The following is a 55,867-nucleotide window of genomic DNA, read 5'->3' on the forward strand; positions in this document are numbered from 1 at the left end:
GCGACCTCTCGCCGCTGCTGAGGCGGCTCGCGGCGAGGGACGCGTACCTGTCCGCCGCAGCGTTGACGTTGGCCCGGCGGCATCGGCCGGTCTGGTGCTGGCGGCGGTGGACACGGGTCTGCCGGTGCGGTGCCGATCTGCCCTGCCATTCGCGGCATCGGATTCCGATCAATCGTGGTCAGTGGCCGCAGGGGGGCGACGAGTGATCGGCGGGCCGGAAGAGACGATCCTCGCGGTACACGTCCGAGGACTTGACGGCATGTGTGCCGGGTGCCGGGCCTGGTGGTCACGGCTGACTCCGTACCCCTGCTGGCAGGTGGAATGGGCGACCAGCAGGCAGGCGCGGGCGGTCACCGCGCGGTTCCTGGAAGGTGCGCGGTGACCACCCACGGCCCGGTCATGCCGGTCTGGAGCTGCGGCGGCTGTGACCTGCCCTGGCCGTGCCCCACGCGGAGACGGGAACTGCGCGCGGAGTACGCCGGTGCGCCCGTGTCGCTGACCCTGTACCTCGGCGCCTACCTCGTGCAGGCCTCCGAGGACATGCCGTGGGCGCCTGCCGGCGCGCTGCACCGCCGCTTCGTCGGGTGGACCCGCGAGGCCGGTCCGCGGGGGCGGTGACTGCTCAGCCGCGCCGCTCCCGCAGCCGCCGCCGGAACCGCATCCATTCCGCCGGTACGACGAGGCGGCCCGCCACGGCCGGCGGCACGGTCGCCAGGAAGTCCGGCCACCGCCAGATCGGCGCGTCGGCTTCCCGCAGGTGGGTGGGGTGCCGGGGGTCGTAGCGGACCGCTATCACGTCGCCTGCTGCCGGCCGGTGAACAGCGACGTGACGAGCAGCCAGAGGCCGGCTGTCAGCGCGGTCGCCCCGTCGCCCCGCAGCAGGCCGAGGACGGCCTCCTCGTAGCGCTAGGGGCGGCCGACGTGCCCGGCGTCCGCTCCGTCGACAGCCATCCCGCCATTCCTTCGCCGACTGTCCCGGGACCCCACAGTAGCCAGCCGGTCCAGCCCGGTGAGGACGTGGTGATGAGAAGTGAATATGCCTGAGAGGCATATTCATGACTCTCAGGCATATCGCTCGGAGTATCACTCTTCCCGAGACGCATGACCCTCCGTGACCGAACGACCTGGCGTCACCGGAGGGGCGAACGCCGCCACCCGCCGGTCCGGGGCCGGGGCGGTGAGCGGCAGCGTGGGCCAGGCCGCTAGGTCGTGGAGCATCTGCCGGTCGTGGGTGGCGACGACCAACGCCGCCGGAGTCGTCAGCAGGGCGGCGGTGAGGTCGTCGACCAGCGGCGCGGAGAGGTGGTTCGTGGGTTCGTCGAGGATCAGCAGGTCGGGACGCTCGGCCAGGCGGAGCGCCAGGTTCAGCCGCCGTTGCTGTCCGTGCGACATCCGGCCGACCGGGGTACGCCGGGCCTCGGCGTCGAGCAGGTTCGTCGCGCCCAGCGGCAGAGGCGTGCCGGAGCCGAGGCGTCCGGTGGAGCGCAACCGGCCCACGTGCTGTTCGTACAGGTCGTGGGCGAGCATCAGGGGAGGCCAGTCGGGCACCTCCTGACCGAGGTACGCCACCCGCGCGCCGGACGGGTGGCGAACCTCGCCGTTCGACGGCACGAGGTCGCCGGCCAGCACGGAGAGCAGCGTCGACTTGCCCGCGCCGTTGGGCCCGGTCACCAGCAGGCGGTCCCCGCCGTCGAGCGTGAGCGTGACCCGGGTACGCAGACGCCCTGCGACCGTCACGTCGTGGCACCGCAGGATCGGCAGTCCGGCCCGGGCGTCCAGCGGCGGCCAGCGCAGCGGCTGCGGTGGCTCCGGGACGGTGATCCGGTGCTCGTCGAGCGCCTCCTGCCGGCGTCGCAGCGCCTGGACCAGGCCGGGGGCGCGGGACTGGCGCTGGTGCTTGCCGTGGCCCTTCTCCGGACGCCAGCCGGTGCTGAGCCGGCCCTGCGCCTCCCGGACCGCGTCGGCCAGCCGCTGGTGCTCGGCCTGCTGCGCCTCGTGGTCCCGTACCCAGTTCGCGAAGTCGCGACTGCGCCCGTCCTGCCAGGCGTCGTAGTCCCCGGCGTAGCGGCGTGGGCGCCCGTCCGGGCTGGGGTCGAGGTCCAGGAACTCCGTGGCCACGTCCCGCAGCAGGGCGCGGTCGTGGGTCACCAGCACCACGCCGCCCGGGTGCTCGCGCAGCCGCGCGGTGAGGAAGGCCAGGCTGGCCGCGTCGAGGTGGTTGGTTGGCTCGTCCAGCATCAGCAGGTCGACCCGCGCCCCGAGCAGGCATGCCAGCCGGACCCGGTAGCGCTGGCCGACCGACAGCGTCGCCAGCGGGCGGTCCCGGTCCGGGCAGGCGTCGAGACCGGCCAGCGCCACGTCGACGCGACGTTGCGCGTCCCAGGCGTCCAGCCGGGTTGCCGCGTCGAGCGCGGCGGCGTACGCGTCGTCCGCGCCCGCCCGGCTCTCGGCCAGCGCGCCGGCGGCGTCGTCCAGTGCCCGCAGCGCGCATTCGGACTCCCGGATCGCCTCCCGGACGAGCGTGCCCACCGTCTCGCCGTGGCGCGCCTCCAGGTTCTGCCGGGCGACGCCGATCGTGCCCAGCCGTTCCACCGTGCCCTGGTCGGGCACGAGGATGCCGGCCAGCACGTGCAGCAGTGTGGTCTTGCCGCGGCCGTTCTCGCCGACGACCGCCAGGCGGGAGCCGGCGGAGACGGTCACGCCGACGTCGGACAGCACGACCCGGCCGCCGCGGATGACGCGGACGCCGTCGGCCCGGACGTGCGCCCGGTGCCCGGCGGGCAGCGAACCGCCTGAGATGGATGGGGACGAAGGAATGTGGTCGAGGTTGTTCACAGTCCGCTCTTCGGCTCGTCGTGGAGCCGGGCAGCGCGAGGACACCGCCCGGCGGGAACGCCAGGACGGCGGAGCAGAGCTGGTACGTCAGAAGAAGCCGGTCACCCTGCCGCCGTCAGCGGAGGGACCAGGGCTTCATGACGGCGGCGTGGAACCTCATGCGGTCAAGGCTACCCGGAGCGGGACCGGAGATCGCCGGAGTTACCGGCGCAGGCGGGCGGAGGCCTCGGCGTCGAGCAGGTCGTTCACCGTCAGCGCCGAGTTGATCAGCGCGAGGTGGCTGAACGCCTGCGGATAGTTGCCGATCTGCTCACCGGTGGAGGCGATCTCCTCGGCGTACAGGCCGAGGTGGTTGCTGAAGGTGAACATCTTCTCGAGGGTGAGCCGGGCGTCGTCCAGCCGGCCGGAGCGGGCCAGCGCCTCGACGTACCAGAAGGTGCACATGTTGAACGTGCCCTCGTGGCCGGGCAGCCCGTCGGGGGAGTGCACCGGGTCGTACCGGTGGACCAGGCTGTCCGAGACCAGATCCCGCTCGATCGACTCCAGCGTGGACAGCCACAGCGGATCGCTGGGCGTGACGAAGCCGACCGCCGGCATGTAGAGCAGGGCGGCGTCGAGCACGTTCTCGTCGTACGCCTGCACGAAGCTGCCGCGTTCCCGGTGGAACCCGCGGGCCATGACCTGGTTGTAGATCCGGTTGCGCTGCTCGGTCCAGCAGCTCATGTCCCCGGGCCGGCCGGTGCGGGTGGCCAGCCGGATGGCCCGGTCCAGCGCCACCCAGGACATCACCCGGCCGAACGTGTAGTTGCGGGGGTGGTGCCGGCTCTCCCAGATCCCGGCGTCGCGCTTGTCCCAGTTGTGGCAGAGCCAGTCGACCAGGCGCACGGTGCTCTTCCACACCTGGTGCGACACCCGGATGCCCTGCTCGTCGGCGAGGTGCATGGCGTACAGCGCCTCGCCGTGGATGTCGAGCTGAAGCTGGTCGGCGGCGCCGTTGCCGATCCGCACCGGCCGGGAGCCCCGGTATCCCTCCAGGTGGTCGAGCACCTCTTCGTGCAGGTCCGAGGAGCCGTCCACCCGGTACATGATCTTCAGCGGGTCCTGGTGGTCGCCGGCTTCGCGGATGCGCTCGTCCAGCCAGTCCATGTACCGGCTGACCTCCTCGGTGAACCCGAGACCGAGCAGCGCGTGCACCGAGAACGAGGTGTCACGTACCCAGGTGTAGCGGTAGTCCCAGTTGCGGGAGCCGCCGACCAGCTCGGGCAGCGCGGCGGTCGGCGCGGCGATCATCGCGCCGGTCGGCGCGTACGTCATGAGCTTGAGCGTGATGGCCGAGCGCTCGACCATCTCCCGCCAGCGCCCGGTGTAGCGGGAGCGTTCGACCCAGCGCCGCCAGTAGTCCCGGGTCCACTCGAACATGCCCTGGACCTCTTCCGGCGGGATGATCCGGGGTTCGTCGCTGCCCGTCTCCAGGATCACCCCGCCGGTGTCGCCCTCCTTCAGCGTGCCGTAGGCGATCAGGTCGCCGTCCTCCATGCGGATCTCGCCGGTCTGGGCCCAGAGCTGCCGTACCGGGTCGATCGGGTTGAAGGTGAGCGTCGCCGACGGGCTGCGGAACAGGTAGCCGTTGCGGTGCCGCTCCACCTCGTGGCGCTCGCGGGCGTAGTCGAACCGGGGCCGGCACTCCACCCGGAAGCGCATGCTGCCGCGCACCATGTTGACCATGCGGACCAGGCGGTGCGAGTCGGTGACCCGCTCGCCGGTCACAGGCATGAAGTCCATCACCTCGGCGACGCCGTCCGCGCTGATGAACCGGGTGATCAGGATCGGTGTGCCGGGCAGGTAGAGCTGCTTGGTGACGTACCGGACCTCGTGCGGGGCGATCTGGAAGAAGCCGCCCTTGTCCTTGTCGAGCAGTGCGGCGAAGATGCTCGGCGAGTCGAAGCGCGGCGCGCAGAACCAGTCGATCGTTCCGTCACAGGTCACCAGCGCGGCGGTCTGCAGGTCGCCGATGAGCCCGTGATCCTCGATCGCCGGATAGCCCTTCACATCGCCCCCCAGGTTCCGACTGCCCTCTCCGACTCAACCTAGGGGAAGAATTGTCAGGTTAGGGGTGATTCGTGGTCACCCACCCGCCCGCGCGCCACGGTGCGCCTCGACCGCCCGCTGGGTCTCCGCCTGCACCAGGTCCGCGTTGATCATCGCCGCGGTCCAGGCGCCCGCCGCCGCGGCGGCGCCGACCTGCGCCGACAGGTTCGTCACGTTGCCCGCGACCCACACCCCGGGCACATCGGTACGCCCCGACTCGTCGGCCGGCAGGTACTCGCCCATCCCGCTGGGGTGCGGTTGCGGGCGCAGGCCAAGCCCGGCCAGGAACCCGGCGCGCGCCACCATCCGGGGCGCGACGGTGAGCACCTCGCGGTCGACGGTGCGGCCGTCGCGCAGGCGTACCCCGGTCAGCCGGTCCCCGTCCGTCTCGACGGCCGCGATCTCGCCCTCGACCACCGGCACGCCGCGCGCGGCGAGCTGCTCGGCCTGCTCGTCGGTGAGCGGCGGCGCGGTGTGCCGCAGGTAGACCACGTCGTCGCTCCACTGCCGGAACAGCAGCGTCTGGTGCACCGACATCGGGCCGCTGCCGATCACCCCGATCGGCCGCTCGCGCACCTCCCAGCCGTGGCAGTACGGGCAGTGCACCACGTCCCGTCCCCAGCGCTCGCGCAGGCCGGGCACGTCGGGCAACTCGTCGACCAGGCCGGTGGCGACCAGCACGTGCCCGGCGCGTACCCGGCGGCCGTCGGCGAGCGCCACCGCGAACCCGTCGCCGTCGCGGTCCACCGTCTCGACCCGGCCCTCGGTCAGGTGCCCGCCGTAGCGGCGCACCTCGTCCCGGCCGCGCGCCAGCAGCTCGGCCGGCGGCACGCCGTCGTGCCCCAGCAGCGCGTGCACGCCGTCGGCGGGGGCGTTGCGGGGCTCGCCCCCGTCCACCACCAGCACCGACCGGCGTGCCCGGGCCAGCATGAGCGCGCCGTTGAGCCCGGCCGCGCCGCCGCCGATCACCAGTACCTCGTAGCTCTCGGTCATCGTGACCACCTCCGCGACCAGATTGCGGCGAGGCTCGGCAGAACTGCAAACTCTCTTGCTGATGTGGCAAACTCGTGGGCATGGACGACGACCTCGATCAGGCCCTCGACGCGGTCGGCCCCCGGCTGCGTGCGCTGCGCCGCGAGCGCGAGACCACCCTCACCGACCTCTCCGCCGCCACCGGCATCTCGGTGAGCACGCTGTCCCGGCTGGAGTCCGGCGGCCGCAAGCCGACGCTGGAACTGCTGCTCCCGCTGGCTCGCGCGCACGGCGTCACGCTCGACGAACTGGTCGGCGCCCCACCGACCGGCGACCCCCGCGTCCACCTGCGGCCGGTCGCCGCGTTCGGGATGACCATGCTGCCGCTCACCCGCCGCGCGGGCGGCATCCAGGCGTACAAGCTGATCATCCCGGCCGGTGGGCGGTCCGAGCCCGAGCCGAAGACCCACGAGGGGTACGAGTGGGTCTACGTGCTCAACGGGCGGCTGCGGCTCGTGCTCGGCGAGCACGACCTGGTGCTCGAACCCGGTGAGGCGGCCGAGTTCGACACCCGCGTCCCGCACTGGTTCGGCCGCGCCGACAGCGAGGGGGTGGAGTTCCTCAGCCTCTTCGGCAGTCAGGGCGAACGCGCCCACCTGCGCGCCCGCCCCCGCGCGTCCCGCTGAGCGGCGTCCGCGAACGCGCCCGCCACGGCGCCGGGGGCGCGACGATCGGCGGGTGAGCTATGCGGACGTCGGCGGGCTGCGGATCTGGTACGAGGAGCACGGCACCGGCAGGCCGCTGGTCCTGCTGCACGGCGGGTACGGGTCGACCGAGACGTTCGCGCCGGTCCGGCAGGCGCTCGCCGCGCGCCGCCGGTTGATCGCCGTCGATCTGCGGGGCCACGGCCGCACCGGCGGTCTGGACCGGCCGCTGCGGTACGAGTCGATGGCCGACGACGTCGCCGGGCTGCTGCGTCACGTCGGCCTGCCGCGCGCCGACGTGCTCGGCTACTCGCTCGGCGGCGGGGTGGCCCTGCGTACCGCGATCCAGCACCCCGCCCTGGTCCGCCGCCTGGTGCTCGTCTCCACGCCGTTCCGGCGGCGCGGCTGGTACCCGGAGACGCTCGCCGCGATGTCCGCCCACGACGAGCGCGCCGCGAGACGCATGCGCGGCACCCCGCCGTACGAGCGGTACGCGCGGGTCGCGCCCCGCCCGCAGGACTGGCCGCTGCTCTGGGCCCGCAGCGGGGACCTGCTGCGGCGCGACTACGACTGGTCCGCCGAGGTGGCCGCGTTGCCGATGCCGGTGCTGCTGGTCTTCGCCGACGCGGACGAGATCCCGGTGAGCCACGCGGCGGAGTTCTTCGGCCTGCTCGGCGGTGGCCGGCGGGACGCGGGCGGCGACGGTGCCGCCCGGCCCGCGTCCCGGCTCGCGGTGCTGCCGGGGCTCACCCACTACGACGTGGTGGCCTCGCCCGCGCTGCCGGCCGCGGTGCTGCCGTTCCTCACCCATCCGGCGCGCGCTCCCGGCTGACTCACCCGACCAGCGCCGGGGCGTCGGTGCGCGCCGCCGTGCGCGGGCGCAGCAGCGCGTACGCGAGCACGACGGCGACCACCACGAGTCCCGCGCCGACCGCGAATGCCGCGTGGAAGCCGCTGGTCAGGGCCGTGGCCCGGTCGTCGCCGAGCGCGACCCGGTCCGAGGTACGCGCGGCGGCCAGCGTGGACAGCACCGCGACGCCGAACGCCATGCCGAGTTGCTGGGTGGTGTTGAACAGCCCGGAGGCGAGACCGGCGTCCTCGGCGCGGGCGGCGGACATGCCGAGCGCGGTGAGCGCCGGCAGCACCAGCCCGAACCCGCCGGCGAGCAGCATCACCGGGAGCACGTCGCGCAGGTAGCGGCCGTCCACCGGCACCCGGGCCAGCAGCGCGAACATGGCGGCGAGCAGCGTGAGCCCGGCGATCAGCACGGCCCGCTCGCCGAAGCGGGCGTTGAGCCGGGCCGAGACGCCGAGCGACACCGCGCCGATGACGACAGCGGCCGGCAGCAGCGCCAGCCCGGTGCCGGTGGCCTCGTAGCCGAGCACCTGCTGAAGGTAGAGCGTGACGAGGACCTGGAACGCGAACGTCGCGGCCACGGTGAGGACCTGCACCACGTTCGCCACGGCGACGCCGCGCGAGCGCAGCAGCCGCAGCGGCATGAGCGGTCGGTGCGCGGTGGCCTGCCGGACCACGAACCCGGCGACCAGCGCGGCGGCGAGCGCGCCCAGGCCGAGCGTGTGCGCGGACGTCGCGCCGTACCGCTCGATCGTGACCACCGTGTAGATGCCGAGCACCAGCCCGGCGGTTACCAGCAGCGCGCCCGCCACGTCGGCCCCGGCGGCCAGGCCCAGGCCCCGGTCGGCGGGCAGCGTACGGATCGCGAGCGCGATCGTCGCCAGGCCGATCGGCAGGTTGATCAGGAAGATCCAGTGCCAGCCCAGCGCGTCGGTGAGCAGGCCGCCGGCGACCTGACCGATCGCCGCCCCGGCCGCGCCGGTGAACGCGAACACGGCGAACGCCCGCGCCCGCCCGGCGGCGTCGGGGAAGAGCGTGACCAGGATGCCGAGGCTCACCGCCGTGGCCGCCGCGCTGCCGACGCCCTGGAGGAAGCGGGCCGCGACGAGCGTGGCGCTGTTCGCCGCCACCCCGGCCAGCACGGAGGCGGCGGTGAACAGCGCGGTGCCGCCGAGGAACATCGTCCGGCGCCCGATCAGGTCGCCGAGCCGGCCGGCGAGCAGGAGCAGGCTGCCGAACGCGATCAGGTACGCGTTCACCACCCAGCTCAGGCCGGTGGGGGAGAAGCGCAGGTCGCGCTGGATGGCCGGCATCGCCACGGTGACGATGCTGCCGTCGAGGATGGTCATCAGGGCGCCGGTGGCGAGCACGCCGAGGGCGAGCTGCCGGGAGCGGGGAGCGGACATGGAGTCCTCCTGTCGAGAGGTGCGACAGGAGGACCGTAACGGATAGTTCCGTTACAGACAATCTATTGAAAGACTATTGGCGGGCCCGGCGGGCCGGCTTCGGGCTCTGCACCGGCGTGGCCAGATGGCCGGCGGCCAGGCGTTCCAGCGCGCGCAGGAAGACCTTCCGCTCGTCCTCCGGCAGGCTCGCCAGTGCCTCGGCGTGCACCCGGTCGACGATCTCCTGACTGCGCGCGGCGACCCGGGCGCCCTCCTCGGTGACCGCGATGATCCGCGCCCGCCGGTCGGTACGCGCCGGACGCCGCTCGGCCAGCCCGGCCCGCTCCAGCGCGTCGACCGTCACCACCATCGTCGTCTTGTCCATGTCGCCCATCTCGGCGAGCTGGATCTGCGTACGCTCCTCGGGCAGCGCGTGCGCGAGCACGCAGTGCATCCGTGCGGTCAGCCCGATCTCGGCGAGCGCCGCCGCCACCCGGGTACGCAACACGTGGCTGGTGTGGTCGAGTAGGTACGACAGGTCCGGGCTGCTCATCCGCCCAGCGTACCGATGATTCCGTGGCGGATGATCCGGCTCGGACGCGGTCCGGGCCCGGATACGATCTTGTGAGATGTCGTCGGTGAGAGAGGTTGGGTGCGGTGAGCGACGAGCACGGCAGGCAAGTGGTGGTGGGTTACGACGGGTCTCCGGCCGCTAGCGCCGCCATCGAGGTGGGCGCGCTGCTGTTCCCCGGCGCGCACGCGTGGATCGGGCATCTGTGGACGCCTCCGTTCGCCAGCGAGGAACTCCGCAAGCGGCTCTGGACCGGCACCCGCAACATCAACGTGTTCGTCGAGGCGATCGAGCGCGAGGGCAGCCGGGAGGCCGACCGGATGACTGCGGTCGGCGTGATGCTGGGCCGGGCCGCCGGCTGGGACGCCGAGCCGCTCGTGTGCCGCAGCTACGGTGGTGAAGGGCTCCGCCTCGCCGAGCTGGCCGACGAGAAGCAGGCCGACGTGCTGCTGCTCGGTTCGCGGGGCCTCGGCGGCGCCCGCGCGGTGCTCGGCAGCGTCTCCGACATGGCCGTGCACTACAGCCCGCGTCCCGTGCTGGTCGTGCCGCACCCGCTGCTGACCGACGAGTACGACGCGCTCGCCGCCGGGCCGGTGGTGGTCGGCTGGGACGCCTCGGCCGGATCCGAGGCCGCGCTCGCCGCCGCCCGCCGCCTCTTCCCCGAGCGGGAGATCGTCCTGGCCGCCGTGGACGGCGACGAGGGGGACACGCCGGACGCCGTCGACGGGCAGCCGGTGACCACCGTGCGCGTGCGCGCCGGCGGCGGTGCTCCCGGCCGCGCGGTGGCCGACGCGCTCTCCGCCGTCGCCACCGAGCGCAAGGCGAGCCTGGTCGTGGTCGGCTCGCGCGGCCGGACCGCGGTCCGCAAGATCCTGCTCGGCAGCGTCGCCATGGCCACGCTGCACCGCGCCCACCGGCCGGTGATGGTGGTGCCGCAGAGCCCGGTGCGCGAAGCCGAGTAGCTGTCACTGGACCATCACGGGTGCCTCCCGGGCCGGGAGGCACCCGTGGCGTTCCACTCGTACTTCGGCAGTCCGGTGAGCGCCTCCGCGCTGGCTGCTGTCGATGTGTGCCAACTATCCTCGGTCTCGGAGAGCCAGTCGCCATCCGACGGAGTGGTCGATGCTGAAAGGTCTGGCAGCAGACCGGCACGCGCAGGGGGACAGCCGCCGGCTCAACCTCGGCGCGCTGCTGCGGCGCGTCCACCTGACCGGCCCGGTCACCCGCGTCGAGCTTGCCGACTGGATGGGCGTCAACCGCAGCACGGTCATGGCGCTCACCGCGGAACTGGCGGCGGCCGGCCTGGTCCGCGAGGTGGCGGCCGGTGGCAGCGGGCGGGCCGGGCGTCCGTCGCGTGTGGTGCGTCCCGCCTCCGACACCGTCTACGTCCTCGCCTTCGACATCGCCGTGGACCGGCTCGTGGCCGCCCGCGTCGGGCTCGGCGGTGTGGTGTCGGCGCGGCTGGAGGCGGAACGGCCGCGGGCCGGGGCCGACCTCGACTCCGTGGTCTCGGTGCTCGCCGACTTCGGACGGGCGCTGCACCACGCCGCGCCACCCGGGTCGGTGTGCGTCGGCGTGGGCGCCTCCTACTGCGGGATGATCCGCCCCGGCGACGGGATGGTCCGGTTCGGGCCGGACATGGGGTGGGTGGACCAGGCGTTCGGCGCCGAGCTGGCCCGGCGGCTGGACCTGGGCCTGCCCGTCCTGGTCGGCAACGAGGCGCACCTCGGGGCGCTGGCCGAGCATCAGCGCGGCGCCGGAGTCGGCGTGCAGAACCTGGTCTACCTGCACGGCGACGTCGGTGTGGGCGGCGGGATCATCGTGGGCGGGGAACTGCTCGACGGCGACGGCGGGTACGCCTCCGAGGTCGGGCACATGCTCGTGAACCCGTACCAGGGGCGGGCCTGCGGCTGCGGCTCGCGCGGGTGCCTGGAGGCCGAGGTCGGTGAGCGGGCGCTGCTCGACGTCGCGGGCCGACCCGCGCAGGAGAAGGGGCGCGAGGCGGTACGCGCCGTGGTCGCCGCCGCCGTGCGCGGAGAACCGGCCGCGCAGGACGCGCTGCGGCACATCGGTGACTGGCTGGGCATCGGCGTGGCGAACGTGATCAACCTGTTCAACCCCGGCGTGGTGATCTTCGGAGGCACGCTCACCGAGGTCTTCCCGGTCTGCGCCAGCCACGTCCGCAGCCGGATCGCGGCCAACGTGCTGCCCATCTCCCGCGACAAGGCCCGGCTGCGCGTGTCCGCGCTCGGCTACGACGCGACCTTGATCGGTGCCGCCGAACTGGGCTTCTCACCCCTCTTCGCCGACCCCCTGGGCGTCCCCACTCCCGGGTGAGCCGCGCCGTGCACCGCCGCGCGTCCAGACCTCTGAATCGCGTTGATCTTGCACTTCCGGCCCTGACAAGGCGCGCCAAAGCGGCATCCCGGGGGCCGAAACTGCAAGATCGCCGGGCCGGGCCGGGGCGGGCCGGGGCGGGGCGGGGCGGGGCGGGCGGTCAGGGGGTCAGGCGGTGGGTCAGCCAGGGGAGCAGGGCTTCGCCCTGTCGGCGCTGGAACGCGCGCACGGTCGGGATGCCGGGTGGGGGTGGCTGGCGGGCGCCGTCGAGGAAGAAGCCGGTGAACCCCGCGAGCACTCCGGTCAGGTCGGCCGGGTCGACGTCTGCGGTCAATGCCTGGGCGGCCAGCAGCGCGTCGGGGTCGTGTCCGCCGTACACCTGCACGTTGACGACGGTGAGCAGCGTGTCCAGCCAGGCCGGCCCGCGACAGGCCCAGGGCCAGTCGACAACGGTGACCGATCCGTCCGGGCCGAGCAGCAGGTTGTCGGCGCGCACGTCGACGTGGCAGAGCGTGTCGCCGTCGAGCGCGGCCAGCCCTCGCTCGGCGGCGGCGCACAGTTCGGGCAGGTGGGACCGGGCCCACGGGTCGAGGTCGGCCGGCGGGTCGGCCGCGAGGCGCCGCCAGCCGCCGAAGTCGTGAGCGAGCCGTTCGGCGGCGGTGGGGGTGGGTGCGGCGGCCGGTGCCGGGGTGAGCGCGCCGGCCATCGCCTCCAGCGTGGACAGCACGGCGGCCAGCTCGTCGGCCCGCCACGGCGTGACCGGGTGCCGGCCCTCCACGTCGGTGAAGACGAGCGCGATCCAGTCGCCGTCGTCGTAGCTGCCGAGCAGCCGGGGCGCGGGCGTGTCCGGCGGCAGGGCGTCGGCGATCCGGGCCTCGGCGCGGTGCAGGTCGGGGCTGCGGTCGTTCTGCGCCGGGCTGACCGCCTTGACGAAGGCCCGGCCACCGCCTGCGGTACGGACGCGGTCGGCGGTCCCGGGGGAGAAGCCGCCCGGCTGGGACCGCGCCGCCACCACCCGGTCGCCGAGGACGGCCTCGACGCCGTCGCGGACGTGTGCGGGCAGTTGGTGCCAGTGCAGCCGGGTCTTCGTCACCGCTCCACGGTGCGTGCCGCCCGCCGTCCGGGGCAACCGGGTTAATCGTTGCGCGTGTAGTGCAGGACGACCACGCCGGCGTCGAACGGTCGCGCCGAGGTGAGCGTGAGCCGGCGCGGGTCGAAGCCGCTGTCGACGAGCTTGATCCCGCTGCCGACGACCACCGGGTTGAGCTTGACCACCAGCTCGTCGATCTCGTCGAGGAGTTGACCGGCGAGCCGGCCGCCGCCGCAGAGCCAGATGTCGCGCCCGGCGCGGGTCTTCAGCTCGCGGACGAGGGCGGCCGGGTCGCCGTCGACGACGTGCACGTCCGGGTAGTCGGCAGGGGGCAGGGAGCGGCTGAACACGTACTGCTCCAGGTGGGCGTACGGGCTGGTGGCGCCGAGCTTCAGGCCCGGCTCGTAGCTGCCCCGGCCCATCAGCACGGTGTCGAAGCGGCCGGCGGGCGGGGAGTCGATGCCGAGCTGGGCGTGGGCGAACGTGGGCAGCGTCTGGGGCCACTCGGCCACCAGGTGGGGCGCCAGGTCGGGCGTCAGCGGGAGGAAGTCGAACGTCCCGTCGGGCGCGGCGATGAAGCCGTCGAGGGTGCTGGCGACGAAGTAGACGAGCTTGCGCAAACCGGCTCCGATGTCCGAGGTGATCCACGACGGCTGTCGTGGTTCGGCGATGAATCTACAACACCTGTCGTGGTTGTTGCTAGTGTGTTCGCGTGGCCAGGAATCCGGAACGCCGTACCCTGCTCGCCGACGCCGGGCTGAGGGTGCTCGCCGACGCGGGCGCGCGGGGGCTGACCCACCGGGCGGTCGACGCCGAGGCGGGCGTGCCCACCGGCACCACCTCGAACTACTTCCCGTCCCGCGCGGCGCTGCTCGCCGGCTTGGCCGAACGCATCTTCGACCGGATCGCCCCCGACCCGGCAGTGCTGGCCGGCCTCGGCCGCCGCGAGCCGTCACTCGCGCTGATGACCGACTACCTGCGCGACATCGTCGCCCGCACCACCCGCGAACCGGGCCTCACCCGGGCGCTGTTCGAGCTGCGGCTGGAGGCAGCGCGCCGCCCGGAGCTGCGGGCCGCGCTCGGCGGCGTGCTGCGCCGGGGGTACGCCGACGACGTCGCCCACCACACCGCCGCCGGACTACCCGGCGGGGCGTACGAGGTGGCGTTGCTGCACTACGCGGTCGACGGGCTCCTGCTCGACCTGCTCACCACCTCGATCGACGCCGGGTTCGACACCGATCAGGTGGTCACGGACCTCGTCTCCCGTCTGGTCGGCAACGCCACCGGTTGAGCCTCCTCGCCGTGCGTTAACCCGGGGCGGCCAGCGGGAACGCTGGCGCGGACGCCCCTGGGAAGGAGCAACGGATGAGGGAACGCACCGGACTGACCATCGGCGTGCTCGGCTCCTACGGCGGTCGCAACCTCGGCGACGAGGCGATCCTCACGGGTCTGCTGGACGATCTGCGCCGCCACGAGCCGCATGCCCGGATCATCGTCTTCTCCCGCAACCCGGCCCACACCGCGCTGGCCCACCCCGAGGTCGAGGCGGTGCCGTGGGAGGGCGTCAGCCGGGTCGACTCGTCCCCGGTGCTCAACCAGCTCGACCTGCTCATCCTCGGCGGCGGCGGGATCCTCTACGACAAGGAGGCCCGGCGCTATCTGCGGGTGGTCCGGGTCGCCCAGGAGCGAGGACTGCCGCTGATCACGTACGCGGTAGGGGTCGGCCCGCTCACCGACACGCTGGACAGCGGCATGGTCCGCGAGACGCTGGCGCAAGCAGTCGAGGTGACAGTGCGCGACCAGGAGTCGCGGATGGTGCTGGAGGAGGCCGGCCTGGTCAACCCGATCACCGTCACCGCCGACCCGGCGTTCCTGCTCGAAGCGGAGGAGTTCCCCCAGCAGTGGCTGCGTGAGGAGGGCGTACCGGCCGGCTCCCGGCTGGTCGGGCTGAGCGTGCGCGAGCCGGGCCGGGCCGCCGAACGGCTCGACGTGGACGGCTACCACCGCCTGCTCGCCCAGATCGGTGACTTCCTGGTGCACCGGATCGACGCGTACGTGCTGTTCGTGCCGATGGAACGCGACGACATCCGGCACTCCCACGGCGTGCTGTCGCACATGACGGCCGCCGACCGGGGACGCATCCTGCACGGCGACTACCGCCCGGCGCAGATCCTCGGTCTGATGCGCCACTTCGACCTCGCGGTCGGCATGCGCCTGCACTTCCTGATCTTCGCGGCCATGATGGGCACGCCGTTCCTGCCGCTGCCGTACGCCGGAAAGGTCTTCGACCTGGCCCAGCGGCTCGGTGTGCCGGCGCTGCGCGGCGTGGAGCGCGAGGTGGAGGGCCCGTTGCTGGCCGAGGTGGACCGGCTGTGGGACGAGCGGGAGGCCCGGGCCGACGCGACCGCGCGCCGGGTCGCGGAGGTGTGCGAGCAGGCGCGCGGCACCTCGCAGGTGACCCGCAGCGTGCTGGACAGCATCCGGGCCCGCACGCTGACGCACGCGCTGTGAGCCGGGCCGTCAGACCGCCGGGCCGCGCCAGGCGTAGACCCACTCGCGGCCCGGCTGGTCGCCCGACTCCAGCTCGTAGATCTGCGCCTCCGCGAGCCCCTTCGACCCGAGGTGGTGGTGGGTCAGCGGCGGGCGGCCGTTGACGTCCAGCTCGACGGTGACGGTCTCGCCGTCGGCCGTACCGCCCACCAGGGGGATCTGCACCGTGGAAGCCATGCGCCCATCCTGCCCCGGCCGGCCCGCCCGCGCAGGGGGATCACGCGGGGCAGCGGGGCGGGCACACCGCGTACTAGGGTCCGGGGATGGCGCACCCGACGATCGATCCGACACTCGGTCCGGTCCTCGCCCGCACGGGCGGCGAACGGGCGATCCTCGACGCGTTCCTCGACTTCCACCGGGCCACAGTGCTGCGCAAGACGCGCGGCCTGACCGACGCCGACGCCGCCCGGCGCCTGGTGCCCTCGCTGACCACCCTGGCCGGGCTGCTCAAGCACCTGACGGTGGTGGAGGGGAACTGGTTCCGCTGCCTGTTCGCCCCCGAGCCGGGCGACGTCTACGTCACCTCGCAGGACGACGCCGACGCCAGCTTCACGCTGGGCGCCGGCGACACCGTCGAGTCGCTCGTCGCCGCGTACGAGGCGGCCTGCGACGAATCCCGCCGGGTCGCCGCCCGGTTCGACCTCGACCACGTGGTGCCGCACCCGCAGCTCGGCGAGGTGTCGCTGCGCTGGGTGCTGGTGCACCTGATCGAGGAGACCGCCCGGCACGCCGGGCACGCCGACATCCTGCGCGAGCTGACCGACGGCGAGACCGGCGCGATCTGACCGGTCACTCGCGGGGCAGCAGCCCATCCGGATACTCCATCCCGTCGTGGGTGCAGGCGGTGGCGGCCACCCGGGCGGCGTACCGGGCCGCGTCGAGGACGCCCGCGCCGCGCAGCCGGGCGGCGATCACCCCGGCCGCGAACGCGTCCCCGGCGCCGTTGGTGTCCACCACCGGCCCCAGTGGGGTGGCGGCGGGCACGTGCGTCGGCGGCACGCCGGGCGTGTGCAGCGTCGCGCCCGCCGCCCCGCCGGTGACCAGCACCGTGCGCGGCGCCAGCTCGGCGGCCTCCTTCACGGCCCGCTCGCCGAGCCGCGTGTCGCTCACGAAGACCAGGTCGGCGATCCGGGCGAACGGGCGGTGGTAGTCGTTCTCGCCGTCCCAGTCGTGCAGGTCGGTGGAGACCGACGTGGCGGCGCGCAGCACCCCCAGCGAGTCCCGGGCCCAGTCCATGATCGACAGGTGGACGTGGGTCGTCTCGGCGACGAGAGCGGCCAGCTCCGCCTCGCCGAACGGCGCCGGCCCCGACCACGGACGCGGATCGTGCAGCGACATCCGCCGCCCCGCCGGGTCGACCAGGTTCACCGAGCGGCGGGTACCGGCCGGCGCGTCCGCGAGCGTGGTCCGGATCGAGGTACGCGCCAGCGCCGCCCGCACCACGTCCCCGGCCGCATCGGCGCCCAGCACGTCGACGAGCGCCACCCGCAGGCCGAGCGCGTGCGCGGCCAGCGCGACCCCGGAGCCGGTGTTGCCGATCCGCAGGTCGATCGGCGGCACCAGCAGCGAGTCGGCGACGGGTGGCGGCAGGGCGGGCACCTGGACGCGGACGTCCACGCCGAGCCCGCCGATCACGAGAAGGTCGACCATGTCGCCGACGATAACCGCGACCCGCCGCCTATCCTGGCCCCCGGGCGTCGTCTCCGGGACCCGGCGCCGTCGAGGGGGAGCAGTGCTGGTCGTCCACGGGTTGTGGTTGCCCGGCGCCGGGCTCGCCCTGTGGGCCGAGGACAGCACGCTCCCGGCCCGCGCGCCCCGCCGTCCCGGCCGCGTCCCGCGCGAACGCCCGCACCCGTTCGCCGCCGACCACGCCGCGCTCGCCGCCGCGCTCGACGGCCCGCCCGGCGAGCCGATCTCCGTCCGGCTGGACCTGCCGACCCGGGCCGGCTCGCCGCTGGACTCGCCGGAACTGGTCCGGGCCACCGTCGGGGAACCGGTCCGCGGCCCGGTCACCCGCGCCGGATGGCGGGCTCCCGCCCTGGGGTACGCCCCGGACGACGCGTACGCGCTGCTGCGCACCCCGATGCCGGGCCCGGTCGGGGCGAGCCTGCGTCACCTGTGCGAGCTGGCCGACTTCGCCGCCGACCTGGTCGTACGCGGCCGGCTGCTGCCGGTCGTGCTCGAGGCGTACCCCGGTGGTGGCGCTGGCGGGTCGGCCGCGACCGGCGGGCGGACCTCGGCGCGACGCTCACCGGCGGCCTCGGGCGCGGTCGGCTCGGGTGCGGCGGGGTCCGGGCGGCCGTTGCGGGCCGTCGGGGCGGCCGACGTGGCGACGGCGTGGGCGCTCTGGCGGCCACTGCTCACCGGCACCGACGCGGCCTGGGCGCGCGACCTGGCGACGGCGTTGCCACCGGCGGCCTGCGCCGCTCGCGAGTGGCGACCCGAGGTCTCGGCCGCGCGGGCTGCCATCGGCGGCGCGGCGGTCGTCTCGGGGTCGGCTGATGTCCGGACGGGCGGCGGCGCCGGGCGCTCGCCGGAAGGAAGTGCCCCGCGAAGCGGGCCGAGCGGTCCGGCGGAGGACGTGTGGGCCGGGCGGGCCGACGACGTCGGGGCCGGTGAGCTGGTCGCGGAGGCGCTGGACGAGCTCGTCGACGCCGCCGCCCGGGTGGCGCTGACCGACGCCCGGCTGCACCGGGGGATGCGCCCGGTCGGCGCGGTGCCGCGCTGGCTGGCCGCGCTCACCGGCCCGGAACGCGCCTTCCCGGCCGAGCCGGACGCGCTGGCGACGCTGCGCGACGAACTGGACGCCTGGCAGCGCGACGCCGCGGGCGGCGCGGTACGGGCCACGTTCCGCCTCGTCGAGCCGGCCGTCGACCCGGTCGCCGAACTGGTCGAGGACGCCGTCTGGCGGGTCGAGTTCGGCCTGCACCCGGCCGACGAGCCGGGACTCGTGGTCGACGCCGCGCACATCTGGCAGCGGCCCGCACCGGCGCTCGCCGCCCGGGGCGTGGAGCCGCAGGAGACGCTTCTCGCCGAGCTGGGCCGGGCCAGCCGGCTGTGGCCCGAGGTGGACGCCGCGCTGCGTACCGCCGCGCCCGAGGGCATGGAACTGGACGCCGAGGGCGCACACCGGTTCCTGCGCGAGGGCGCGCCGGTGCTGCACGCGGCCGGGTTCGGGGTGCTGCTGCCGTCGTGGTGGCGGCGTTCCTCGTCGCGGCTGGGGGCGCGGCTGCGGGCGCGCAGCCGTACCGCGCCGGGTGCTGTCGCCACCAACACCGGGAAGCTGGGGCTGGACGCGCTCGTCGACTACCGCTGGGAGCTGGCACTCGGCGACGAGCCGCTGACCGCCGAGGAGCTGGCGTCGCTGGCCGACCTGAAGTCGCCGCTGGTCCGGCTGCGCGGCCGGTGGGTCGAGCTGGACCCGCAGCGGCTGGAGGCCGGGCTGAAGCTGTTGCGGTCCTCCGGCGAGCTGACGGTGGCCGACCTGCTCCGGATGGGACTGTCCGGTGACGACAGTGCCGGTGAGCTGCCGGTGCTGGACGTGGTCGCCGACGGCGCGCTCGGCGAACTGCTCGCCGGTGAGGCGGAACGGCGGCTCACCCCGGCCGACCCGCCGCCGGGGTTCACCGGGACGCTGCGGCCGTACCAGCGGCGCGGGCTCGCCTGGCTGGCGTTCCTCCAGTCGCTCGGGCTCGGCGGCATCCTCGCCGACGACATGGGCCTCGGCAAGACCGTGCAGCTGCTCGCCCTGCTCGCCGGGGACCCGCCGGACGCCGGGCCCACGCTGCTGGTCTGCCCGATGTCGCTCGTCGGCAACTGGCAGCGCGAGGCGGCGAAGTTCGCGCCCGGACTGCGCGTACACGTACATCACGGCGCCGAGCGCGCCCGGGGCGAGAGTTTCGCGACCGCAGTGGGCGAGGCGGACCTGGTGCTCACCACGTACTCGGTGGCCGCCCGGGACGCGTTCGAGCTGGCCGGCGTCGACTGGCACCGGGTGGTGGTGGACGAGGCGCAGGCGATCAAGAACGCCGCAACCCGCCAGGCCGAGGCGGTCCGGTCGCTGCCCGCGCGGCACCGGGTCGCGGTCACCGGTACGCCGGTGGAGAACCGGCTCGCCGACCTCTGGTCGATCATGCAGTTCGCGAATCCGGGGCTGCTCGGCCCGGCCGCGACGTTCCGCAAGCGCTTCGCCGAACCGATCGAGCGGCACGGCGACGCCGAGGTGGCCGAGCGGCTGCGCCGGATCACCGGCCCGTTCGTGCTGCGCCGCCTCAAGACCGACCCGACGATCATCACCGACCTGCCGGAGAAGCTGGAGATGGAGGTGGTCTGCAACCTCACCGCCGAGCAGGCCGCCCTCTACCGCGCCGTGGTCGACGACATGATGGCGAAGATCGAGTCCAGCGACGGGATCGAGCGGCGCGGACTGGTGCTGGCCACCATGACCCGGCTCAAGCAGGTCTGCAACCACCCCGCCCAGCTGCTGCACGACGGATCCGCGCTGGACGGCCGGTCCGGCAAGCTGGAACGCCTCGACGAGATCGTCGACGAGGTGCTCGCGGCGGAGGAGAAGGCGCTGCTGTTCACCCAGTACGCCGAGTTCGGCGGCATGCTGCGCGGGCACCTGTCGGCGCGTACCGGACGGGAGGTCCTGCTGTTGCACGGCGGCGTCGGCAAGGCCGAACGGGACGCGATGGTGACCCGGTTCCAGACGCCGCAGGGTCCGCCGCTGTTCGTCCTGTCACTGAAGGCCGGCGGCACCGGGCTCACCCTGACCGCCGCCAACCACGTGGTGCACGTGGACCGGTGGTGGAATCCGGCCGTCGAGGACCAGGCCACCGACCGGGCGTTCCGCATCGGACAGCGCCGCCGCGTGCAGGTACGCAAGTTCGTCTGCGCCGGCACCGTCGAGGAGAAGGTGGCCGCGATGATCGCCGACAAGCGCAGCCTGGCCCGGTCGGTGGTGGGCAGCGGCGAGCAGTGGGTCACCGAGCTGTCCACCGACACGCTGCGTGACCTGTTCCGGCTGGAGTCCGGGGCGGTGGTCGAGTGAGCCCGTTCAACCGGTTCGAGGACTACGGGCCGCCGGTACGCGTCGAGGGCGGCCTGCGGGCCCGCAGCACCAGGGGCGCGATCGGTCAGTCCTGGTGGTCCCGGCGCTTCGTGGAGGTGCTGGAGTCGTTCGCGCTCGGCTCCCGGCTCACCCGCGGACGGGCGTACGCGCGCCGGGGCCAGGTGCTGCGGCTGGACGTGTCGCCGGGCGAGGTCACCGCCGAGGTGCAGGGCTCCCGGCCACGGCCCTACCCGGTGCGGATCGGGCTGGCCGCGTACCCGGAGGAGACCTGGCGGCGGATCGAGGCCGAACTGGCCGGGCAGGCGTTCTTCAGCGCCCGGCTGCTCGCCGGTGACCTGCCGGCCGAACTGGAGGAGCTGTTCGCCGAGGCGGGCGCGCCGCTGTTCCCGGCCGAGATCGGCGAGCTGGACCAGCGCTGCGGCTGCCCGGATTTCGCGGTGCCGTGCAAACACCTGGCGGCCACGTTCTACCTGCTCGCCGAGGCGTTCGACGCGGACCCGTTCCACCTGCTGCACTGGCGCGGCCGATCCCGCACCGAGCTGCTGGACCGGCTGCGTACGCTGCGCGCCGCCGATACCGGCAGCTTGGGCGGAGCCGGCGGTCCTGGCGGAGCCGGCGGTGCTGGCGCAGTCGATGGCGCGGAGGCGGTGCCGGGTGCCGGGCCGGAGCCGGCCGGGACGACCGGTGTGCCGGTGGTCGGCGCGGCGCGAGCCCTGGCCGGGTTGCCGCCGGTCGAGGCGGACGCCGAACCGGCCCGGTTCTGGCTGTCGCCGGTGGCGCTGCCGGACCGTCCGCCCACGCTGGCCACCGGCCCGGAGTTGCTGCTGCGCCAGCTCGGTTCACCCGGTGCCGGGATCGGCGGGCCGGGCCTGGCCGAGCGGCTGCGCCGGGCGTACCGGGAGTTCAGCCGCGGCGAAGCCGCGTCCCCCAGGGAGTTCGGCCGCGGCGAACCCGCAGGCGAGCGTTGACAAGGGGCCCTTCCTCACGCCTAAAGGAGGCGGCGGCGGAAGCGCCACATCACTGCGGCGTTGGCGACGAGCACCACCGCGCAGATCGCCCCGGCGAGCCGTCCGACGAGCACTGTCATCGCCGGCAGCGACGCCCACAGCACGATCGTCAACAGCATCATGTACCGGCCCCGGCGGCCCTTGATCCGGCTGTCCAACCGGGCGAAGAAACGTGGATCACTCTCCCGCAGCTGGCGGGTGATCTGTTCGAACCTGCGCTGATCCTCTTGGCTGAGCATGGCGGTGCCTTCCCCTCACGGCTTCAGCGGTTCGGCGGCATACCCGGATCGGAGGCCGGTCACGCGCCGCCGCTGCTGCTGTTTCGCCGTACCGGACAGGGGGAACGAGCTTCTCAGCGCAGGCTTATCCGTACCTTAAGTTTCGGTGAGGCGCTGAACGCGTCCGGCGGCGTCGGCGGGGTGCGAAACCTCGCATCCGGGCGCTGTGCGCCCGGGTCGGCCCTGCTCCGGAGGCCGCCGCGCCCCGGCGGTCGGGACGCGCCCTCCCCGGCAGGTATGAGCACTGTCTTAAGTGCGCTCACGAGCGCGTCCGGCGCGCCTTGAGCGGCCGGGACGGCATGGCTACTTTCCCGTAGGCAACTTCTCCGGCAACCGTCGCCGCCCCTGCGCCACCCGACCCCCCGGGTGGCAGGCGTGCCGGCGCTCGAAGAAAACGGGATAGGTACATGGCCGACCTGAACGTGCCACCGCGTCGCCCCCGGGACGATCGCGGCTGGGACGGATACCAGCACCCCCATCCGGACGGGTACCGCGACCCGCACGCCGCGCCGCACGCCGGCGCTCACCCCGCCGCAGGCCCGCAGTGGGTCGGGCCGAACGGGTTCGCCCCCGCCGCGCCGGCCCCCGCCGGCTACCCCCAGTCCGGCGGCTACGCCCAGCCCGCAGGCGGGTACGGCCCGCCGCCCGGCGGTGGACTGCCCGACCTGGACGACGACGGCGACGAGGCCCCGAAGCGGGGCCGGCGCCGGGCGCTCGCCACCCTCGGCGGTGCCGTGGTGGTCGCCGGTGGCGCCGCCCTGGCCATGTCCCCGCAGGTGCGCGGCCTGTTCAGTGACGCGCCGGCCGGCGACGCCACCGGCACCGTGACCACCGATGGCAACGCCGCCCGGCCCAGCGGGCAGCAGCCCAGCACGGTACGGACCTACACCGAGCAGAACGAGAGCTACATGGGCTCCCGGGCCGGCGAGGCGCTCAAGCGCAACGCGCCGTCCGGCGGACGGCTCTACGGCAGCCCGGCCGAAGCCGCCGCGGCGACCAAGGTGACTGTGAAGACGGTGCTCGCCAAGGACCCGATCCGGCACCTGTTGAGCCGGACCACCTTCGGTCCGACGCAGAAGATGATGGCCGAGGTCAAGCGGGTCGGCATCGACGACTGGCTGCGTGGGCAGCTCCAGCCGGAGAAGCAGGCCCCGACGAAGGCCGAGCTGAAGCTGGCCGAGCTGCAGTCGCTCAAGCTGAGCCCGACGCAGCTGCGTGACCAGCGCGAGCAGCTCAACGAGAAGGGCGTCGACCCGGCCCGGGAGACGGTGGACGCCACCATCGCCCGGCAGATCTGGTCCGACCGCCAGCTGTTCGAGGTGATGGTCGACTTCTGGAACGACTTCCTGCACGTCGCCGCCGACTTCGACGGCGGGGAGAACTACCGCAACGCGTTCGACCGGGACGTCATCCGCAAGCACGCGCTGGGCAGCTACCCGGAGATGCTCGTCGCCGCGAACAAGCACCCGGCGCTGCTGCTCTACCTGAACCAGGTCGACTCGCGTAAGGACGCGGTCAACGAGAACCTGGCCCGGGAGAACCTGGAGCTGTACTCGGTCGGCGTCGACGGCGGCTACACCGAGAAGGACGTCCGCCAGGCCGCACTGCTCCAGACCGGACGCGGTGTCGCCGACGGCAAGTACAAGTTCTTCGCCGAGCGGCACTACCTCGGCAAGGTGAAGATCCTCGGGTTCAGCCACGCCAACAACTCCGACGACCCGGTGGCCGCCGACAAGGTCATCGACTCGTACATCCGCTACATCGCGATGCACCCGTCGACCGCGCGGTACGTGGCGCAGAACCTCGCCACCCGCTTCGTCTCCGACACCCCGCCGAAGTCCGTGGTGGACCGGCTCGCGAAGGCGTACACCACGAACAAGGGGCAGATCCGGCCGGTGCTGGCGACGCTGTTCAGCTCCTCGGAGTTCTGGGCCGCGGTCGGGCAGAAGGTACGCCGCCCGATGGAGTACCTGGTCGCCACGTACCGGGCGCTCGGCGTCTCGCCGGACGCGGCCCCCGACTACTCCGGCGACAACCGGCGCACCCCGTTCGCGCAGGGCCTGCGGCAGATCCAGGACAAGATGCGCGAACTCGGCCAGTACCCGATGGGCAAGCCCACCCCGGACGGCTACGCCGACGTGTACCTGGCCTGGACCTCGGCCGGCACCATGATCGACGGCTGGAACGAGGCCGGTGACCTGATCGCCGGCTACCGCAAGCAGTTCACCTTCGTGAAGCCGGAGAAGCTGGTGGCGAAGCCGCCGGCCACCGCCGGGGCGTACGTGGACGCGCTGGCCCAGCGGCTGGTGCACCAGAAGCTGAGCGCCAAGGAGAGGAAGCTCGTGCTCGCCGTCGCCGGCGTGGCCGAGAGCGCCAAGGTCGACGCCACCTTCAACGGGGCCATCGCCGCTGTCGCGCGGACGATCCTCGCGTCCCCCCAGCACCACCTCCGGTGAGGCATTCGATGGAGATGACCGTGAACCCGTACCCCCTGCACCCCGAATGCCCCGACCTGCGGCGGCTGGCCGACAACCCGGCCGAGGCGCTGCTGCGCGCGGAGGCGGACATCGTCGCGGCCGAGAACGCGGCCGAGACCGACCGGTACCGCCGGCTGGAGGAGATCGAGGAGGCGCAGCAGGACGGCCGGGGCGTCACCCGGCGTACCTTCGTCGCCGGCGCCGCCGCGACCGCGACCGCGCTCGCGACCGCGCAGTTCGTCACCACGTCGGCGTCGTTCGCCGCGACCAAGACCGGCACGCTGATCCACGTCTTCCTCTACGGCGGGCTGGACGGGCTGAGCCTGGTCGCTCCCGCCGATGACCCGGTGCTCGCCAAGGCGCGCCCCGACCTGCTGCTCGGCAACGACTCGCTGGCGCTGGCCCGCGGCTTCAAGCTCACCAGCGCGTTCGCGCCGCTGGAGAAGTGGCTCAAGGCCGGGCAGCTCGGCTTCGTGCCGGCCGTGTCCGACCCGCGCCTGTCGCGCAGCCACTTCCAGGCCGCCGACGCGTGCAACCTGGGCGGCCTGCCCGGCGAGACCGGCGGCCGGGGCTGGCTGGACAGCCTCGTCGACTCGCTGGGCAAGGGCACCGCGTTCCGCAGCGTCGGCATCGGCAGCACGCTGCCCCGCTCGCTGGTCGGCGTGAACGGCGCGATCTCCCTCAACAGCGTCGGCGACCTGCGGCTCAACGGCGCCGACAAGTACCGCGCGGCCACCGAGAAGGCCATCCGTGGCCTGTTCACCGGCATCAACCACCCGGTCGAGGAGGCGGTGCAGGAGGGCATGGGCGCGCTCGCCACCGCGCAGAAGCTCGCCGCCAAGCCGTACGCCGCCGCCGAGGGCGTCCAGTACCAGGGCGTCGGGAACGCGTTCAAGCAGCTCGCCCAGCTCATCAAGGGCGGCGCGAACGTGCGGGTGGCCACGGTCGGCATGGGCGGCTACGACACCCACGAGAACCAGGGCACCCGCGAGGGTGGCCAGCTCTGGCGGCGACTCAACGAACTGGCGAACGCGATGGCCGCGTTCTTCACCGACCTGGGCGACCAGGCGGCGGACGTGACCATCATGGTGTCCAGCGAGTTCGGCCGCCGGGTCGGCTCCAACGGCGGCGGCACCGACCACGGGCACGGCGGCGTGGTCACCGTGCTGTCCGGCCGCAAGCTCGCGAACTCGCTGCTCGGCACCTGGAACGGGCTGGACAAGCTGGACAGCGGCGACGTGCCGGAATACAACAACATGTTCAACGTCTACGGATCGGTCGCGCAGGGCCGCTTCGGCCTGACCACCGCCCAGGTGGACAAGGTCTTCCCCCGGCAGAAGTTCACCCCGGTCAAGATCTACGCGTGACGTACCAGGACATCCGCGCCGCCGGCCGCCGTACCGGGCATCCCGCCCCGTACGGCGGCCGTCCGGCTGCCCCCGTACCCCCGGGTCGTCCGCGTCGCGGACCCGGCGGCCGGCGTGTGCTCGCCGCGTTCTTCTGGCTGGGCCTGGTCGCCGCGGTCGGACCGTGGTGGCTGGACACCCCGGCCGGATCGCTCGCCGACACCGCCGACCTGCTCACCGCGGGCGGCCGGATCACCGGCCTGATCGCCGGCTACCTGCTGCTGGTGCAGGTGCTGATGATGAGCCGGCTCGGCGTGCTGGAACGCGCGCTCGGCGGCGAGCGGATCTCCCGGGTGCACCGGGACCTCGGTGCGACGCTGCTGGTGGCGGTGCTCGCGCACATGTCGCTGCTGGTGGTCGGCTACGCCCGCCAGGAACGCAAGACGGTGCTCGGCGAGGTCGGCGCGCTGCTGACCGACTACGAGGACATGGTCACCGCGTTCCTCGCCGCCGGGATCCTGGTCACTGTCGCGTTCACCGCGGTACGCGCCGTGCGGCGCCGCCTGCCGTACGAGCTGTGGCACCTGCTGCACGCCGCCAGCTACCTCACGCTGCTGCTCGGCTACGCGCACCAGTTCAGCAACGGCGCACAGCTCTACGAACCAGGCCCGGTGCGTACCGGCTGGATCGCCGCGTACCTGCTGGTCGTGGCCGCGCTGGTGTGGGGCCGGATGCTCGCGCCGCTGATGTTCAACCTGCGGCACCGCCTGCGCGTCGCCGACGTCGTGGCGGAGAGCCCGGACACCGTCTCGGTCTACCTGACCGGGCAGCGGCTCAACCAGATCGACCTGCTCGGCGGGCAGTTCTTCCGCTGGCGCTTCCTGAACCCCGGCTGCTGGTGGCAGTCGCACCCGTTCTCCGTCTCCGCCGCCGCCAACGACCGCTGGCTGCGGATCACCGTCAAGGTCGTCGGCGGGTACACCGCCGAACTGCGCGACCTCACGCCCGGCACCCGGGTCTGGGCGCAGGGCCCCTCCGGCACGTTCACCGCCGCGCACCGCACCCGGGAACGGGCGCTGCTCATCGCCGGGGGCAGCGGCATCGCGCCGTTGCGGGCGATGCTGGAGGAACTGCCGCCCGGCGCGGCGCTGATCTACCGGGCGCGTACCCCGGCCGACGTGCTGCTGCACCAGGAGCTGGACTGGCTCGCGCAGGCCCGGCACACCTCCGTCTGGTACGTCGTCGGCCGCCGTGACGACCCCGGCCCCCGCCAGGTGATGAACCCCGAGGGCCTGCGCCGGCTCGTGCCCGACCTGACCCGCCGCGACGTCTACCTGTGCGGCCCCGGGGGCCTGGTCGACGAGGCGGTCGCCGCGCTGCGGGCGGCGGGCGTGCCCCGCCGCCAGATCCACCTGACCGCGTTCGAGCTGTAGAGAGGCACTACCCATGCGTCGCGCGCTGCTCGCGATCACCGGACTGGCCGCCGGCACCACCGCACTGGTGGTGCTCAAGGGCGCGCCGGGCGCCGGGCAGGCCGGAGCGGACGTACCGGCCGCGCTCGCCCCGGTCGCCCCCGGCGGCTCGGCCGCGCCCGAACCGCCGTCGCCCACCGGCTCCGCGCCCGCCGACGTCACCCCGTCGCCGCGCGCCTCGTCGAAGCCGACCCCGAAGCCGACCGCCGACCGCAGCGCGGCCAGCCGGGGCGGCACCCGTACCACCACCGCACCCGCCGCGCCACGGACCACCACCAGCGCGCCGAAGGTCACCACCCGCACGGTGACCGGGCCGTCGGTCACCTACGAGTACGGCTCGCTCCAGGTCCGGATCACGCTCAGCGGCAGCCGCATCGTCGACGCCACGGGGATCGGGCTGCCGCTGGGCGGGCAGTCCGGGCAGCGCAGCGACGACGTGCAGGCCCGCTACAGCGGCACCTCCGGCGAGGTGGTGGCCCGGCAGAGCGCCAACCTGAGCACCGTGTCCGGGGCCACCTACACCAGCACCGCGTACAAGCAGTCGTTGCAGGGCGCACTGGACAAGGCGTGACCGTCCCGGCCTCCGCCGTTCGTCCCGGCCTGCGCCGGGTGGAACACATCATGGGCACGGCGATCAGCCTCGACCTGGCCGACGACCTGCCCGCGTCCACCCTGCACGAGCTGGCCGGGGACACGTTCGGCTGGCTGCGCGAGGTGGACGCGCGGTTCAGCACGTACCGGGACGACAGCGAGTTGTGCCGGATCGACCGGGGCGAGCTGCGGGTCGCCGACGCCTCCGCCGACCTGCGGGCCGTGCTGGCCGCCTGCGCCGACCTGTGGACCGCCACCGACGGGTTCTTCGACGCGTACGCGACCGGGCGCCTCGACCCGTCCGGCTACGTGAAGGGCTGGGCGGCGCAGGTCGCCTCGGACCGGCTGGTCGCCGCGGGCGCGCCGAACCACTGCGTGAACGCGGGCGGCGACGTGCGCGTACGCGGCCGCGACGCGACACGGCAGCCGTGGCGGATCGGGGTGCGGCATCCCTGGGACGCGGCGGCGATCTGTCTGGCGCTGACCGGCACCGACCTGGCGGTCGCCACCTCGGGCGTGTACGAGCGCGGCCACCACGTCGTCGACCCGCGCCGGGGCGTACCGGCGACGGGCTTGCGCTCGGTGACTGTGGTGGGCCCGGACCTGGGCGTGGCCGACGCGTACGCGACAGCCGCGGTGGCGATGGGCGAACCGGGCCTGGCCTGGCTGGACCGCCTACCGTCCCCCTGGCAGCACGCCGTGGTTACGGACGACGCTCACCAACACCACTCCCGCACCCTCCCGCTCTCCTGACCTACGTCCCCCTCCCCCTTGCCCCGTTGCTCATGAAGTTAGCGGCACCGCCGCCCGGCGTGTCGCACCGCCAACTTCATGATCAACGGGGCGTCGGGCGAGGCGCGGGCTGGGAGGGAGAGGAGAGGCGGGGTCAGCGGAGGGGGCGGTGGAGGATGGCGGGGCGGGAGCCCGTCGGGCGAGGGCGGCCGGGGCGGACGCCCAGCGGTCGGGTGAAGGCCCACGGGTGCAGGCGGCGGCGGGGCCGCGCCGGCTCGGTACCGCCGGTGTGGCGGGCAGCGTCGTCCCTGGACATGGTCAAACCCCCGCTCTGGCGCAGACGCGCCCTCGCCAGGTTCAACGAGTCCGGTGCCGGTGAGGTCGCTGTCGGCCACCCGTCCGGGGCGCCGGACCGACCATGACCAGGAGAAACGTCAGCGGCCCCGGCGGGGCAGCGGGAGATGGCCGGGGAACAGGTCCGCGCCGAGCGTCACCCCGGCCGCCCGTAACGCGGCGATCAGCGCGTTCTGCACCAGGTACGAGTCGGGTAGCTGCCAGCGGGCCTGCTCCGGGGCGACCGCCCAGCGCACCGTCCCCTCGGGCAGCCGGGTCGGCGGGGCCGGAATCCACGAGCCGGGTCCGTGGCGGACCACGTGGAAGCAGTGCTCCAGTTCGGGCCGCAGCGGGTCGCCGGGGCGTACCAGGAACATCCAGCGGCCGGTCGGGGTGACCAGCGCGGGCCCGCGTACGCCGAATCCGGCGGGATGGGTGGCGACCGCGTCCAGGACCTGCCGGCCCAGGTGGGCGGCGACCTCCAGGACGTCGAAGGCGCGGCCGGTGGGCAGCAGGATGCCGTGCGGGCGGCTGCGCCACCAGGTGGCCACCCGGGCCGGGTCGGCGCTGGCGGCGTGCTCCCAGTCCTCCAGGGCCGGGTGGCAGCCCACCGTGGGGCAGCCGGCCCGGCCGCAGACGAAGCGGCTGTTCGCCAGGCAGGCGCCGGGGGTGACCGGCCAGCCGTGCAGCGCGTACCGCACCGCGATCCGGCGCAGCCGGACCCGTTCCAGCGGCGAGAGGTGAGCGACGCGCGGTCGGACGTTCCTCCACATGTCTGCCGTCCCCTCTGGTCCCGCCGAACCGTCCACAAGCCCCGACCGCTCACAAGCCGAACCGTCCACAAGCCACACGTTGAAAGCCGTCACTGCCGTAACCCACGCTCGTTGAGGTGACTAACGGTCGGTGCAACTTGCACGAAAACTACGAGAACTGGCTGGACGGTGGACGCACAACCTGTGCGATCGGCGCGAGCCTGGGGGACGTGGGGGGACCGGCCGGCGCCGTGAGGGGGAGGGAGCGGGAATGGACGAACTGCCCATAGGCCGGCGGGTGGCGTACTGGCGGAGCCGCCGCAAGATGTCCCAGCAGGTCTTCGCCGACCGGCTCGGCAAGTCCAAGAGCTGGGTGGACAAGGTGGAGCGCGGCGTCCGCCGGCTGGACAAGTTCTCCGTGCTCTACGAGATCGCCGACATCCTCCAGATCGACGTGCAGTTGCTGCACGGCAAGGACCCGGAACGGCGTACCGACGCGCTCAACTGCATCGACCAGGTCGAGGTGGAGGAGATCCGCACCGCCCTGGAGCGGTACGACTCGATGAGCGCCTACTTCGACGCGGCGCCCTACCCCCCGCCGCTGGCCGACATGCGCAAGGCCGTGAACCACGCCTGGCTCACCTACCAGTACGGCCGCTACGGCATGCTCACCCGCGCGCTGCCGAAGCTGCTGCGCGACGCCCAGGCGGCGGACGCCGGCTACGCCGCCGGCGACCAGGTACGCGAGGCCGCCCACCTGCTCGGGCAGGTCTACCAGATCGCCTCGTCGGTGCTGCGCAAGCTCGGCGAGTGCGACCTCGCCTGGCTCGCCGCCGACCGGTCGATGGCGGTGGCCCAGCGCGCCGACGACCCGCTGCTGGCCGGCATCGCCACCACGCGCGTCTGCAACGCGCTCGTCGCGATGGGCCGCCCCCGCCCGGCGCTGGAGCTCAACGTCCGCATCGCGGGCCGGCTCGCGCCCGGCGGCGACAACGACGTCCGCCCGGAACGGCTCTCGGTGTACGGGATGCTGCTGCTCCAGGGCGCGATGGCGGCCGCCCGGATCGGCGACTCGGCGACTGTGGACGACCTGCTCGCCGGCGCCGACGAGGCAGCCAAGCTGCTCGGCGGCGACCACAACCACTACTGGACCTCCTTCGGCCCGACCAACCTGGAGCTGCACCGCGCGGCGGCGGCGGTCGAGCTGGGCGACGGTGGCCGGGCGGTGGAGACCCACATGCGGCTGGCCGAGCCCGCGTTCAACGCGCTGCTGCCGGAGCGGCGCGCGCACCACCTGCTCGACCTGGCCCGGGGCTACTCCCAGATCGGTGACGTGGCCAGCGCCGGGGACATGCTGCTGCGCGGTGACCGGCTCGCGCCGTCGGAGATCCGGTGCCGGCCGATAGCCCACGAATTGATGTCCGAGATTCTCCGTCGCACACGTGGTGCGCCGCCTCCGCCGATCGCGGAGTTGGCTGAGCACATGGGAGTCGGAGTATGAGCGGTCCGGAGACCGCGAACGGGCACCAGCGGGTGCTCTATGTCATCGCCTGCGGTTCGCCGCTGGCCCGTCACGTCGGCCGGCTGGTCGACCTCGCCCAGCGGGAGGACTGGACGGTCTGCGTGGTCACCACGCCGGACGGCGCGAAGTTCGTCGACCGGGCGGCCCTGGCCCGGCAGACCGGCCACCCGGTGCGTACGCACTACAAGAACCCGGGTGACCCGGACGTGCTGCCCCCGGCCGACGCCATGCTGGTGTGCCCGGCCACCGTCAACACGATCAACAAGTGGGCGGTCGGCATCACCGACACCCTGGCGCTGGGCCTGCTGGTCGAGGCGCAGGGGATGGGGGTGCCGATCGCTGCCGTGCCGTACACGAACGAGGCGATGGCCGGGCACCCGGCGTTCCGGGCCAGCCTCGACCGGCTCGGGCAGTGGGGCGTCCGGGTGGTGTTCGGCGACCACGTCGTACGCCTGCATCCGCCCGGCACGGGGGACCGGCGCGCGGACGCCTTCCCCTGGGACGCCGGTCTGTCCGCCCTGCGCGGCGCGGACCGGCCGGTCGCTCCGGTCGGCTGAGAGGCGCGATGGGCACGGCCCTCGGCGGACGCCGGGGGCCGCGCCCGGCGGCGGTCGGCGTGTACCGGCCCGGACGCCGGTAAGCTGGCCGCCCGTGAGTACTACCGTCGCCGACGTGGTGGCCGCCCTGGACCGCCGTTATCCGCCCGCCTGGGCCGAGGAGTGGGACCGGGTCGGCCTGGTGCTGGGCGAGCCCGACCACCCGGTACGCCGGGTCGCCTGTGTGGTGGACGTGGTCCCGGAGACCGTGGACGAGGCGCTCGACGTCGGCGCGGACATGATCGTCGCGCACCACCCGCTACTGCTGCGCGGCGTCTCCTCGGTGGCCGCCACCACGTACAAGGGCCGGATCGTGCACCGCCTGATCAAGGCGGACGTCGCCCTGCACGTGGCGCACACCAACGCCGACGTGGCCGACCCGGGCGTGTCCGACGCGCTCGCCGCCCGGTTCGGGCTGACCGGGCTGCGCCCGCTGCACCCGCCCCGCCCCGGCTCGCCCGCCGCCGGGCCCGGCCGGGGCATCGGCCGCATCGGCGAGCTGCCCACCCCGATGACGCTCGCCGAGCTGACCCGGCTGGCCGCCGCCGTGCTCCCGGTCACCGCCTGGGGAGTTCGCGCCGCCGGGGATCCCGGGCGTATGGTTCGTACCCTCGCCGTCAGCGGCGGCTCGGGGGACGGCTTCCTCGCCGAGGCGACCGCGGCCGGGGTGGACGCGTTCCTCACCGCGGACCTGCGCCACCACCCGGCCGGGGAACACCTCGCCGCCGGTGGCCCGGCGCTGCTGGACGCCGCCCACTGGGCGACGGAGCGACCCTGGCTGGACGACCTGGCCGCCTACCTGGCCGCCGAGCTGGACGTCGAGACCGTGGTGTCCGACCTGGACACCGACCCGTGGACCGTGCACGCCGCCGCGCCCCGGCCGGACGACAAGGAGCCCCGACGTGAAGGCTGACCCGAAGGTGCAGCGCCGCCTGCTCGACCTCCAGGCGATCGACACCGCGCTGGCCCAGCTTGCGCACCGCCGCCGCACCCTGCCGGAGCGTGCCGAGCTGGAGGCCCTGGCGCGTGAGCTGTCCGCGCTGGAGGACGAGCGGGTCCGCGCCCAGGTGGCAGTCGACGACCTGGACCGGGACATCGCCCGGATCGAGAAGGACGTCGACCAGGTGCGGGCGCGCAAGAGCAAGGACGAGGCCCGGCTGGCCTCGGGCAGCGGCCCGGCCCGCGAGCTGGAGGCGATCCAGCACGAGCTGGTCTCGCTGAACCGCCGCCAGAGCGACCTGGAGGACGCCGAGCTGGAGCTGATGGAGCAGCGGGAGACCGCGCAGGGCGTGCTCGACGGCATCGAGAGCCGGCTCGCCGAGGCCCGCGAGCGCCGCGCCGCGACCGAGCAGCGCCGCGACGACACCCTGGCGGAGATCGCCAAGGAGGAGGAGTTCAAGCGCACCTCCCGCCAGCCGCTCGCCGGTGACCTTCCGGCGGACCTGATCGGCCTGTACGACAGGATCCGCGAGGACACCGGCATGGGCGCGGCACTGCTCACCGGTGGCCGCTGCGGCGGTTGCCGGCTGGAGATGTCCGGCGCCGACCTGGCCCGCATCCGCAAGGCCGACCCGGACGACGTGGTCCGCTGCGAGGAGTGCCGGCGGATCATGGTCCGGACCAACGAGTCGGGCCTGTAGTCGTCGTGGCGGTGCGCGCGGTGGTGATCGAGGCCGACGGCGGCTCCCGGGGCAACCCCGGCCCGGCCGGTTACGGCGCTGTGGTCCGGGACCCGGAGACCGGCGAGGTACTGGCCGAGCGGTCCGAGTCGATCGGTACTGCTACGAACAACGTGGCCGAGTACCGGGGCCTGATCGCCGGGCTGGAGGCCGCCGCCGAGCTGGGCGCGGCCGAGGTCGAGGCGCGGATGGACTCCAAGCTGGTGGTCGAGCAGATGTGCGGCCGCTGGCAGATCAAGCACCCCGGGCTGCGTCCGCTCGCCGCCCAGGCGGCCGGGCTGGTCAGCCGCTTCGCCGCCGTACGGTTCACCTGGGTGCCGCGGGAGCGCAACCGCCACGCCGACGCCCTGGCCAACGCGGCGATGGACGCCGCCGCGTCCGGCGCCGCGCCGGCGGCCGCCCCCGTGAAGGCTGCGGCGCGGGAGGCGGCGGTCGTGCGGGCCACCGGCACCGACCCGGCCACCACGCCCGCCTCCTGGGAGCCGCGCCCGACCGAGGAGGCCACCCGGCTGATCCTGGTCCGGCACGGCGAGACCGAACGCACCGTGCAGAAGCGCTACTCCGGCCGGGGCGACGTGCCGCTCACCGAGCGCGGCCGGGCCCAGGCCCGGGCCACCGCCGAGCGGGTGGCCGCGCTGGCGCCGTCCGTCGCGGCAGTGGTCAGTTCCCCGCTGTCGAGGTGTACGGCCACCGCCGAGGCGGTCGCCGCGCAGGTCGGCAACCCGCCGGTACGCACCGACGACGACCTGATCGAGTGCGACTTCGGCGTCTGGGAGGGGCACACTTTCGCCGAGGTACGTGAGGGCTGGGCGGCCGAGCTGGACGCCTGGCTCGCCTCCACGAGGGTCGCGCCGCCGAAGGGCGAGTCGTTCGTGACAGTGGCCGAACGGACCGGGCGGGCGGTCGACCGGCTGCGGTCGGCGTACCCGGGGGAGACGGTCGTGGTGGTCTCCCACGTCTCGCCGATCAAGCTGGTGCTGCGCGACGCGCTCGCCGCCGGCGACGCGTTCCTGCACCGGCTCTACCTGGACACGGCGGGCATCTCGGTGCTGGACCTGTACCCGGACGGCGGCGTCGCGGTCCGCTCGGTCAACGACACCTCCCACCTCACGGACCTCTGACGGCCGTTCGGCGCATGCCGGCGGCCGTTCGGCGCATCGACATCACCCGATTGGACGTGACCCCCGTCACAGGGTCGTAGCCTCCGGCCGTCACATGGCCCGCTACGAATGCCCGGAGGGGTGTCACATGTCCGCACCGGAACCGGAGGCGCTCGACACGGCGCGATCCAGGGCGAAGGACAAGAGTCCCTGGAACTGGTTGCTCTTCATCCCGATCGTGGTGCCGCTGATCCCGGCACTGTTCAACGCCGACTCGCCCCGGCTGTTCGGCTTCCCGCGCTTCTACTGGCTGCAACTGGCCTGGATCCTGCTCGGCGTCGGCACGACCACGCTGGTCTACCAGATGACCAAGAAGCGGGGTGACCACTGATGTGGCGGGACCATCTCACCGAGATCATCGTCTTCACGCTGCTGTTCCTGCTGGTCAGCGGCATGGGTTTCGTGGCGGCCCGGTGGCGCAGACCGAGGGACATGGCCCACCTGGACGAGTGGGGACTGGGCGGGCGCAGCTTCGGCGGCTGGATCACCTGGTTCCTGGTCGGCGGTGACCTCTACACCGCGTACACGTTCGTGGCGGTCCCGGCGCTGATCTTCGGGGCCGGTGCGGCGGGCTTCTTCGCGGTGCCGTACACGATCGTCATCTACCCGCTGGTGTTCCTGGTGCTGTGCCGGCTCTGGTCGGTCTCGCACCGGCACGGCTTCGTCACTCCCGCCGACTTCGTCCGCAACCGGTTCGGCTCGCCGATCCTGGCGCTGCTGGTCGCGATCACCGGCATCGTCGCCACCATGCCGTACATCGCGCTGCAGCTGGTCGGCATCGAGGCGGTGCTCAAGACGATGGGCGTCACCGGGGACAGCGCGCTGGCCCGGCACCTGCCGATCATCATCGCGTTCGCGATCCTGGCCGCGTACACCTATCAGTCAGGGCTGCGCGCCCCGGCACTGATCGCGTTCGTCAAGGACTCGCTGATCTACATCGTGATCCTGGTCGCGGTGATCTGGCTGCCGTACAAGCTCGGCGGCTGGGGCGCCATCTTCGACGCGGCCGATGCGAAGTTCCAGGCGTCACCCGCGCCCGGCGACGGCATCCTGCTCAACCAGAACAACCAGATCCAGTACGTGACGCTGGCGTTCGGCTCGGCGCTGGCGCTGTTCCTCTACCCGCACAGCATCACCGGTGTGCTGGCCAGCCGGAACCGCGACGTGATCAAGCGGAACATGTCCGCGCTGCCCGCGTACAGCCTGCTGCTCGGGTTGATCGCGCTGCTCGGCTACATGGCCATCGCGGCGAACGTGAAGCCGCTACCAGGCGCGAAGGAGGGCACCACCGACGGCAACACAGTGGTGCCGCTGCTGTTCGACCAGCAGTTCCCGGACTGGTTCGCCGGGGTCGCCTACGCCGCCATCGGCATCGGCGCCCTGGTGCCCGCGGCGATCATGTCGATCGCGGCGGCGAACCTGTTCACCCGCAACATCTACAAGGAGTACCTGAAGCGGGACGCCACCCCCGCGCAGGAGGCGAACGTCTCGAAGATCACCTCGCTGGTGGTGAAGGTTGGCGCGGTGGCCTGCATCGTCTTCCTCGACCCGCAGTTCTCCATCGACCTCCAGCTCATCGGCGGCGTGATCATCCTGCAGACGCTGCCGGCGGTGGCGCTCGGCCTCTACACCCGCTGGTTCCACAGGGGCGCGCTGATCGCCGGCTGGGCGGCCGGCATGGGCCTCGGCATGTGGATGCTCTACCAGATCGGCAACCCGGCGACCGGGAAGAAGCACTTCGCCGGGTCGGCGTTCCCGCTGGAGAAGTTCGGCTTCGACACGCCGAAGACGATCTACGTGGGCATCGTGGCGGTGCTGGTGAACCTGGTGGTCGCCGCGCTGCTCACGCTGGTGCTGCGCGCCGCGAAGGTGGCCGACGGGCCGGACGGCACCACGCCGGACGACTACTTCGCCGACGAGGGCGACCCGCGCGTCACGCCCGGCGCCGACCGCGACGCGGACTCCGCGCGCGAGCCGGTGGCGTAGGGGAGGCGGGCCCCCGTCCGCCGGGCGGGGGCCCGCAACGCGCCTCAGCGGCGGCGGTTGCGCGCGTCGAGCGCCTCGTTGAGGCGGTGCAACATGTCCGCCAGCGTCTCCCGGTCCGCCTCGGGCCAGGCGGCGAGGATGTCGCCGTACAGCCGGGTGCGGGCCGCCCGGACGGCGGCCATCCGCTGGAGCCCGGCCGCCGTCGCGGAGATCACCGTGCCGCGCCCGTCGGCCGGGTCGGGGGTACGCGAGATCAGCCCGTCGCGCTGGAGCGCGGAGACCTGCCGGGTGACGGTGGAGCCGTCCAGGTTCAGCCGCGCGGCCAGCGCCGAGACGTTCTGCGGGCCGGCGGCGTCGAGGTGCCGCAGGATCACGTACGCGGCGCGGTCGAGCAGCCGGTGCTCCATCGTGCCGGTGCCCCGGCGGGTGGCCTCGCCCAAGCGCATCAGCAGCGCGACCTCGGTTTCGATCCGGCCGAGGGTGACCTCGGCGGCGTGGACGTCCTCGCTCATAGCTGTATGATACAAGAAAAATACCTGTACGATACAGCTATCTGGGAGGTTGCGGAGTGGATCGCCGATCCGAGCCCAACCGCAGTGCCATCTACGCCACCACGCTCGTGGCGTTCCTCGCCATCGCCGGCATCGCCGTCGTCGATCCGATCCTGCCCGTCATCGGCGAGGCGATCGGCGTCACCGCCTGGCAGGTCGAGCTGCTCTTCACCGCGTACATCGCGGTCATGGCCGTAGGCATGATCCCGGCGACGCTCGCCAGCGGACGGTTCGGTTTCAAGCCGGTGCTCGTCACCGGCGTCTCCGTCGTCGGCGTGGCCGCGATCGGAGCCTCGTTCAGCAACGACATCGTGCAGCTCTCCGTGCTGCGCGGCGTCTGGGGCCTCGGCAACGCGATGTTCTTCGCCACCGCCATGGTGGTCCTGGTCAACCTGGCGAACGACAGGGAATGGGTGGTCGGCCTCTTCGAGACCGCCCTCGGGCTCGGCTTCGCGGTCGGCCCGCTGATCGGTGGCCTGCTCGGCGAGGTGAGCTGGCGGCTGCCGTTCTTCGTCTGCGGCGTGTTCATGGTGCTGGCGCTCGGCGTCGCCGCCCGTAAGCTGCGCGAACCGGCGAACAAGCAACAGCCGGTACGCCTCGGCCAGATCTTCGCCACCTACCGCAGACCCGCGTTCGTGACGCTGTGCGTGGTCACCGCCGCGTACAACTTCGTCTTCTTCGTCGTACTCGGCTACACGCCGCTGTTCCTGCGCCTCGACGTCATCCCGCTCGGCCTGGCGTTCACCGGCTGGGGCCTCGGCCTCGCCGCCGGCATCCTGCTGATCGGGCACCGGCTCGCCCACCGCATCGGCGCGGTGCAGACCGTCGGCGTCGCCCTGCTCGGCCTGCTGGTCTGCATGGTCCTGTTCGCCACCTCCACCGGCACCGCCATGTCACTCGTCGTCCTCGTCGTCGCCGGCCTGTTCATGGGCCTCGCCAACGCCAACCTGACCGACCTGGCGCTCGGGCTCGGCTCCGCCGACCGGCGCGTCGCCACCGGCGCGTTCAACCTGGTCCGCTGGGGCGCCGCCGCGCCCGCGCCGATCATCTCCGGCAAGCTCGCCGAGCACAGCCTGGCGCTGCCGTTCTGGGTCGGCTTCGGGGTGCTCGCCGCCGGCATGCTCGCGTACCTCGCGTTCGGTCACCTGATGGCGGCCGGCTACGGCGAACGCGTGATCTGGAACCGCGCTGCCCGCCGCGCCGAACACGCCCCGGAGGAGCCGGTGGGGGAGGCGTACTGACCGCTCGTCGGTCAGGTCAGCGCGCGCCACAGCAGGTAGAGACCGATGGTGGTGCCGAACACCACGATGATCGTCTTCAACACCACCTGCGGAAGCCGGCGGGCCAGCCGCGCACCCGCGTACCCGCCGAACAGGGTGGCCGGCGCGACCACCGCGACGGCCGCCCAGTTCACCGGGCCGAACAGGGCGAACACCACGAGCGTGGTGAGGCCCACCACTGCGGAGAGCAGGTTCTTCACCGCCGACACCCGGGCCAGCGTCGCGTCGAGCACCAGCGCCAACCCGGCCACCAGCATCACCCCGAGGGCCGCGCCGAAGTAGCCTCCGTACACAGTGCCGAGCGCGACCATGGTCTGCACCGTGACGGTACGGCGGCGCGCGCCCAGCCGTTCCGGATGGCCGACCAGCCGGCGCAGCGGACCCTGGAACGCGAGTACGGCGGTCGCGCCCAGCACCAGGAACGGCACCACCAGCTCGAACGCCCGCGCGGGAGTGGCCAGCAGCAGCACGCACCCGGCGATCGTGCCGACCACTGCGGTGGGCAGCAGCGACCACAGCTCCCGCCCGCGCGGCAGGTCCACCCGGCTGCCCGCCACGCTCGCCACGTACCCCGGGAAGACCGACACCGAGTTCGAGACGTTCGCTGCCACCGGCGGCAGGCCGGTGGCGATCATCGCTGGGAACGTGATCAGCGACCCGCCGCCGGCCACCGCGTTGACTGTGCCCGCGGCGAGGCCGGCGGCGATCAGGAGCGCGGCGTCGGAGAGATCCATGATCCCCCGAGGCTAGTCCGTCCGGTTCCCGGGCCGGTGGGCCGGTGGGTTCCGCGCCAGTGGGTTCCGCGCCAGTGGGTTCCGCGCCAGCTCGGGGAAGTGGCTGTATCGAGGGTCGGTTGATGCCGCCACCTCCCCGAAGTGGCGGGCGCGCACTCGCGGGCCGGGGTGGAAATGGACGCGGCGGGTGCGTCGTTAGGATGAGGGCGCGACGGACGAGTCGACCGGGCGGTCGCGTCGACGGGCTCCGGCCCGTCGCCGAGGAACGTCCGGACTCCACAGGGCAGGGTGGTTGCTAACGGCAACCCGGGGTGACCCGCGGGACAGTGCCACAGAAAACAGACCGCCGGCCCGTAACGGGACGGTAAGGGTGAAACGGTGGGGTAAGAGCCCACCAGCACCCCGGGTGACCGGGGTGGCTCGGTAAACCCCACCCGGAGCAAGGCCAAGAAAGGGCCGTCACCGCAAGATGACGACCCGCGCAGACGCTCGAGGGCTGCCCGCCCGATGTCTGCGGGTAGGCCGCTGGAGCCTGCCGGCAACGGCAGGCCGAGATGGATGGCCGCCGCCGGTGCGCCTACGGGCGTGCCGGTCACAGAATCCGGCGTACAGGTCGACTCGTCCGTCGCCCACCAGCTCAGAGCCGTGATCAAGGCTTTGAGCTGGTTCTATGTTCGGGCGTCGATGGTCGTTCTTGGTCATTGCTAGGTGGTGTTTGACGGCCCGGTGACGGCCCAGACGGCCCAGAGACGGCCCAGGATTCCTTGACTCTCGGATCAGTTGGACCCGTCTGCGGTGGCCTGCTGAGGGCTCGGTGGCGGCCTGGTCCTCGTCGACGGCGGACGGCGTGCGGGATGCGGCCGGGCACGTTCTGGCGGTCGAGCTGCTGGCGTGACCTGGATACCCGATGGCAAGCCAGTCCCGGGGTTGGACTGGTGCGGCAGCCGGAAGCCCCGACCACGCGTTCAGGTCGACCCGCCGGCTTCCGTACCGCCCTGCGGCGGCACAGTCAGCGCAGATAGGCCCGTTCATCGATGCTCTCGTGTGGTTCGGTCAGGAAGACATCGATGGGTACGGGGCCGTGGGCGATGTTCAGCGTGTCGAGGCGGTAGAGCCAATCTCCGGTGCAGTGGTGGGTGAAGCGGTAGTTGATCTGCCAGCGTAGCCATTGGCCTCGGGGGAGGCGTACGGCTGGCGGGCGGCGGTGTCGGCGGGGCATGCCCCAAGCCGTCGGGATCAGCTCGATGCGGATCTGGTCCTCGGTGTGGCGGAGTTGGACGGCGTCGCAGGAAGGTGTGCCGTGGTGCAGGGAGATGGCTGGTTGGAAGCCGTCGTGCTCGTGCATCGTGACTTCGTGGGTGAGGGGCGCATGGTGCTGCGGCAGCGTGAATGCCGTGGGCAGGGCGTTGCGGCGGGCGGCGTGGTGGCCTCCGCGTGACTGCTTGGTCCAGGAGACGCGGACCCACTGGGCGACGATGTCCACTCGGTGGATGGTTCAGGCTTCCTGGTCACCTGGCAATCCGATACCGAGCCTCCTGGGGCGGTGTCCCGGCAGCTGTCTGCGGCTTGCCGCCGGCCGGGCTTGCCGCCCCGCACCGCGCGGAGCGCGGCCTTGATCTAGTACAGAACGATTCAGCAGCCACGAGGCTTGACAGCCTCTGCAAGATTGAACGGGGCCGATCAGGTGTAGGAGCAGTTCCATGTTGTGGTTGCTAAGTGGGATTTTTTTAAGTCTCGTTGCTCCGTACCTCGCGATTCGCTGGGCGTGTTCCTGCATGATGGCGCTTCGCGTGTCGATTTCCGCTAAACTATCTCCTCGGCTTCCGTTCCTTGCATCGCAGCCCTACCGCCTTAACCCAATTCGCCCCGTGGTTAGGATTTTCCTCGGTTGGCTTTTGGTTAGGGTTAGCGCGTACCGCAGCGCATCCTCGCTAATCCACCGCTTCGACAGAGTCATTATTCGAAAGCTCAAATCGTGGCTAGCGGCTAATCAAGGCCCTCCAATGATTGCAGTTTGGGCCAACCTTGGGCGCCTTCTTTGGCTCGGCTTGATCGGTTCTTTCCTTGCGGCAATCGCTATTGGCGCCCCTTATGGGTTTGGTTATTTGCTCGTGCGGATGGCGGCTGCCGCGGATCAGCAAGACTATGTTCAGGGAATGGCGGCTAGCCTCATTACGACGGCATTTACGGCGGCGATCTTCGGCTTTTCTATCGTTACTTCTGGTGCCAGTAAGATCGCCACGTCCCCGCATTCAAGGGAGCTGAGAAGAATCTCCAAGTCGAGTGGCATGATTAGCAATAGGTCATTCTTGGAGTCTTCAATGGCACTCTACTCCTACTCGCTTCTTCGCTTAGCTCCGTTTTCTCTAACTTACTTATTCGCTACATCATTCTTGATTATTTCAACCGAGAGTAGGAGTCTCGATAGAATCAAGGCTGACCTTTTTGGGGATCTCTCTCTGCTGGTCACGGGTTGTTTTGTTGCATCGGGCGTTGTGGCGTACTTCCTGGTGGTTTCGCGTAAGGTCCGAGCGGTGCGACGCCAGATGGAGCCTACCCGGGCACTGATGGCATTGCTTGATCAAATTTCCCAACAGGACGGGGGCGAGGCGTCGTACGGTAAGTACTCGCCCATACCTGATCCATTGGGACACTGGCGTCATGGTCTGGCATTGCTTGCCCAGCAAATGCGCCTTTCTGCGACTTCCATCGCTCCTGAATTGCGCCAGTTGTTGGTGCCCCATCCATTGTCGCGTGTATTGGATGGGCTTGATGTCGCCATTCGCCGCACTTTGGTTAACCCCGTAACGCCTGACGCTGTTCCGGTGAAGGAAATTCGTAGCACCCTGGAACTCGTAGCCAGTTGTCTTGCTGAACCTAGAGATCCGGGACTTTTGCATGCGGCGGGATTGGCGGTCGAAAAGCTTGCGCCGGAAGTTGCCGGGGAAGACCTGCCGGCCTCAAGCCGGAAAGGTTGGTCGATGAATCGGCTTGTTGCGGTATTGGACCTAGTTGACGGGCCAACTAAAGCGTTCAATGCGGCCGCTGCAATGGGTGCGTTTACTCTGGCCCTATATGGCGCCATCAATGGGGGGGATTTTTCAGGATTGACTAAACTGATTAGTAAGTAGCTTTCCTGTTGGTGCTCCGGGGTGCGAGTGCTCCGAACGTGACTCTATACTCGTCGCAAACTGCGAATAGCTCGCATTGCGCAATTATGTCACTAAATCATTCGAATCTGCCTGCATTCGTCGATAGGTTCTGACAACCGATTCAATTTGCCCGCTAGCTCGATTACGCGCTGCTGCTCGACCAGCGGTGAGCCGACTTCGACAGCGAAGATTGCCGCAAGTTCAGGGTCGGCGGCGACGTGACGCTCACTTGACCCCCTGCACCGACCGCTGCGCGAACTGGCTGCTCTGCGGCGTTCAGCCGAAGAAGGCACACGCGAAGCTCAAGCCGGGCCGCTGCAAGGGCAAGGTCCACCAGCGGGACACCCTCGGCATCGGCGGCCGGCGCATCCTCATCTCCCGCGACTGGTCCGGCAAGACGCTGAGTGACCACAAGCACGACGTACGGGCCTGGGTGCGGGCGCTGCTCGGCGTCACCGTCGGACTCGATGGCGTCGACGACCAGGGCGCCACCGTCGAACCGGTCCGGCACGCGGGGAACTGGCCCGCCCGGATGATCCCGACGTGCCGGCGATGGCTCACCGGCTGCTGCGGTCGATCAGCGAACGCGCCCGCTGGCGCTCCGAACTGCTCGCCGCCAAGGACCGCGCGGCCCAGCTCCCCGAGGACACCTCGACGACGGAAGCGCACGACAAGACGGGGGAGGGGCTGTAATGGCCAAGGACGAGCTGTGGACGGCTCGGGACGTATCGGCGTACCTCCGGGTACCGCAGGAAACGCTGTACCGCTGGCGGAAGGTCAAGTACGGTCCGCCGGCGGCCCGGGTCGGCCGACACCTGCGCTACGAGCCGGAAGCGGTCCGGGCCTGGGTTCGTGAGCAGGCGGCGGCCTGATGGGGTACTTCGAGGACCGTTGGTACAAGGTGATCAAACATCCCGGCGGCCGGAGGGAACGAGTCAAGTCGGCTCTGTTCGGCAAGGGGATGCGTTACAGGGTCCGGTACATCGGTCCGGATGGCCGGGAACGTAGCCAGTCCTTCCCGGACCGGGCCAAGTGTGAGGCTGGGGCGTTCATGGTCTCGACCGAGACGGACAAGCTGCGTGGCTCCTACGTCGACCCGTCCGCCGGCCGCATCACCTTCGCCGAGTACGCCGAATCCTGGCTCCGCACCCGTTCCTTCGACGAGTCGACGCGGGAGGTCACCGAGCATCGGGTACGCAAGCACCTGCTGCCGTTCTTCGGCTCTCGGCAACTGGGGGCGATCAAGCCGGGCCACATCCGGGAGTGGGACGCGGCGTTGGTCGGCAAGCTGGCCCCTGCTACCCGGGCTGTCATCTTCGCGCACCTGCGGACCATCCTCGGCGCGGCCGTCGACGACGAACGGATCGCGAAGAACCCGTGTTCGGCAAAGTCGGTCACCGCGCCGCGACCGGTACAGCGCCGGGTGGTGCCGCTGCGCTACGACCAGGTTTCGGCAATCCGCGGTGGCCTCGCCCAGCGGTACCGGGCGATGGTTGACCTGGGCGCAGGCTGCGGTCTGCGGCAGGGCGAAATTCTGGGGCTCGTCGACGACATCGACCTTGACGCCGGTTGGGTGCACGTCTCGCGTCAGGTCAAGCTCGTCCGCTCCCGGCTCGTCTTCGGCCTGCCCAAGAACGACCGGGACCGCCGGATACCGCTGCCGGACTCCGTCGCCCTGGTGCTGCGTCAGCACATCGACGACTTCCCGCCAGTGTCGCTCACCCTGCCGTGGGAGAACCCGGCCGACGAGGAGCGGGTGACGGTGCCGCTGCTGTTCATCACCACCCGGCGCGGTGCGATCAACCGACACACCTTCGACGACAAGAGTTGGTGCCCCGCCGTACGGGCGGCCGGCATCACGCCGATCCGGGCCACCGGCATGCACGCGCTGCGCCACTTCTACGCTTCGGCGTTGCTCGACGCGGGGGAGAGCATCAAGGCACTGGCGTCGTACCTCGGCCACGCCGACCCTGGGTTCACTCTTCGCGTCTACACCCACCTGATGCCCGCCAGCGAGGAACGCACCCGGAGCGCGATCGACGACCTATTCGACACTCATGGACAGCATGCCTGAGCTGGGCGGCGGTACTTCGCCCATAGACGGCGCCGTCGTGCCGGTGCATCAGGGCATGGCCCGGCTCTTGACCGCGCCGCTTGTGTCGCGCTTTCACCGGTCCAGACGGCCTGAATCGCTTCTGCTGCAAGATAGAACAAAGCGGGCATCTCCCTCCAAGGTGCCCGCTGCAAGGCGCAGGCAGATTTTGGTGCCGGCACCATAGGCTGTCAGCCGTGACGGAGGTCAATAAAAGAGATCCCTCGTACCAGTCGGTTCCTATCGACAGGTGGGTGACACTCACGCTCGGCGCTGCCGGCGGAATAGCGATTAATCTGGCTAGCGACCGTTTCGGCTTTCCGGCACTCGCTTCCGCGCTCGTGGCGGCAGGTGCCCTGATGGCCGCCAGGTGGATCCGCCAACGCGCCCCCCGTGCCCGGTTGGCCAAGCTGGCGCAGTACGGATCGCTGGTGTTGGCCTTTCTGCTGGCGATCATCGTCTTGGTTGATTCCCGAGCGGCGACATATCTACTTATCGTGGCGGTTGGGCTGGTCATGCTTGCGGCCTTGATGACGTCTGACCCACTCGCTGCCACCTTCGTCGTCCTAGGTGTGGGTTTTGTTGGAGCGGGCGTTGCGGTAGCCGGGTACGGGGCATCGGTGATTCAGCGCAGCGTGGCCCTTGGATTAGGGGCACTTTCGATCGGATTGCTTGGCGTGGTGGCAGGTTTGGCGATCGGAGGGCTTGCGACTAAATGCACTTCGGCCCTGCTTGGAGCAAGCAGCTTCGCAATCGCAGGTATCGGCATCTTCCTGCTCGCCAATGGCTATTGGGGGTTCTCTCTGGCGGCGCTCGACGCCGGGCTTGTCGGGCTGCTTGCGGCAAATGCGATGTTGTGGTATTCGGAGTGGCTTGATTCTGGCGAGCTTGATGATGAGGAGGAATTCGTGTCAGTGCTAGACACTCTTCCTTCGGATCTGGCTGTAGTTTTTGCCATCTTTGCCGTTCCCCTTGCTGGCATCTTCAGTGCGCTGCTTGTTGGTATCGGTGTCGCTCACGCCTCTGGTTCCCCCGAGATCGGCTGGCCGCTCATCAGCATCGGAGTATTTCAGATGGCATTGCTGATCTGCGCTCCCTTGCGGCCAGCCTGGACTGGTGTCACCCTTTTGATGGGCAGCGTGGTTTCGTTGTTCGGAGCTGTAATAGCTTTCTCTGCTCGCCGAACCGTACTAACTGTCTCCCTGGTAGCGCTGGGTGTGGCGCTGGCTGGCATCGGAGCGAAACTGATCATGGTTATGCAATGGCTGAAGAGAGTTGTGGCGTGGCTCCTCTCGCCTTCTTCCCGTCCATAGCGGGACTGAGGGTTGGTGCCGGCTGCACTGGCCTCATTAAAGGTTGATCTGTGATACGGCGACAGCCGGTCACGCTTTGAGGAGGTCTTCGTTCTACGTCTGACGGCCTGGCGACGGCCTACAGTGGTTGCCGCCGGACTTCGCCCCAGGCCAGCCGGTGTTTCACACCCACAATCTGGCGTACAGGTCGACTCGTCCGTCGCCCATCAGTTCAGACGCCACATCTGTCGTCTGAACTGGTCGTCGTTTGTCAAGACTCCATATGCGTCAGACGGCCGATCACCTGGTAGGCGAGTGAGCGTCACCTGGCCGAGGGGGCGATAACACCATCTTCTGCCAGTTGCGGAACACGAAGCGGTGCACCGACTTCAACCCGACCCATAACGCCGGATAGAGCACGGCGCGGCCGAACCCGCGGACTGTCAACGTCGTGGTCCGGGTGACCTGCGTGCCATGACCAGCAGGGGCCATCTCGAATAGATCCCCGAGATAGTCAACGTAGCGGTGGAAACCAAGATCCGTCGACTCCATGTGGAACGCCAGCCGGGCTGGTGGCTCCCATACGGTGATCCGCTGCCGCACCACCCCTTGCTCCGAGACACACTGCCGGGCCGCGTCTACCTCGCCTGGGCCATCGGGCAACCGGCACATCGTCGGTCGAGGCGTACCCAGGTAGAACACCGGGCACCGGGGCTGCAGCTCAAGGCGTGAGTCGCAGAGTGCTGGCCACAGCACCTCAGGCGGGTGGGGGATCGCCCAGCGCGTACGCACGATCACGCCTCCGACGGTAGTCCCACCGTCAACGGTGCAAGAGCGTCCAGCCGGACGTGTCACCCACGTTCCGAGACTGCTCTGTCATGCAGGTCCTGAGAACCGACATCGTCGGCAGCCGGCCTTTCCTCCGCCGACTGATGCGCGACAGTCTTCCGCCACCTGATGTGCGACACCTGACCTCGCGGATCGCGTATGACCCCGCATCACTCAGGCGTCGACTGGTGGTGGTACCTCCGGTCAGTGTCGGAGGATCTGCAGTTCGTCTCCCCAGCCTTCGATGGTGGGGGTCAGCACGGGCACGGGACGCTCGTCGTCAAAGGTCGCGCAGAGGTTCTCGACCCGCTTGAAGGTTGCCCGTATGGCGGCCGGATCGCCGTCGAGGGTGGCCTGTAGCAATGACAGGAGTTCGCGTGCATCCCACTCAGGCACGGGGTGTTCGCGGAGTTCCCAAGGCAGATACTTGTGATAGGGACGCACCCGTCCGGCCAGCGAAAAGATGACGTCCAGCAGCCAGGGCACTGATTCGGCAGCATCGAGGCGGCGTTCCAATTCGCGTCCGTCGCGGTCGCTCTTGAGGGCCCGGTAGGCATAGTTCAGCCACCCGTCCAGGCGGTCATGCTCGACGAGAATCGTCTCTGCCTCGTCGGGCGTCACCGTGGCCAACCGGTGAAGGGCGGAGGACAGCCGGCCTTGTGTGCGGTCGAGGAGGATCGGGGCCCACGCGAACGACCAGCGGAACCACCAGCCTCCGCTCCCGAATGGGGGTACCTCTTCCAACTGGGAGACCGGAACCGGGATCTCGTCGAGGTCAGGGGATCGGGTCGTCTTGCGCTCGCCCATGCCCTGGTCGGTGAGAACGACGTACACGTCCAGGTCTGAGCGGTCCGTGGCAAGCCCTCGGCCTACCGAACCGGAGAGGACCAGGCCCACCAAGTCCTCGCCGTGATCCGTATCGTTCCGGTCCGCAAGCTCTGTCAGCACTTCCAGGCGCTGGGGCGAGAGACCCGGTGGAAGGTTGAGACCGTCGGGTGCTTTGGTCACGCGCAGCACCCTTCCCTCACCGAGCCGGTTGCAGCAAGCAAGTTTCTCGAACGGCGCTCCGGCCTGGCAGGACGTTCCAACGTTGAGCCAGGTGAGTCTGGTTCGACGCCAAAGCGTGTCGACTTGCCGTCACGGGGGCAGGCATCGTGCCGTCGAGGACGACCGGCATGCACGCGCTGCGGCACTTCCGCGCCTCGGCGCTGCTCGATGCCGGGGAGAGCATCAAGGCCCTCGCCTCCTACCTCGGGCACTCCGGGTGTCGATGGTCATTGGATGATCCCGGCGACGTGCGGCCGGTTGGGCTGGGACGACGCCGCGCGAAGGTGCCGTCCGTACCGGTCACCCGCTACCGGAATTCGTGGATGACCTCGATCGAACCGACGATGTGCGCGTTGAACTCGTCGAGTTCCTCGGCTGCAACCCACAGCATCGGAGCGGCGGATCCGCCGAAGGACCGTGTCGAGTAGCGGCCCAGGAAGCCTGTCTCGACGTGGAAGCGGGCCACGTAGCGCACGGATCCGAACAGGTTCCAGTCTTGGGCAGCTCTGATGGCGAAGTCCTCGTCGAGCATCGGGAAGAAGTGAGTGTGCTCCGGCGAGAGTGGCGGCCACCTGCGACCTCCTGCCTCGCGGACGAGACCGAGTTCCTGCTGTCCCAGGGGGCGCCACAGCACTGTCGTTACGTCGCTGCTCACGTCGCCCCCGCTGCCGCGGTCGGTCGCGATGCCGGACAGTCCCGCCGGATCGAACATTCGCCGCACCTCGTGCCCGTTGAGTGTGAGGTTTGCAGATGACTGCGCCGCGTGGAGGAGCGGAACTGAGCGCCTGACGGAGACTTCCGGATCTTGCCATGACCACCGACCACTGTCAGGCTTCGAAGATGACCTCGCTCCGGCTGATCGAGACCACTCCCGGACAGTATTCGCTGCTGCTGGATGCCGGGACCACTCCAGTCGACGGTGTGATCGGGGAGCTTGGTCACGAGCCCAACGGGTACTTCTGGGCAGGCGTCGCGGAGGTCCTCGTCCGCACCGGGGCCCCGGCGCTCGAAGGTCGATTCGCCTATGACCCTGAGGCCGGCATGTTCTGCGCCTACGGCACCGATCGAGGCGCGCTGCAAGAACTGGAGGCCTTGATGAACGCGGTCGCCACCGACGGTGAACGCATGCGGCGGCTGGTCAACGACGCCGCAGCGCGCGGGTTCGAGTTCGACGACTGACAGCTGACGCGGCGGGGAGGAGAGGCGATGGCGGACGTGGCGGTCGAAGTGCCCTCGCCCCTGCGTAAGTGCATCGCCTTCTGCGAGGTCGAGTGCGTTGTCGGGTGCTGCGGGATCGATGCCGTCTCCACGGACCCCGACCTGATCGAGGACTGGTGCCACCAGGTGGGCTCGGCCGCGGTGATCGAAGCCCGGCTTCAACTCATCGAGCTGATCGAGGTGGTCGAGGACCGCTCCCGTTGCGTCACGTCGGACTTCTTGAACCACCGCACGCATGACGAGGCCGCGCGGCGCGAGTTGCTGGATTTCCTGCACGCGCTCGACGCGGGACTGGCGGCCGGCGACGCGTCCGTGGGCGGCGCTGACACCTAGCGAGCCGGTGGCCGGTCCGGGAGCGACCGGGCGCTCCGGGGCGATCAGGACTTGCGATGATCCGGTGATGACCTCCTACGTGTCCCACACCACCGTGGACTGTGCCGACGCCTACGCCCTGTCCCGCTGGTGGGCATCGGTCCTCGACTACCGCGAGGACCCGGACGACCCGAACGAGCCGGGCCACGAGGAGTGCATGATCTACTCGCGGGACGGGCGGCACCGCCTGCTGTTCATCGAGGTGCCGGACGCGAAGCAGGTCAAGAACCGCATCCACCTCGACCTGCGCCCCGTCGAGGGGACGCGCGACGAGGAACTGGCCCGGCTGACCGGGCTGGGTGCGGCAGTGGTGGCCGACCGGCGTGAGAGCGACGGCACCGGCTGGGTGGTGCTCGCCGACCCGGAGGGCAACGAGTTCTGCATCCTCCGCAGCGACGCCGAGGTAGCCGCTACTCGCTCGTGACAGCGACCGAACGGCCGCCCCAGCTCCAAGATCGGCGGGCGCGGGCCGCGAGCGCGGGCCGCGAGCGCGGGCCACGAGGGCGCGCGGCGGGGACGGCGCGGGGTGTGAGGGCCGGTGTGGGACGCTGCGGTGGTGATCGAGCTTGCGGACATCCAGGCGGCCGCCGACCGGATCGCCGATGTCGTCGTGCACACCCCGACTCTGCCCAGCCCGGGACTGACCGAGCTGCTCGGCGTACCGGTCACCGCCAAGCTGGAGCTGCTGCAACGTACCGGCTCGTTCAAGGCCCGTGGTGCGGCGGCGAAGCTGCTTGCGCTCGACGACGCGGAGCGGGCGGCCGGGGTGGTAGCGGTCAGCGGCGGCAACCACGGCATCGCGGTCGCGGTGATGGCGGGTGCCCTCGGGGTGGCGGCGACAGTGGTCATGCCGCGCAGCGCGCCCGCCCGTGCGGTCGAGGTGGCCCGTGCGGCCGGGGCGGACGTGCGGCTGACCGAGGACATGGCCGGCGCCTTCGCGCTGATGAACCGGCTGCGGGACGAGGGCGTGACGCTGCTGCACCCGTTCGACGACCCGATCGTGCTCGCCGGGCAGGGCACTGTCGGGCTGGAACTGGCCGACGACGCCGGTGAGCTGACCGACGTGCTGGTCAGCATCGGCGGCGGCGCGCTGATCTCGGGTGTGGCGGCGGCGCTGCGGGCGCGCCGGCCGGGGGTACGCGTCTGGGGCGTGGAGACCGAGGGCGCGCAGGCGATGTCGCAGGCGATCGCGAAGGGCGGCCCGGTCGAGGTGCCGCTGTCGTCGATCGTCACCACGCTCAGCGCGCCGAGCGTCTCGCAGCTCACCTACGACCATGTGACGGCGCTGGTCAGCGACGTTCTCGTGGTCTCCGACGCCGAGGCGGTGCGCGGCACGCTGGAGTTGGCCGAGCACGCCAAGGTGTGGGCCGAGCCCGCCGCCGGGTGCCTGCTGCCCGCCGCCCGCCGCGTGATCGAGCGGGTGGGGGATGACGCCCGGCTGGGCCTGGTGGTCTGCGGCGGCAACGCCACTGTCGCCGACGTGACCACGTGGGCCGGCCGTTTCGGCCTCTGACCCGCAGCGCCCACCGCGCACCACGCGACCGCCGCGCCGAGCGCGCCGCCGCACAAGGCGCGCGACCTCCGCGCCACACGAACGGCAGAACCCGGGGGTACGCCGGCCGCCTCCGGTCCGGACGGGTGGGACCGGGACGACCGGCGTACGTCAGGACGTGGCCGGGCTGACGCCGTCGAGCAGTTCGGCGAGCCGGGCCGCGGTGGTCGGGGCGTGCAGGTGCAGCCGCGCCACGTTGATGCTGTCCGTGCCGATCACGGCGAGCAGCGCCTCTCCGTTGATCGCGTACACGCTGAGGTAGCCGCCCGCGTTACGCACCGTGGACTGCTGGAAGTCGCCCTGCCCCAACCGTGACCCGACCTGGCGGCCGAGCCCGTACATGGTGGCGGCGAGCGCGGCCAGGTCGTCCGGGTCGGCGCCGTTCTGCAGGTTGTGCGTGACGAGCAGGCCGTCGACGCCGCCGAGGACGCATCCGTGCACGCCGGGGATCTGCAGCCGCAGCGCGGAGAGTTCCTGGGCGATGGCCGGGTACGGCAGCGCCGGGTTGCCGGCCAGCGACTGTGGAAGCGCCCGTGGTGGCGGCAGGGTGCCGGTCTGGGGGCGCGTACGGCGGGGGAGGTCGTCCACCCGGCTCACAGTTCCAGGCTCTCCTCGATCGTGCGCAGTTGGTGTCTGGCCATTGCGAGGTTGGCCCGGCTCTTGCTCACCATCAGGTAGAGGAACAGGCCCTTGCCGGTGCGGTTGCTCAGCGGGCGGATCAGGTGGTACTGGCTGCCGAGCGTGATCAGGATGTCCTCGATCTCGTCGTCGAGCTTGAGCATCTCGATGGTGCGCAGCTTGGCGCGTACGACGTCGGTGTTGCCGGCGGCGGCGACCGTCAGGTCGATCTCGCCGGTGCCCCCGGCGACGCCGAGGGTCATGCCACTGGTGTAGTCGACGAGCGCGGCCCCGATCGCGCCGTCGATGTTCATCGCGTTCTTCAGCGCGATGTCAAGGTTGCCCACGATTTTCTCTCCCCAGCTCGGGTCGCTGTCCGCCGGAGCGGGCGGGCAGCGGGTGCGGTCCGTCGAGGCTCGCATATGGAGACGCGAGGTGCACACGGGCCACCGGTGATCCACCTGAGCGGGCCCTCCCGGACCGGCCGCCGGTCCCGGCGAAGGGACCGCGCCGTCCATTACTTGTCGCCGTCTGTCCCGGTAAGACGGTGCATCCACGCTATGTAGAGATCCGATAGAGTGCGCCCGTGCGACTCACCATTCCGGTGGCGAAGGTGCTCTCGGCGCTGCTCGCCGAGCCCGAGGCGCCGCGCTACGGCCTCGACCTGATGCGGCTCACCGGCCTGCCCAGCGGGACGCTCTACCCGGTGCTGCACCGCCTTCAGGCGGCGGGCTGGCTCGCCGCCGACTGGGAGGACGTCGACCCGGCCGCCGCCGGCCGCCCGGCCCGCCGCTACTACCGCCTCACCGGCGAGGGCATCCGCTCGGCCCGGTCGGCGCTGACCGAGCTGCGTGCCCTCGTACCCGCCGAACCTGCCGGCCCGGACCTGGTCTGGGCGCCGGTGTGGTGACCCGGCCGCTGGGGCGTACCGCAGGGGTGTTGCTGGTCGCGCCGCCAGCCTGCGTCGCGGTCCTCGTGCTCGCGGGCGCGGTGATGGGCGTGGCCCACGGGTGGCTGGAGATGCGCGTGCCGTGGGCCGCCGCCGCGCAGTTGCCGGCCTGGTCGGCGCTCACCGCGCTGCTCGGCACGGCGCTCGCGATCGTCGTCACCCGGGCCGCGCGCCGGACCGTACGCGTGGGGGCGCTGCCCACCGCGCTCGGCGTGGCGCTGCCGGTCGCCGCGACGGTGACCGCGACGCTCGCGCTGCTCGCCGCCCGGGGCGAGAGCCGGGTGTGGGAGACGGTGCCCGGGCTGCTGCTCTGGCTGGCGCTGCTGGTCCCGGCGCTCTGGGCCGCCGGGGCGCTGGCGCGCCGGGGCCGGGTCCGCCTCGCGTGGCTGGCCGGTCTGCTCGGCGCGCTGGTGGCGGCCGACGCGGCGGTGGTGCTCGCGGTGGTCACCTCGGTCCCGGCCACCGCACCCGTGGCCGACGGTCTGCCGCCGGACGCGGTGGACCGGATCTCCGCGCCGCTCTGGCTGTTCACCTGCTGGACCGATTCGTCGTTCGGGCTGCCCCGGCCGACCGGGTGGGAACGGTTCCGCATCACCGACCGGGTGCTCGTCGAGCCGATGTTCTACCTGGCCTGCACGCCCTACGCCGTGGCGTACGCGATGGCGGCGGCCCGCCCGGCGCCCGCCGCCGTACCCGGTCCGGAGCCCGTCCCGGCACCCGCCTGAGCGTCAGGCGTTCCAGCTCAGCGCCCGCCCGGCCCGCTCGTAGTGCCGGGCCAGCTCGGCGTCGATCCGCGCGGCCCGCGCCTCGGTGAGCGTCACCGCCGGGTCCTGCCAGGGCCGCGCGCCGAGCATCCGGTGCCGCAGACCGGTCGGCGGGTGGGCGGCGAACAGCGAGGCGTCCTCCCGGACGGTGAGCTGCCGTTCCAGCGACAGCCGCTGCGCCGCGGCGTCCAGCGCGCGTCCCGTCTCCACCCGCCAGGTGTCCGGCCCGTGGCCGCCGCGTACCGCGTTGCGCACGGCGGTGGCCACCGAGTCGGTCCGCAGCGTCGTGTCCAGCAGCCGGGTCGCGCCCGCCGTGCCGCCGGCGCGGGCGGCCATCTCGTCGGCCAGGTACTCGGCCCGCTGGCTCTCCCGCAGCGCGGTCGCGACCAGCACCACGTGCCCGGCGAACAGCAGCCGCGACAGCGTCCAGGACGCCAGGTGGCCGAGCCACTCGCCGACCATCACCAGCAGGCCGCCGCCGTCGGACCCGCCCCGCGGCCGGAACAGGTCGGCGGCGTTGCCGAGCATGGTCAGCGCCGGCTGGGTCACCGGCCCCCGGCGTACGTCGCCGTTGACGAAGTGGCCCAGCTCGTGGCCCAGCAACGCGACCCGCGCCGGTCCGTCCAGGGCGCCCCACAGCGGCAGCCCGAGGCCGAGCACGCGCCGCCGGCGCAGCCCCACCGACGTCGCGTAGGCGTTGATGGCGCCGTCGACGCCGATCACGTGCGGCATCGGCGCGCCCACCGCCGTCGCCACCTCCCGGACCAGTGCGTGCAGCTCCGGCGCCTCCCGCTCGGTGAGCACGTCCAGGTCCCGGTCGAGCCAGCCGAAACGCGGCCGCAGCGCCACCGCGAGCGCGATCAGCGCCACGCCGCCGACCACCGCGAGGTTCGGGAATGGGTACGCGAACAGCAGCCACACCCCGGCCACCGCGATCCCCGCCACCCCGAGCAGGAGCAGCACCGAGATGCCGGCGACGAGAACGCCGGTGAACCCGGGCCCGGTCGGCTCCAGCGACCGGCCGAGCAGCGCGGCGTACTGCCGGCGGGTGAGCCGCGCGGCGAGCCGGTGGGTCCGCCGGTCGACCCAGGACCAGCCGAACTCCGGCGGCTGCCGGCGCGCGTCGTAGGTGTCGAGGTTCCAGTCGCAGCCGGCGCACCAGGGCAACGCCCCGTCCAGCGACACCGGCGTCGCGCCGCATCGCGGACAGGCCCCCGTGCCCGTCGTCGTGGTGATCACGAGCGCCGATCCTGTCCGTTCCCCACCGGCGCCGGTACCGGCCGTTCGGACGAGTGCGGGCATCTCCGAGTCTTCCGCCGTTCCCCGCCACAACCGCCCCGACCAGGTCTAATGTGGAGAAGGCCGTGACTATTTGTGCCGTTCCGGTGGCGGCCGGGCGGTTCCCGGTGCACAGTGATCGCATGAGCGACGACGGAAGTGGTGGGCACTACTACTGGTGCACGCGACACCACCGGGTCGAGACCGATGCCGACGTGTGCCCCGCCAAGCACGTTCTCGGACCGTACGCCTCAGCCGCCGACGCGGACAACGCCCTGCAGACAGTGCGGGAGCGTAACGACGCGTGGGACGCCGAGGACGCCCGTTGGGCCGGGGAGGGCCGCTAGACGGCGCGGGAGGGCCCGCGTCGAGGTGATCCGTGCTCCGCGAGGGCGAGAGCACGTCCCCAGGAAAGGGAACCGAGATGGCCGAAGCACAGCAGGCCACCCGCCCGGCCGCGAAACGGACGACCGCGAAGAGGACCGCCGCGGGCAGGACGACGACGGTCACCAAGGCGTCGCCGAACGCCTCGGGCGCCGGCGCCGGGCGGACACCGGCGAAGAAGGCGGCGGCCAAGAAGGCGGCCGCCAGGAAGGTCGTGTCGGCGGCGCGCAAGGCGCCGGCCACCAAGACCACTACCAGCAGGACGACGGCGAAGAAGACCGCGGCTCGTACGGCGCCGGCCGGCCGGGCCGCCGCCAAGACCGCGCCGGCGAAGAAGACCACCGCGAAGAAGACGACAGCCGTCAAGAAGACGGCGGCGGCGAAGAAGACCACCGCGGCCCGGAAGACCACGACGGCCCGGACCACCGCCACCGCGAAGAAGGCGCCGGCCCGCAAGACGACTGCGGCGAAGAAGACGACGACGGCGGCCAAGAAGACCACCGGCGCGCGGAAGGTCACCGCGGCGGCGAAGAAGACCACCGCGGCGGCGAAGAAGGCGCCCGCGAAGAAGACCACCGCCTCGACGCGTCCCACGGCGCGCAAGGCGGCGGCGAAGAAGGCGCCCGCGCGCAAGACCACCACCGCCCGCAAGACCACCTCGGCGGCGAAGAAGACCACCGCCGCGAAGAAGGCGCCGGCCCGCAAGAGCACCGCCGCCAAGAGCACCACCGCACGTAAGGCGCCGGCCCGCCGCGCCTGACGCCGCGGACACCGCTCCCTCCGGGGAGCGGAACGTGCGGGGCGCTGTCAGGATTGACCGCGTGGTGATCCGACGCGTACTGGCGCCCCGTATCGACTTCGGCGCGCTGCGCCGCGAGCTGGGACTGCCCGAGAGCTTCCCGGCCGCGGCGCAGCGCGAGGCCGACCTGGCGGCCGCCGCGCCGCCGCCCGCCGTCGCCGACCGGACCGACATCCCGTTCGTCACCGTCGACCCGGCGACCTCGCGCGACCTCGACCAGGCCATGCACCTCACCCGCCGTCCCGGCGGCGGCTACCGCGTCCGGTACGCGATAGCTGACGTCCTGACCCACGTACGCCTCGGCGGTGACCTGGAGGCCGAGACGTGGCGCCGAGGGCAGACGGTCTACCTGCCCGACGGCAACGTGCCGCTGCACCCGCACACGCTCAGCGAAGGAGCGGCCAGTCTGCTGCCCGACGTCGACCGGGCCGCCGTGCTCTGGACCGTCGACCTGGACGCCGACGGCGGCACCGTGGCGGTCACGCTGGAGCGGGCGCTGGTGCGCAGCCGGGCCAAGCTCGACTACGGCGGCGTGCAGCGCGACGCCGACGCGGGCCGGCTGCCC

The 55,867-nt window shown here is 71.9% G+C and carries 58 protein-coding genes, 1 other RNA gene and 1 pseudogene (1 of these 60 cut by a window edge); 39 read left to right on the plus strand and 21 right to left on the minus strand.

The annotated features are described in order from the left end of the window. Positions 1-382 (plus strand): hypothetical protein (locus tag IRY44_RS31280; RefSeq protein ID WP_370584948.1); only part of this gene is annotated, 382 nt, incomplete at its 5' end. Then, positions 379-618 (plus strand): hypothetical protein, encoded by a 240-nt coding sequence (locus IRY44_RS15185; protein ID WP_194801057.1) that lies wholly within the window; start codon positions 379-381, stop codon positions 616-618. The genes IRY44_RS31280 and IRY44_RS15185, both read left to right, overlap by 4 nt. Before the next feature lie 4 nt (positions 619-622). On the opposite strand, the gene IRY44_RS15190 is transcribed toward IRY44_RS15185, so the two are convergent. From IRY44_RS15190 to IRY44_RS15205, 4 genes are all read right to left on the minus strand, one after another. After that, positions 623-796: a hypothetical protein gene (locus IRY44_RS15190; RefSeq protein WP_194801058.1), complete on the minus strand. Its 174-nt coding sequence runs from the start codon at positions 794-796 to the stop codon at positions 623-625. Between the two features lie 287 nt (positions 797-1,083). Next, positions 1,084-2,835: an ABC-F family ATP-binding cassette domain-containing protein gene (locus IRY44_RS15195; RefSeq protein ID WP_194801059.1), complete on the minus strand. Its 1,752-nt coding sequence runs from the start codon at positions 2,833-2,835 to the stop codon at positions 1,084-1,086. A gap of 201 nt (positions 2,836-3,036) precedes the next feature. Then, positions 3,037-4,884 (minus strand): glycoside hydrolase family 15 protein, encoded by a 1,848-nt coding sequence (locus tag IRY44_RS15200; RefSeq protein ID WP_194801060.1) that lies wholly within the window; start codon positions 4,882-4,884, stop codon positions 3,037-3,039. A 75-nt stretch (positions 4,885-4,959) separates the two neighbouring features. Then, a complete protein-coding gene (locus IRY44_RS15205) occupies positions 4,960-5,916 on the minus strand; it encodes an NAD(P)/FAD-dependent oxidoreductase (RefSeq protein WP_194801061.1) in 957 nt (318 codons plus the stop codon). Positions 5,917-5,996: 80 nt separating this feature from the next. Here IRY44_RS15205 and IRY44_RS15210 point away from each other — a divergent pair, with 80 nt between their 5' ends. Together IRY44_RS15210 and IRY44_RS15215 are read left to right on the plus strand one after the other, a co-directional pair. After that, positions 5,997-6,581 carry a helix-turn-helix domain-containing protein gene (locus IRY44_RS15210; protein WP_091421325.1) on the plus strand — a complete coding sequence of 195 codons (585 nt, stop codon included), beginning with the start codon at positions 5,997-5,999 and terminating at the stop codon, positions 6,579-6,581. Between the two features lie 52 nt (positions 6,582-6,633). After that, positions 6,634-7,431, plus strand: coding sequence for an alpha/beta fold hydrolase (locus IRY44_RS15215; RefSeq protein WP_194801062.1), 798 nt, complete (start codon positions 6,634-6,636; stop codon positions 7,429-7,431). 1 nt (position 7,432) lies between these two features. Here IRY44_RS15215 and IRY44_RS15220 read toward each other — a convergent pair whose 3' ends face one another. Then, positions 7,433-8,860 (minus strand): MFS transporter, encoded by a 1,428-nt coding sequence (locus IRY44_RS15220; protein ID WP_194801063.1) that lies wholly within the window; start codon positions 8,858-8,860, stop codon positions 7,433-7,435. 73 nt (positions 8,861-8,933) lie between these two features. Beyond that, on the minus strand, positions 8,934-9,392 hold the full coding sequence (locus IRY44_RS15225) for a MarR family winged helix-turn-helix transcriptional regulator (protein ID WP_194801064.1): 459 nt from the start codon (positions 9,390-9,392) through the stop codon (positions 8,934-8,936). Positions 9,393-9,496: 104 nt separating this feature from the next. Between IRY44_RS15225 and IRY44_RS15230 the strand changes: the two genes are divergently transcribed. Further along, a complete protein-coding gene (locus IRY44_RS15230) occupies positions 9,497-10,372 on the plus strand; it encodes a universal stress protein (protein WP_194801065.1) in 876 nt (291 codons plus the stop codon). A 160-nt stretch (positions 10,373-10,532) separates the two neighbouring features. After that, positions 10,533-11,747 carry an ROK family transcriptional regulator gene (locus IRY44_RS15235; RefSeq protein WP_194801066.1) on the plus strand — a complete coding sequence of 405 codons (1,215 nt, stop codon included), beginning with the start codon at positions 10,533-10,535 and terminating at the stop codon, positions 11,745-11,747. 160 nt (positions 11,748-11,907) lie between these two features. On the opposite strand, the gene IRY44_RS15240 is transcribed toward IRY44_RS15235, so the two are convergent. Beyond that, positions 11,908-12,840, minus strand: coding sequence for a phosphotransferase (locus IRY44_RS15240; RefSeq protein ID WP_194801067.1), 933 nt, complete (start codon positions 12,838-12,840; stop codon positions 11,908-11,910). A gap of 41 nt (positions 12,841-12,881) precedes the next feature. Beyond that, the gene (locus IRY44_RS15245) at positions 12,882-13,457 is read right to left on the minus strand and encodes a dihydrofolate reductase family protein (RefSeq protein ID WP_194801068.1); all 576 of its coding nucleotides are present in this window, start codon (positions 13,455-13,457) and stop codon (positions 12,882-12,884) included. A 92-nt stretch (positions 13,458-13,549) separates the two neighbouring features. Here IRY44_RS15245 and IRY44_RS15250 point away from each other — a divergent pair, with 92 nt between their 5' ends. Further along, positions 13,550-14,128: a TetR/AcrR family transcriptional regulator gene (locus IRY44_RS15250; RefSeq protein WP_194801069.1), complete on the plus strand. Its 579-nt coding sequence runs from the start codon at positions 13,550-13,552 to the stop codon at positions 14,126-14,128. A 74-nt stretch (positions 14,129-14,202) separates the two neighbouring features. Further along, positions 14,203-15,348: a polysaccharide pyruvyl transferase family protein gene (locus IRY44_RS15255; protein ID WP_194801070.1), complete on the plus strand. Its 1,146-nt coding sequence runs from the start codon at positions 14,203-14,205 to the stop codon at positions 15,346-15,348. Positions 15,349-15,357: 9 nt separating this feature from the next. On the opposite strand, the gene IRY44_RS15260 is transcribed toward IRY44_RS15255, so the two are convergent. Next, positions 15,358-15,564, minus strand: a complete 207-nt coding sequence (locus IRY44_RS15260; protein WP_194801071.1) for a hypothetical protein — start codon at positions 15,562-15,564, stop codon at positions 15,358-15,360. 86 nt (positions 15,565-15,650) lie between these two features. Between IRY44_RS15260 and IRY44_RS15265 the strand changes: the two genes are divergently transcribed. Then, positions 15,651-16,172 (plus strand): DinB family protein, encoded by a 522-nt coding sequence (locus tag IRY44_RS15265; RefSeq protein ID WP_194801072.1) that lies wholly within the window; start codon positions 15,651-15,653, stop codon positions 16,170-16,172. 4 nt (positions 16,173-16,176) lie between these two features. Here IRY44_RS15265 and IRY44_RS15270 read toward each other — a convergent pair whose 3' ends face one another. After that, a complete protein-coding gene (locus tag IRY44_RS15270) occupies positions 16,177-17,037 on the minus strand; it encodes a carbohydrate kinase family protein (RefSeq protein WP_194801073.1) in 861 nt (286 codons plus the stop codon). An 82-nt stretch (positions 17,038-17,119) separates the two neighbouring features. Between IRY44_RS15270 and IRY44_RS15275 the strand changes: the two genes are divergently transcribed. Both IRY44_RS15275 and IRY44_RS15280 read left to right on the plus strand, forming a co-directional pair. Beyond that, positions 17,120-20,440 carry a DEAD/DEAH box helicase gene (locus IRY44_RS15275; RefSeq protein ID WP_194801074.1) on the plus strand — a complete coding sequence of 1,107 codons (3,321 nt, stop codon included), beginning with the start codon at positions 17,120-17,122 and terminating at the stop codon, positions 20,438-20,440. Continuing rightward, a complete protein-coding gene (locus tag IRY44_RS15280; protein WP_194801075.1) occupies positions 20,437-21,429 on the plus strand; it encodes an SWIM zinc finger family protein in 993 nt (330 codons plus the stop codon). Before IRY44_RS15275 ends, IRY44_RS15280 begins: the two co-directional genes overlap by 4 nt. A 20-nt stretch (positions 21,430-21,449) precedes the next feature. Here IRY44_RS15280 and IRY44_RS15285 read toward each other — a convergent pair whose 3' ends face one another. Then, complete coding sequence (locus IRY44_RS15285; RefSeq protein WP_135241429.1) at positions 21,450-21,707, minus strand: DUF3040 domain-containing protein; 258 nt, start codon at positions 21,705-21,707, stop codon at positions 21,450-21,452. Positions 21,708-22,153: 446 nt separating this feature from the next. On the opposite strand from IRY44_RS15285, the gene IRY44_RS15290 reads away from it, so the two are divergent. The 5 genes from IRY44_RS15290 to IRY44_RS15310 are packed head-to-tail and all read left to right on the plus strand — an operon-like array spanning position 22,154 to position 28,385. After that, positions 22,154-24,202, plus strand: coding sequence for a DUF1800 domain-containing protein (locus IRY44_RS15290; protein ID WP_194801076.1), 2,049 nt, complete (start codon positions 22,154-22,156; stop codon positions 24,200-24,202). A gap of 14 nt (positions 24,203-24,216) precedes the next feature. Further along, complete coding sequence (locus IRY44_RS15295; RefSeq protein ID WP_228532201.1) at positions 24,217-25,590, plus strand: DUF1501 domain-containing protein; 1,374 nt, start codon at positions 24,217-24,219, stop codon at positions 25,588-25,590. Then, positions 25,587-27,002, plus strand: coding sequence for a ferric reductase-like transmembrane domain-containing protein (locus tag IRY44_RS15300; protein ID WP_194801078.1), 1,416 nt, complete (start codon positions 25,587-25,589; stop codon positions 27,000-27,002). The genes IRY44_RS15295 and IRY44_RS15300 overlap by 4 nt, the downstream gene beginning before the upstream one ends. A 13-nt stretch (positions 27,003-27,015) precedes the next feature. Next, entirely contained in the window at positions 27,016-27,612 is a 597-nt protein-coding gene (locus tag IRY44_RS15305) for an FMN-binding protein (protein WP_194801079.1), read from the plus strand. Positions 27,613-27,662: 50 nt separating this feature from the next. Beyond that, positions 27,663-28,385, plus strand: coding sequence for an FAD:protein FMN transferase (locus tag IRY44_RS15310; RefSeq protein ID WP_194801290.1), 723 nt, complete (start codon positions 27,663-27,665; stop codon positions 28,383-28,385). A gap of 413 nt (positions 28,386-28,798) precedes the next feature. Here IRY44_RS15310 and IRY44_RS15315 read toward each other — a convergent pair whose 3' ends face one another. Next, complete coding sequence (locus IRY44_RS15315) at positions 28,799-29,470, minus strand: bifunctional DNA primase/polymerase (RefSeq protein ID WP_120568671.1); 672 nt, start codon at positions 29,468-29,470, stop codon at positions 28,799-28,801. A gap of 250 nt (positions 29,471-29,720) precedes the next feature. Between IRY44_RS15315 and IRY44_RS15320 the strand changes: the two genes are divergently transcribed. The 7 genes from IRY44_RS15320 to mctP all read left to right on the plus strand — a co-directional run bounded on the left by IRY44_RS15320 (position 29,721) and on the right by mctP (position 36,392). After that, entirely contained in the window at positions 29,721-30,950 is a 1,230-nt protein-coding gene (locus IRY44_RS15320) for a helix-turn-helix domain-containing protein (RefSeq protein WP_194801080.1), read from the plus strand. Continuing rightward, positions 30,947-31,528 carry a flavoprotein gene (locus tag IRY44_RS15325; protein WP_194801081.1) on the plus strand — a complete coding sequence of 194 codons (582 nt, stop codon included), beginning with the start codon at positions 30,947-30,949 and terminating at the stop codon, positions 31,526-31,528. Before IRY44_RS15320 ends, IRY44_RS15325 begins: the two co-directional genes overlap by 4 nt. 94 nt (positions 31,529-31,622) lie before the next feature. Next, positions 31,623-32,480 carry a Nif3-like dinuclear metal center hexameric protein gene (locus tag IRY44_RS15330; protein ID WP_194801082.1) on the plus strand — a complete coding sequence of 286 codons (858 nt, stop codon included), beginning with the start codon at positions 31,623-31,625 and terminating at the stop codon, positions 32,478-32,480. After that, positions 32,470-33,207, plus strand: coding sequence for a zinc ribbon domain-containing protein (locus IRY44_RS15335; protein WP_194801083.1), 738 nt, complete (start codon positions 32,470-32,472; stop codon positions 33,205-33,207). The genes IRY44_RS15330 and IRY44_RS15335 overlap by 11 nt, the downstream gene beginning before the upstream one ends. A 5-nt stretch (positions 33,208-33,212) precedes the next feature. Continuing rightward, positions 33,213-34,367, plus strand: a complete 1,155-nt coding sequence (locus IRY44_RS15340; RefSeq protein ID WP_194801084.1) for a bifunctional RNase H/acid phosphatase — start codon at positions 33,213-33,215, stop codon at positions 34,365-34,367. Between the two features lie 127 nt (positions 34,368-34,494). After that, positions 34,495-34,737 carry a DUF3311 domain-containing protein gene (locus IRY44_RS15345; RefSeq protein ID WP_013475661.1) on the plus strand — a complete coding sequence of 81 codons (243 nt, stop codon included), beginning with the start codon at positions 34,495-34,497 and terminating at the stop codon, positions 34,735-34,737. Continuing rightward, positions 34,737-36,392 carry a monocarboxylate uptake permease MctP gene (mctP, locus tag IRY44_RS15350; RefSeq protein ID WP_194801085.1) on the plus strand — a complete coding sequence of 552 codons (1,656 nt, stop codon included), beginning with the start codon at positions 34,737-34,739 and terminating at the stop codon, positions 36,390-36,392. Before IRY44_RS15345 ends, mctP begins: the two co-directional genes overlap by 1 nt. Positions 36,393-36,436: 44 nt before the next feature. On the opposite strand, the gene IRY44_RS15355 is transcribed toward mctP, so the two are convergent. Then, positions 36,437-36,904 carry a MarR family winged helix-turn-helix transcriptional regulator gene (locus tag IRY44_RS15355; RefSeq protein WP_121683530.1) on the minus strand — a complete coding sequence of 156 codons (468 nt, stop codon included), beginning with the start codon at positions 36,902-36,904 and terminating at the stop codon, positions 36,437-36,439. 56 nt (positions 36,905-36,960) lie between these two features. Between IRY44_RS15355 and IRY44_RS15360 the strand changes: the two genes are divergently transcribed. Further along, positions 36,961-38,184, plus strand: coding sequence for an MFS transporter (locus tag IRY44_RS15360; RefSeq protein WP_194801086.1), 1,224 nt, complete (start codon positions 36,961-36,963; stop codon positions 38,182-38,184). An 11-nt stretch (positions 38,185-38,195) separates the two neighbouring features. Here IRY44_RS15360 and IRY44_RS15365 read toward each other — a convergent pair whose 3' ends face one another. Beyond that, positions 38,196-38,957, minus strand: coding sequence for a sulfite exporter TauE/SafE family protein (locus IRY44_RS15365; RefSeq protein ID WP_194801087.1), 762 nt, complete (start codon positions 38,955-38,957; stop codon positions 38,196-38,198). Positions 38,958-39,173: 216 nt separating this feature from the next. On the opposite strand from IRY44_RS15365, the gene rnpB reads away from it, so the two are divergent. After that, an RNA gene (gene rnpB / locus IRY44_RS15370) (RNase P RNA component class A) lies at positions 39,174-39,582 on the plus strand. A gap of 384 nt (positions 39,583-39,966) precedes the next feature. Here rnpB and IRY44_RS15375 read toward each other — a convergent pair. Continuing rightward, on the minus strand, positions 39,967-40,440 hold the full coding sequence (locus IRY44_RS15375; protein ID WP_194801088.1) for a hypothetical protein: 474 nt from the start codon (positions 40,438-40,440) through the stop codon (positions 39,967-39,969). 385 nt (positions 40,441-40,825) lie between these two features. Between IRY44_RS15375 and IRY44_RS15380 the strand changes: the two genes are divergently transcribed. From IRY44_RS15380 to IRY44_RS15400, 5 genes and pseudogenes are all read left to right on the plus strand, one after another. Continuing rightward, a complete protein-coding gene (locus IRY44_RS15380) occupies positions 40,826-42,088 on the plus strand; it encodes a hypothetical protein (RefSeq protein ID WP_194801089.1) in 1,263 nt (420 codons plus the stop codon). Positions 42,089-42,326: 238 nt separating this feature from the next. Next, positions 42,327-42,802, plus strand: a pseudogene (locus IRY44_RS15385) (replication initiator); the annotation flags it as partial. Next, a complete protein-coding gene (locus tag IRY44_RS15390; RefSeq protein ID WP_194801090.1) occupies positions 42,802-42,981 on the plus strand; it encodes an AlpA family transcriptional regulator in 180 nt (59 codons plus the stop codon). The pseudogene IRY44_RS15385 and the gene IRY44_RS15390, both read left to right, overlap by 1 nt. Further along, positions 42,981-44,183 (plus strand): site-specific integrase, encoded by a 1,203-nt coding sequence (locus IRY44_RS15395; protein WP_194801091.1) that lies wholly within the window; start codon positions 42,981-42,983, stop codon positions 44,181-44,183. The genes IRY44_RS15390 and IRY44_RS15395 overlap by 1 nt, the downstream gene beginning before the upstream one ends. 215 nt (positions 44,184-44,398) lie before the next feature. Continuing rightward, on the plus strand, positions 44,399-45,514 hold the full coding sequence (locus IRY44_RS15400; RefSeq protein ID WP_194801092.1) for a hypothetical protein: 1,116 nt from the start codon (positions 44,399-44,401) through the stop codon (positions 45,512-45,514). Positions 45,515-45,793: 279 nt separating this feature from the next. Here IRY44_RS15400 and IRY44_RS31285 read toward each other — a convergent pair whose 3' ends face one another. The 3 genes from IRY44_RS31285 to IRY44_RS15415 form a co-directional block, all read right to left on the minus strand. After that, on the minus strand, positions 45,794-46,348 hold the full coding sequence (locus tag IRY44_RS31285) for an SRPBCC family protein (protein WP_370584950.1): 555 nt from the start codon (positions 46,346-46,348) through the stop codon (positions 45,794-45,796). 177 nt (positions 46,349-46,525) lie between these two features. Then, a complete protein-coding gene (locus tag IRY44_RS15410) occupies positions 46,526-47,329 on the minus strand; it encodes a hypothetical protein (RefSeq protein WP_194801094.1) in 804 nt (267 codons plus the stop codon). 346 nt (positions 47,330-47,675) lie between these two features. After that, a complete protein-coding gene (locus IRY44_RS15415) occupies positions 47,676-48,080 on the minus strand; it encodes an ADP-ribosylation/crystallin J1 (RefSeq protein WP_228532176.1) in 405 nt (134 codons plus the stop codon). Between the two features lie 98 nt (positions 48,081-48,178). Here IRY44_RS15415 and IRY44_RS15420 point away from each other — a divergent pair, with 98 nt between their 5' ends. The 4 genes from IRY44_RS15420 to IRY44_RS15435 all read left to right on the plus strand — a co-directional run bounded on the left by IRY44_RS15420 (position 48,179) and on the right by IRY44_RS15435 (position 50,471). Beyond that, the gene (locus IRY44_RS15420; RefSeq protein WP_228532177.1) at positions 48,179-48,547 is read left to right on the plus strand and encodes an immunity 51 family protein; all 369 of its coding nucleotides are present in this window, start codon (positions 48,179-48,181) and stop codon (positions 48,545-48,547) included. A 27-nt stretch (positions 48,548-48,574) separates the two neighbouring features. After that, positions 48,575-48,919, plus strand: a complete 345-nt coding sequence (locus IRY44_RS15425) for a DUF6331 family protein (RefSeq protein ID WP_194801095.1) — start codon at positions 48,575-48,577, stop codon at positions 48,917-48,919. Positions 48,920-48,986: 67 nt separating this feature from the next. Further along, positions 48,987-49,382 (plus strand): VOC family protein, encoded by a 396-nt coding sequence (locus IRY44_RS15430; RefSeq protein WP_194801096.1) that lies wholly within the window; start codon positions 48,987-48,989, stop codon positions 49,380-49,382. Between the two features lie 132 nt (positions 49,383-49,514). Continuing rightward, complete coding sequence (locus IRY44_RS15435; protein ID WP_194801097.1) at positions 49,515-50,471, plus strand: threonine/serine dehydratase; 957 nt, start codon at positions 49,515-49,517, stop codon at positions 50,469-50,471. 150 nt (positions 50,472-50,621) lie between these two features. Here IRY44_RS15435 and IRY44_RS15440 read toward each other — a convergent pair whose 3' ends face one another. After that, positions 50,622-51,107, minus strand: a complete 486-nt coding sequence (locus tag IRY44_RS15440; RefSeq protein WP_194801098.1) for a roadblock/LC7 domain-containing protein — start codon at positions 51,105-51,107, stop codon at positions 50,622-50,624. After that, the gene (locus IRY44_RS15445) at positions 51,104-51,475 is read right to left on the minus strand and encodes a hypothetical protein (RefSeq protein WP_013287772.1); all 372 of its coding nucleotides are present in this window, start codon (positions 51,473-51,475) and stop codon (positions 51,104-51,106) included. Before IRY44_RS15445 ends, IRY44_RS15440 begins: the two co-directional genes overlap by 4 nt. A 239-nt stretch (positions 51,476-51,714) precedes the next feature. Here IRY44_RS15445 and IRY44_RS15450 point away from each other — a divergent pair, with 239 nt between their 5' ends. Both IRY44_RS15450 and IRY44_RS15455 read left to right on the plus strand, forming a co-directional pair. After that, positions 51,715-52,038, plus strand: a complete 324-nt coding sequence (locus IRY44_RS15450; RefSeq protein WP_194801099.1) for a PadR family transcriptional regulator — start codon at positions 51,715-51,717, stop codon at positions 52,036-52,038. Next, the gene (locus tag IRY44_RS15455; RefSeq protein ID WP_228532178.1) at positions 52,035-52,802 is read left to right on the plus strand and encodes a hypothetical protein; all 768 of its coding nucleotides are present in this window, start codon (positions 52,035-52,037) and stop codon (positions 52,800-52,802) included. The genes IRY44_RS15450 and IRY44_RS15455 overlap by 4 nt, the downstream gene beginning before the upstream one ends. A gap of 3 nt (positions 52,803-52,805) precedes the next feature. On the opposite strand, the gene IRY44_RS15460 is transcribed toward IRY44_RS15455, so the two are convergent. Beyond that, a complete protein-coding gene (locus IRY44_RS15460) occupies positions 52,806-54,080 on the minus strand; it encodes a M48 family metalloprotease (protein WP_370584953.1) in 1,275 nt (424 codons plus the stop codon). Positions 54,081-54,262: 182 nt separating this feature from the next. Between IRY44_RS15460 and IRY44_RS15465 the strand changes: the two genes are divergently transcribed. The 3 genes from IRY44_RS15465 to IRY44_RS15475 form a co-directional block, all read left to right on the plus strand. Next, on the plus strand, positions 54,263-54,466 hold the full coding sequence (locus IRY44_RS15465; RefSeq protein WP_030273123.1) for a hypothetical protein: 204 nt from the start codon (positions 54,263-54,265) through the stop codon (positions 54,464-54,466). 77 nt (positions 54,467-54,543) lie between these two features. Further along, the gene (locus IRY44_RS15470; protein WP_228532179.1) at positions 54,544-55,263 is read left to right on the plus strand and encodes a histone; all 720 of its coding nucleotides are present in this window, start codon (positions 54,544-54,546) and stop codon (positions 55,261-55,263) included. A 61-nt stretch (positions 55,264-55,324) separates the two neighbouring features. Beyond that, positions 55,325-55,867 carry the 5' portion of an RNB domain-containing ribonuclease gene (locus tag IRY44_RS15475; protein WP_194801102.1) on the plus strand. It continues 894 nt past the right edge of the window, so only the first 543 of its 1,437 coding nucleotides appear in the window; the start codon lies at positions 55,325-55,327; the stop codon falls past the right edge of the window.

The sequence above is a fragment of the Micromonospora sp. ANENR4 genome (assembly GCF_015354395.1).
In the GTDB taxonomy this organism is placed as follows: domain Bacteria; phylum Actinomycetota; class Actinomycetes; order Mycobacteriales; family Micromonosporaceae; genus Micromonospora; species Micromonospora aurantiaca.

Bases quoted from the DNA above. Each gene is read 5' to 3' on its own strand.
- IRY44_RS15210 (WP_091421325.1), top strand. From the start codon at position 5,997: ATGGACGACGACCTCGATCAGGCCCTCGACGCGGTCGGCCCCCGGCTG.
- IRY44_RS15225 (WP_194801064.1), bottom strand. From the start codon at position 9,392: ATGAGCAGCCCGGACCTGTCGTACCTACTCGACCACACCAGCCACGTG.
- IRY44_RS15355 (WP_121683530.1), bottom strand. From the start codon at position 36,904: ATGAGCGAGGACGTCCACGCCGCCGAGGTCACCCTCGGCCGGATCGAA.
- mctP (WP_194801085.1), top strand. From the start codon at position 34,737: ATGTGGCGGGACCATCTCACCGAGATCATCGTCTTCACGCTGCTGTTC.
- IRY44_RS15235 (WP_194801066.1), top strand. From the start codon at position 10,533: ATGCTGAAAGGTCTGGCAGCAGACCGGCACGCGCAGGGGGACAGCCGC.
- IRY44_RS15310 (WP_194801290.1), top strand. From the start codon at position 27,663: ATGGGCACGGCGATCAGCCTCGACCTGGCCGACGACCTGCCCGCGTCC.
- IRY44_RS15255 (WP_194801070.1), top strand. From the start codon at position 14,203: ATGAGGGAACGCACCGGACTGACCATCGGCGTGCTCGGCTCCTACGGC.
- IRY44_RS15395 (WP_194801091.1), top strand. From the start codon at position 42,981: ATGGGGTACTTCGAGGACCGTTGGTACAAGGTGATCAAACATCCCGGC.
- IRY44_RS15420 (WP_228532177.1), top strand. From the start codon at position 48,179: ATGACCACCGACCACTGTCAGGCTTCGAAGATGACCTCGCTCCGGCTG.
- IRY44_RS15285 (WP_135241429.1), bottom strand. From the start codon at position 21,707: ATGCTCAGCCAAGAGGATCAGCGCAGGTTCGAACAGATCACCCGCCAG.
- IRY44_RS15465 (WP_030273123.1), top strand. From the start codon at position 54,263: ATGAGCGACGACGGAAGTGGTGGGCACTACTACTGGTGCACGCGACAC.
- IRY44_RS15425 (WP_194801095.1), top strand. From the start codon at position 48,575: ATGGCGGACGTGGCGGTCGAAGTGCCCTCGCCCCTGCGTAAGTGCATC.
- IRY44_RS15305 (WP_194801079.1), top strand. From the start codon at position 27,016: ATGCGTCGCGCGCTGCTCGCGATCACCGGACTGGCCGCCGGCACCACC.
- IRY44_RS15205 (WP_194801061.1), bottom strand. From the start codon at position 5,916: ATGACCGAGAGCTACGAGGTACTGGTGATCGGCGGCGGCGCGGCCGGG.
- IRY44_RS15415 (WP_228532176.1), bottom strand. From the start codon at position 48,080: ATGTTCGATCCGGCGGGACTGTCCGGCATCGCGACCGACCGCGGCAGC.
- IRY44_RS15290 (WP_194801076.1), top strand. From the start codon at position 22,154: ATGGCCGACCTGAACGTGCCACCGCGTCGCCCCCGGGACGATCGCGGC.
- IRY44_RS15320 (WP_194801080.1), top strand. From the start codon at position 29,721: ATGGACGAACTGCCCATAGGCCGGCGGGTGGCGTACTGGCGGAGCCGC.
- IRY44_RS15260 (WP_194801071.1), bottom strand. From the start codon at position 15,564: ATGGCTTCCACGGTGCAGATCCCCCTGGTGGGCGGTACGGCCGACGGC.
- IRY44_RS15430 (WP_194801096.1), top strand. From the start codon at position 48,987: ATGACCTCCTACGTGTCCCACACCACCGTGGACTGTGCCGACGCCTAC.
- IRY44_RS15470 (WP_228532179.1), top strand. From the start codon at position 54,544: ATGGCCGAAGCACAGCAGGCCACCCGCCCGGCCGCGAAACGGACGACC.
- IRY44_RS15365 (WP_194801087.1), bottom strand. From the start codon at position 38,957: ATGGATCTCTCCGACGCCGCGCTCCTGATCGCCGCCGGCCTCGCCGCG.
- IRY44_RS15315 (WP_120568671.1), bottom strand. From the start codon at position 29,470: ATGTGGAGGAACGTCCGACCGCGCGTCGCTCACCTCTCGCCGCTGGAA.
- IRY44_RS15345 (WP_013475661.1), top strand. From the start codon at position 34,495: ATGTCCGCACCGGAACCGGAGGCGCTCGACACGGCGCGATCCAGGGCG.
- IRY44_RS15325 (WP_194801081.1), top strand. From the start codon at position 30,947: ATGAGCGGTCCGGAGACCGCGAACGGGCACCAGCGGGTGCTCTATGTC.
- IRY44_RS15265 (WP_194801072.1), top strand. From the start codon at position 15,651: ATGGCGCACCCGACGATCGATCCGACACTCGGTCCGGTCCTCGCCCGC.
- IRY44_RS15270 (WP_194801073.1), bottom strand. From the start codon at position 17,037: ATGGTCGACCTTCTCGTGATCGGCGGGCTCGGCGTGGACGTCCGCGTC.
- IRY44_RS15220 (WP_194801063.1), bottom strand. From the start codon at position 8,860: ATGTCCGCTCCCCGCTCCCGGCAGCTCGCCCTCGGCGTGCTCGCCACC.
- IRY44_RS15390 (WP_194801090.1), top strand. From the start codon at position 42,802: ATGGCCAAGGACGAGCTGTGGACGGCTCGGGACGTATCGGCGTACCTC.
- IRY44_RS15295 (WP_228532201.1), top strand. From the start codon at position 24,217: ATGACCGTGAACCCGTACCCCCTGCACCCCGAATGCCCCGACCTGCGG.